Origin of the sequence: Mycobacterium sp., from assembly GCF_035499775.1 — a bacterium.
In the GTDB taxonomy this organism is placed as follows: domain Bacteria; phylum Actinomycetota; class Actinomycetes; order Mycobacteriales; family Mycobacteriaceae; genus Mycobacterium.
Window position 1 is genome coordinate 1 of record NZ_DATJYB010000095.1, and the last position, 55,917, is coordinate 55,917.

Here is a 55,917-nt window from a genome sequence, read left to right on the forward strand (position 1 = left end):
CCGGGCTTCTGAGCCCATAACGTTCTGACCAGGACAAGGGATGAATAGCAGCCCCGCTCAGGCAGAGGAGAACGCGATGAGCAGCATTCAGTCAGCCCCGGCAGTCGTCGTCGGCGTCGACGGATCGAGGGCGGCAATACATGCGGCGCTGTGGGCCGTCGACGAGGCGATCAGCCGAGACATCCCGCTGCGCCTGGTCTACGTCATCGATCCGCTGCACGGGTCCGCGGAGGGCGGGCACAGCGTCGCGCGGGCGGCGCTGTTCGACGCCAGTCGGGCCGTCGACGCCACCGGAGAACCGGTCAAGATCGAAACCGAGGTGCTGTGGGGCCGCCCACTCACCAAGCTGATGGAGCAGTCGAGGACCGCGGCGATGATCTGTGTCGGCTCCATCGGACTCAATCACGCTTGTCGCGGCGAAGGTTCCGTGGCAGCCACCCTGGCCGGATCGGCCCTGTGCCCAGTCGCGGTGATTCACCGGCCGCCGGGGGCGCCGGCCAGCCCCCAGGTCAGCGGGGTTGTCGCGGAAGTGGACAATGGTGTGGTGCTGCGACACGCGTTCGAGGAGGCCAGGCTGCGGGGAGTTGCGCTGCACGCGATCTCCGCAGACGCCGCCGACGCCCACGACTCGGTTGCCGGAAACCGTTTGGCGCAAGCGCAACTCAGTCGCCGGCTGGCCCGCTGGACCCGGTTGTACCCGGACGTGCGGGTCGAGCCGGCCGTCATTCGGGAAAGCCTGTCCCGCTACCTGACCCGCATGGCGGACTCCGGCCGGCTTTTCGTCACCGACTCGCGCACAGCCAGTGACCTGTGTGGTGCGTACAGCACCGGTTGCTCGATGCTGACCGTACGTTGCGGCAACTTGTGAGAGTTGAGGAGGCGCGCCTTGGTGAAGGTCTTCTTGGTCGACGATCACGAGGTAGTGCGGCGTGGTCTGATCGACCTGCTGGGCGCCGACCCGGAACTCGACGTGGTCGGGGAGGCGGGCTCGGTTGCCGAGGCCATGGCCAGGATTCCCGCCGCGTGTCCGGATGTGGCGGTGCTCGACGTGCGGTTGCCCGACGGCAACGGCATCGAGTTGTGCCGAGATCTGTTGTCGCGCATGCCCGATCTGCGTTGCCTGATCCTGACGTCGTATACCTCCGACGAGGCGATGCTGGACGCGATCCTGGCCGGCGCCAGCGGGTATGTCGTAAAAGACATCAAGGGAATGGAATTGGCGCGCGCCGTCAAAGACGTGGGCGCCGGGCGATCCCTGCTGGACAATCGCGCGGCGGCCGCGCTGATGGCAAAACTGCGTGGGGCCACCGAAAAGCATGACCCGTTGTCCGGCCTCACCGACCAGGAACGGACGCTGCTGGGCCTACTCAGCGAGGGCCTGACCAACAAGCAGATCGCCGACCGGATGTTCCTGGCCGAAAAGACGGTGAAAAACTACGTGTCCCGGTTGCTGGCCAAACTGGGCATGGAGCGCCGGACCCAAGCCGCAGTATTCGCAACGGAATTGAAGCGCGCGCGGCCAGCCGATGGATGACGTGCCGCCCACGACGGACCAAGGCGATGGCGGGATGCGGCCGCTGCGCGACACGCTGTCCCAACTGCGTCTGCGCGAGCTTCTGGTCCAGGTACAGGACCGGGTCGGGCAGATCGTCGAGGGCCGTGACCGTCTCGACGGGTTGGTGGAAGCCATGCTGGTGGTTACGTCGGGGCTCGAACTCGACGCCACACTGCGCTCGATCGTGCACTCGGCGACCAATCTGGTCGACGCCCGGTACGGCGCTCTGGAAGTCCACGACCGGGACAACCGCGTGCTGCAGTTCGTCCACCAGGGCATCGACGAGCAAACCGTCCGTCGTATCGGCCACCTGCCCGAAGGTCTGGGTGTCATCGGCTTCCTCATCGATGAACCCAAACCACTACGCCTGGACGACCTTTCGCGGCATCCCGCTTCCATCGGGTTTCCACCGAACCACCCGCCTATGCGGACGTTCCTGGGCGTGCCGGTCCGGGTGCGCGAGGAATCGCTCGGCACGCTTTACCTGACCGACAAGACCACCGGCCAGCCGTTCAGCGACGACGACGAGGTGCTGGTCCAGGCCCTGGCCTCGGCCGCGGGCATCGCGATCGCGAATGCCCGGCTCTACCAGGAGGCCAAGGCGAGACAGTCCTGGATCGAGGCCACCCGCGACATCGCCACCGAGTTGCTGTCCGGCACCGAACCCGCGACCGTGTTCCGGCTGGTGGCCGAGGAGGCGCTGAAGCTGACCGGGGCGGACGTGGCCCTGGTCGCCATTCCGGACGAGAACCTGCCGGCGGCCGAGGTGCAGGAACTGCTGGTGATCGAGACGGCCGGCGGCGTTCCGGGTTTGGCTGTCGGGCAGACCATTCCAGTTACCGGTACCTCACTTGGCGATGTCTTCGTCAACGGAACCCCGCGACGCGTGGACCGCATCGACCTGGACGGCGTAGACGGTGCGGGCCCCGCCCTGCTATTGCCGTTGCGGGCCACTGACACCATCGCCGGCGTCGTGGTCGTGGTGCGCCAAGGCAGGCCGGGCTCGTTCACCGACGAACAACTCGAGATGATGGCCGCGTTCACCGACCAGGCCGCGGTGGCCTGGCAGTTGGCCACGTCGCTACGCGGGCTGCGCGAACTCGACGTGCTGACCGACCGCGACCGCATTGCGCGTGACCTGCACGACCACGTCATCCAGCGGCTCTTCGCAGTCGGCCTGTCGCTGCAGGGCACCGTTGGCCGGTCACGTGAACCCCAAGTGCAGCAGCGACTTTCCGAAGCCGTCGACGATCTTCAGGCGGTCATTCAGGAAATCCGGACGACCATCTTCGACCTGCACGGAGCCTCGCAGGGCGTAACCCGGTTGCGGCAACGGATCGACGAGGCGGTAGCCCAATTCGCCGGCTCGGGGTTGCGCACCACCGTCCAGTACGTCGGCCCGCTGTCGGTGGTCGACTGCACGTTGGCCGACCACGCCGAGGCGGTCGTTCGCGAGGCGGTGAGCAACGCCGCGCGGCACGCCGAGGCCACCACGCTGTCGGTCCGGGTCAAGGTCGAAGACGACCTGTGCATCGAGGTGAGCGACAACGGCCGCGGGATGCCCGACGAATACACCGGCAGCGGCCTGACGAACCTGTGGCGGCGTGCGCAGGAGGTTGGTGGTGAATTCACCATAGGGAGCACCCCCGCCTCGGGCGGAACGCTGCTGCGCTGGTCAGCCCCGCTGGTCCAGTAAGCTCGTCCACTCGACGACGCGGGAAAGCCTGCGCCGCGGCGTTGCCGGCAACGGATCGGCGTTGATCGGCGCCCAGCCCACGCGTAGCAGCATCTGCGGATAGCCGCTGGCGCCGAAGACGTCGGCGCGCACCGCCTCGCGCGTCTCGCGGATCTCCAGGGGCTCGGTGATGGGGCAGCATGCCAACCCCATCGACGTCGCGGTCAACAAGACGACGCTGGTTGCTTCGCCGGCCCGCAGCCGGGCCAGCCGGTCGTCCTTCTCGGTGCCGAGCGCCAGGATCGCCGCGCTGTCGTCGGCGGGGGAGATGCCCGACGGCTGAGCCAGACCGGCGCCGGCGAACACACGTCCGGGGATCGGCGCGCCGGCCTCCGGCGGCGGCGTGCTGCGGGCCGGGACCCCGGCGACCGCACCGTATCGCCCGCTCCACGCGGTGAGCTCGCGCATGTACTCGTCATCGGTCAGATGGTCGTGAATAGACTGCTTCACAATGACTCTCATCCTGTCCACGGCGTCGACCTGGCGGAGCATGACCCCGCTGCGAGCCGCCCGCGCGGCCATCTGGGCGATGTCTCCGCCGGGCACCGGCCACGAGCTGTAGGCGCGCCGGTCGGTCCGTCGGCGCGGAATCGCCGCCGCGAGCGCGACATCGGCCTGATCGGGTACGTGCGGCTGGACCTCGATCGTGGCCAGGTGGCGGGGGTTGTCGGGATCGGGCAGCCGACTGACCTTGGCCTGCCAGCCCATCGCCGCCAAAGCGACAACGCAATGATGTAGCGCGACACCACAACTGACGATCAGGTCCCGCCCGTCCGGGTCGGTGCTGTGCAGCTGCATGTCCGGTTCGGAGAACAGATCCAGGTTCGCGGCGCCCACCCGCCACCGCCACGGCTGCGTGTTGTGAATGGAGGGTGCGCGGGTGGCCAGCGTGAGCACTGTCCGGAGGGTCTCGGCGTCGGGGAATTGGGCGTTCATCGCTGCCTCTCTGGTCCGACAAGCCTCAACGATGGGGGTCATCGCTCCAGGATCGTCCGGTCGGGCCGGCCCCGGCAGGGCACGAAGCCCCCGGCGGCGAAGGACTTTCGGCCCTGCCCGACCCGCCATTACCAGGGGAAAGTGGTACTGCGGGTTGCAGATAAAACTCACGGAGGTGCGGGTCATGGACCACCTGACGACACTCGATGCCGGGTTCCTCAAGGCCGAAGACGCCGACCCGCGGGTCAGTCTGGCCATCGGTGGTCTCGCGGTCATCGAAGGACCGGCACCGCAACAGAGCGCGCTGGTGTCGGCATTCGCCGAGCGGATACGGGCCTGCCCACGGTTCGGTCAGCGGTTACGGCTGCACCCGTTCGACCTCGGCGCTCCCGAATGGGTGGACGACCCCGACTTCGACATCGATCGGCACGTGCGGCGCATTGCACTCCCGCACCCCGGTGACGAGCGTGAGCTCTACCGGGTGATCGCCGATGCGATGGCTCGGCGCCTGGACCGCGATCGGCCGCTATGGGAACTGTGGGTCATCGAGGGACTCACCGACGACCGGTGGGCGATGCTGACCAAGGTGCACCACTGCATGGCCGACGGAATCGCGGCCACGCACGTGCTCGCCGGGCTGTGCGACGACGGGATCAGCGACAGTTATGCGCACACCGTTCGGGCGGCCGACGAGCAAAAGAATCCGTTCAGCGCGCTGGGTCGCTTGTGGAAGGCGCCGACCGCCGTCGCAGCGGGCGTGGTGCGCGCGGCCCAGGGTGCCGGCCAGATAGCCGCCGGGCTGTTGAACCCTGCCCCCTCGCCACTGACCGGGCCGCTAAGCGATCTGCGTCGCTACAGCGGGGCCCGCGTCGCGCTGGCCGACATCGAGCAGGTCTGCCAGGCGTTCGACGTGACGATCAATGATGTTGCGTTGGCCGCGATTACCGAGAGCTACCGCAATGTCCTGGTGGAACGCGGCGAGCGGCCGCTGCCCGACTCACTGCGCACTTTGGTGCCGGTGTCGGTGCGGGGTGCCGATGCCTTCCGCAAGACCGACAACCGGGTGTCGGTGATGCTTCCGAATCTGCCGGTTGACGAAGAGGACCCGGTGCAGCGGCTACGGATCGTGCACGCGCGTTTGGGCCGGACGAAGGCGAGCGGCCAGCGGCAGGCCGGAAATGTGTTCGTGTCCTTGGCGAATCGCATTCCGTTCCCGTTGACCGCGTGGGCGGCCGGGTTCTTGATGCGGCTACCGCAGCACGGCGTGGTGACCGTGGCGACGAACGTGCCGGGACCGCGCCGTCCGCTGCGGGTGATGGGCCGGCGGGTGCTAGGGGTGTTCCCGGTGCCGCCACTCGCGATGCACCTGCGGACCGGCGTGGCGATGCTCAGCTACGCCGATGACCTGTTCTTCGGGATTCTCGCCGATTACGACGTCGTCTCCGACGCCGACCAGCTGGCCCGCGGCATCGAGGCCGCGGTAGCGCGGCTGGTGTCGATCAGCAAGCGGCGCAAGACAACTCGCACTCGCGGGCCACTATCCCTGGTGGTCTGATGGGTGCATGTTTCGTCGACTTCGACGCGCCCACGTGACTCATACCTAGTCTGGCTCTGGACCGAACCTGAACTCGCGGCCGGTGACTTCGGAGGGGGTCACCCGCACGTAGTGAATCTTCGGGGTCGCGGTCCACGGAATCACCTGGGCGCGATCGGCTTTCTCGATCTCGGCATCGGTGCGTAGCAGCCTTGCGCGACCCCTGACGATCACGCTCCACCCTTCGACGACGTTGTGGTCGTCGGCCTCGAAGACCACCGTGCTGTTCGCCACGGCAGAAAACAGCTTGGTGCCCTCCGCGGTCCGAAACAGCACGGTGCGGTCTTGTACGGCAAAGTTGACCGGGAAGATCTCTGGCTCGCCGGCAAACGTGGTCACCAGCCGACCCAGCGCAACGCCGCCCAGCCGGCTCCAGCTTTCGTCTTCGGACAGGACGGTAACGGGCTCATCGGCCATGGGTGCGACCTTTCTCGGATGTCTGACGAATCTCCAGCACGCTATCTAGCGGCCGCCGCGGTGTCGGGGCGGGGGGATCCTCCATCGGCGGCACGATGCCCACGCGGATCAAAGCTTGCGGTTCACCGTGCTGACCGATGAGGCCGCGCACGATGTCGCGACTGTCGCTCGACTCGATCAGATGGGTCAACACGCAAGTGGCCATGCCCACCATTGTGCATTCGAGCAAGACGGTCGACAGCACCTCGCCGCACCGCAGCACGTCCAGCCGCGTGTCCTCCGGTGTCGACAGCACAAGGATTTTCGACTCGTCTGCGGTGATCTCAGTGCGGCGATCCTGGTGGCCCCTGACCGGAAAGTCCCGGCCCACGTCCACCCGGAGGCGCTCGGTATCTGATGCCAGCGCGCTGGGCGGCACACCTTGCGCCAATGCGAATGGCGAAGTCCACCATTGTAGTTCGGCATGGTAGAACGAATCGTCGCGGCGCAGGGCTTCGGAGAGCTGCGACGCCTCCGCCAACCGTGGCCGCAGGTCGTCGGAAAGGACGTCGAGCGTCACCTCAGCGTCGTCGAATGTGCTGCGTAGCACGGGTTCGAAGCGGTGCCAGTAGGTGGGGGAATCGAACGGCAGCCGATCTGTTCGTCGGTGCAGGATCGCCTCGGCGCGGGCTTGCTGCGCCGCGGTGAGGTGGTCGATGGGGCCGAATTCGACGGTGGCCAAATGGTCGGGGTCATTCGGGTTGGGGAACCGGGTGATTCGCACCCGCGACTTCGCAGCCGTCATCGCGATACGAAAGTGGTCGAGCACGGCGCCACAACTCAGGATCGCCTCCCGACCCGAATGGTCTGTGGCGGGGACGGTTCGGCGGCGATCGACGAACAGATGCGCGATGCTTCTGTCCGGGGCGGATTCGACGACCCAACGCCAGGGTTGGCTGTTGTGCACGGACGGCGCCCGGCAGGCCAGCAGGACCGCGTTCTCGAGCACCTCTATGTCCACAGCACCGACGCTATGACGACTTGTCTTGGCCCAATAGGGCCATTGGTCCTCTCCGCCAAACCACCTGTGTCACTTTGCGTTCGCGCTTTCTCGACGTGTTGTCCGGCGGTGTCCAGGGTTCGGCACCAAAGTTGGGCCGCGTTGTGACACCATTTGTGCCATCGAGAGTCGGCAAGCGAAGGAGGCGGCCGTGGGATTGGGCGACGACGCCGACGAGGCACGAGCCAGACAAGAGGCTGAGTACGCAGCAGAACTCGCGCAACGTCGGCAAAACTGGGCCGCGGTAGACGGTTTGGTCAAAGAGTTCGTTGCCGAGGCCGTTGCGCGTAACACACGCAAGGCGCGCGGCGTCTTCATGAATCGCAGGTATTGGCAGGTGCGGTCGGCGGAATCCGAGGGGGACTACCTGGTGATTTGGCCGAACGGAAAATGGGAGCTCCGGCGCGATTCAGGTGCCGACAGTTACCAAAGTTTGGCGTGGTGGCGCGACCCGGACAAGGGCCCTCGGGGAGCCAATCCGGTCGATGGCCTCAGAGAAGGCGCCCTGCGGTTGCTCAATAGCTGTTAGCAAGCATCGACTTGCGTTTTCTCTGGCATCCTGAACGCATGAGTAAGGAAATCGATCGGGTCCGCGCCAAGAGTGCTCTCGAAGTGGTCAAGCAGAACCCCGGGATTGTGCTCTTCGCGCTGTCCCCGTTCATCGCGCTGGTGGCTGTCATCTGGGTGTTCGCCGGCACGACGTGGGGCATCGTGGCGACCCTGGCGCTGCTGCTCGCCGGCGGAGCGTTCATCGCCCTCAAGCGCTGACGCCCGGGCATGCGTTCGTGGTGGGGTTGGGGCACCGTCGAGGACGCGCTGTCCGAGGATGAGACGCGGGCTCTCGAGTCGCGGGTCGCCGCGTTGCTGCCGGGCCATGACCTGACAGATCACCGCCCGCCGGACCCGAGCCAGCTCGGGTTGGCGGCGCCGCGGATCACTCCGCCGCCGTCGCTGGCCAGTCTGTGCTCGGCGGACCCCGTGGATCGGGCCGGGCATGCGCGCGGCAAGGCTTTTCGCGACGTGGCGCGCAACCTGCAGGGCCACCTCGATCGCGTCCCCGACCTGATCATCCGGCCGCGCAGCGAACATGAAGTGGTCAACGTGCTCGACTGGTGTACGCGCGAGGGGATTCCCGCGATTCCCTACGGCGGCGGCAGCTCGGTGGTGGGCGGCGTCGAACCGCGCTTCGACGGGCCGGCGGTCACGGTGGACGTGTCCGTCATGAGCTCGGTGCTGGAGGTCGACCGGATCAGCCGGGCCGCGCGCATCCAGGCCGGTGCGCTCGGGCCGTGGATCGAGCAACAGTTGCGTGGGCATGGTCTGACGCTGCGCCACTTTCCGCAGTCGTTTGCCTTTTCCAGCCTCGGCGGGTGGCTGGCCACCCGCGCCGGCGGGCACTTCGCGACGCTGTACACCCATATCGATGACCTGACCGAGTCGCTGCGGGTGGTCACCCCGGCCGGGGTCGGCGAGTCACGGCGGCTGCCCGGATCCGGTGCCGGGCCGTCCTCGGACCGGTTGTTCCTGGGCTCCGAGGGCTCGCTCGGCATCATCACCGAGGCGTGGATGCGGTTGCAGGACCGGCCGCAGTGGCAGGTCACCGCCTCGGTGGCGTTCGACGACTGGGCCGCCGCGGTGGCCGCGACGCGAATGATCGCGCAGGCCGGCCTCTACCCGGCCAACTGCCGGCTCCTCGACCCGGCCGAGGCGTTCCTGAATGCCGGCACGCCGGTCGGCGGCGGGCTGCTGGTGCTCGCCTTCGAGTCGGCCGATCATCCGATCGACCCCTGGCTCGACCGCGCCATCGAGATCGCCACCGAACACGGCGGCACCGTCACCGCCCGACGTAGCCGCGAAAGCGACAGTCACACAACCGAAAACGATGCCTCAGCTACCTGGCGCTCGGCGTTCCTGCGGATGCCCTACCAGCGCGACGCCCTCGCTCGTCGCGGCGTCATCGCCGAGACCTTCGAAACCGCTTGCACCTGGGACGGATTCGACGCTCTGCACGCCGCGGTGACCGAGGCCGCCCGCACGGCGATCCAGCGGGTCTGCGGGGCGGGTGTGGTGACCTGCCGGTTCACCCACGTCTACCCCGACGGTCCGGCCCCGTACTACGGCATCTACGCAGCCGGACGCTGGGGCTCACTCGACGCGCAGTGGGACGAAATGAAAGCCGCAGTGTCCGAAGCGATCAGCACAACCGGCGGCACCATCACCCACCATCACGCCGTCGGCCGGGACCACCGTCCCTGGTATGACCGGCAGCGCCCGGACCCGTTCGGCGCGGCCTTGCGCGCGGCCAAGTCCGCGCTCGACCCGGCCGGCATTCTCAACCCCGGGGTGCTTGTCGACCCGTAAATGCTTGCGACCGCTTCGATGATCAGCCGTGCCCGATGCGTAACAGCTCGGCCAGGTTCGGCAGCTTGACCCGGGGACGCCCGTGCGGTTCGCCGGCCGCCCGCTCGAATTGGTCGATGATGTCCCAATGAGCCGACGTGACCAGCTTCGGCTGGCGTGAGGCCAGCCACTCGACCAGTTTGTCGGCATGGTCGTCGGGGAAATCCGCGAGCTCGCCCCCCTCTTGGGAGCCGGCCAGATCTGCCAGCAAGGTGTCGACGGTGTCCTGGGAGTCCTTTTTGTTGGTGCCGATTACGCCCGTCGGCCCGCGTTTGATCCACCCGACGACGTATTCGTTGCGGCTGCCCGCCACCCGGCCGTCGGTGTGCGGAATGGTCGCGCTCTTGTCGTCGAACGGCAGCCCCGGGGTGGGCAGGCCGCGGTAGCCGACCGACCGCACCACCAACTGAACCGGCAGTTCCTCGCGCTCGCCGGTGTCCCTGGCCGATGTCCGCCCGCTTTCGTCGGTGACCAGCTCGTTGCGGCCGAGCACGATCGCCTCTACCCTGCCGTCGCCCTTGATCTCGATCGGTGACGTCAGGAACCGGAACACCATCCGCCGGTGTCCCGGGCGGAGTTCGCGACCCACATAGCCGCGCAGTGCGGCGATGTTCTGCTTGGTGACCTTGCCCACCGCGGCGGCGTCCTCGTCGGTGATGCCCTCCAGCTCGGCGGCATCGACCACCACGTCGACCCCTTCGAGGTCGGCGAGCTCGCGCAACTCGAGCGTGGTGAACGCGGCTTGCAGCGGCCCACGGCGCCCGACGATCACCACTTCCTCCACACCGCGCGGCCGCAGTGAGTCCAAAGCGTGGTCGGCGATATCGGTGGCGGCCAGCGCATCCGGGTCGGTGATCAGGATGCGCGCGACGTCGAGTGCGACGTTGCCGTTGCCGATCACGACCGCCCGGGCGCCCGACAGGTCCGGTGCCATCTCGTGGAAGTTCGGGTGCGCGTTGTACCAGCCGACGAAATCTACTGCGGCGACGCTGCCGGGCAGGTCCTCACCGGGAATGTTCAGCGCGCGGTCGGACTGCGCCCCCACGGCGTAGATGACCGCGTCGTACTGCTCGGCGAGCTCGGCGGACTCGACGTGATCGCCCACGATCACGTTGCCGAAGAAGCGGAACCGGGGATCGGCGGCGGTCTTTTCGAACTGCTTGCTGATCGACTTGATCTTGGGATGGTCGGGCGCCACGCCCGAGCGCACCAGCCCCCACGGCGTCGGCAGCATCTCCAGCATGTCGACGGCGACATCGATCTCCTCGGACGCGTCGGCCGCTTTCAGCAAAGATGCCGCTGCGAAGAAACCCGACGGCCCGGAGCCGACGATCGCGACATGGTATGGACGCATACTCAACCTTCTGTTGGTGCCCGGCTGCGGCGCAAAGGGGCTGGGGAAGGGGCTGGGCCGCAGTCGCGCGGTGCACACGATTGTCAATTGATGCTAAACGCTCTGCTGCTGGTCGCGGTGTGGAGAGGGGCGCCGGTAACGTGGGCGGCTGTGGAACCCGACCGTCAAGCCGACATTGCCGCCCTCGACTCCACCCTGACCACGGTGGAAAGGGTGCTCGATGTGGACGGTCTGCGCCGCCGCATCGAGAAACTGGAAGTTGAGGCATCCGATCCCAAACTGTGGGACGACCAGACCCGCGCACAGAAAGTCACGAGTGAGCTATCCCACACGCAGGGGGAGCTACGCCGGGTCGAGGAACTGCGGCAGCGCCTCGACGACCTGCCAGTGCTCTACGAGCTCGCCGCCGAGGAGGAAGGCGCGACGGCCGCCGACGCGCTGGCCGAAGCCGACGCCGAACTCAAGTCGTTACGCGCCGACATCGAGGCCACCGAAGTGCGCACGTTGCTGTCTGGCGAGTACGACGAGCGTGAGGCGCTGCTGACGAGCCGCTCCGGCGCCGGCGGGGTGGACGCCGCCGACTGGGCCGAGAGGCTGATGCGGATGTACATCCGCTGGGCCGAACAGCACAAGTACGGCGTCGAAGTGTTCGATACCTCATACGCCGAAGAGGCCGGCATCAAGAGCGCCACCTTCGCCGTGCACGCGCCGTTCGCCTACGGCACGCTGTCCGTCGAACAGGGCACTCACCGGCTGGTGCGGATCAGCCCGTTCGACAATCAGAGCCGGCGGCAGACGTCGTTCGCCGAAGTCGAGGTGCTGCCTGTGGTGGAGACCACAGACCACATCGACATACCCGAGGGCGATGTGCGGGTAGACGTGTACCGCTCGAGTGGGCCGGGCGGCCAGTCGGTGAACACCACAGACTCCGCGGTTCGGCTCACCCACATACCGACCGGTATCGTGGTCACTTGCCAGAACGAGAAGTCGCAGCTTCAGAACAAGGTCGCCGCGATGCGCGTTCTTCAGGCAAAGTTGTTGGAGCGCAAGCGCTTAGAAGAGCGTGCAGAGCTCGACGCATTGAAAGGGGACGGCGGCAGCTCCTGGGGTAACCAGATGCGGTCCTACGTGCTGCATCCGTACCAAATGGTCAAGGATTTGCGAACCGAATACGAGGTCGGCAATCCGGCCGCCGTCCTGGACGGAGACATCGACGGATTCCTGGAAGCGGGGATCCGCTGGCGAAACCGGAAAGATGACAACTGACACAACTGTTAATGCAATAGCCATCGCCGCAGCGACCAACCACTGGCATCAATACTGGAACGCATTCTGGCAAGAGCATGCCGCCCAGCAGGGTCTGCGGATCGTCATATTGCTGATCGGGGCGGTACTGGCGGCACGATTCGTGAGCTGGGTGGCGCAGCGGGTGAGCGAGCGCCTTTACGCCGGCTTCGCCGAAAGCGACGCGTTGGTGCCGTCGGAGGCGACCAAGCACCGTCAGCTGCTCGCGTCGGTGATCCGCTGGGTGTCGGTCGTGATCATCGCCATCGTCGTCATGATGCAGATCAGCGACATCGTGCGGTTACCGGTCGGCGGCCTGATAGCGCCGGCCACCGTGATAGGCGCCGCACTGGGTTTCGGTGCTCAGCAACTGGTCAAGGACCTGCTCTCCGGCTTTTTCATCATCCTCGAGAAGCAGTACGGCTTCGGTGATCTAGTCGCGCTGACCGTTTCGGGGGTTGCCGACGAGGCGCGCGGCACCGTCGAGAATGTGACGTTGCGGGTGACCAGACTGCGTTCCGCCGATGGCGAGGTTTTCACCATTCCCAACGGCCAGATCGTCAAGGCGGCCAACCTCTCCAAGGACTGGGCGCGGGCGGTGCTGGACATCCCGGTGTCGACCACCGCCGACCTCAACCGGGTCAACGAGGTATTGCACAAGGAGTGTGAGAACGCCCGCGACGACAAGGTGCTGGGGGAGTTGCTGTTGGACGCGCCCACCGTGATGGGTGTTGAAAGTATCGAAGTCGACACCGTCACCCTGCGCCTGGTGGCCCGCACGCTGCCGGGCAAGCAGTTCGAGGCGGGCCGGCGACTGCGTTTTCTGGTGGTCCAGGCACTCGAGCGCGCCGGCATCCTGACCGCTGCCGACGCGACGTTGGGCTTGGTCGGCGATGCTTCGGTTCCTGCCGCAGAAAAGGAGGAAAGCGCGCGGTCAGGGACCGACAAGAAGATCCACGGCTCGGTGTAACGCTTGATGAAACTCACATTCAATCTCTTCGAGAAACCCGCTGAGGACGAGAACAAGCGCTGGCCACGCTATGTGTTCGGCGGACGGTTCCGCACGTCGACGCTGGCGCTCATCATGGCGTTCTGCGCGCTGCAGTGGGTCCAGGCGACATCGGCGAAGACGACTCCGCCCCAACCGCCGCCACCGCCGGGCTACACCACCGACAACAAGGGTGGCAACGGGAGCTACATCCCCGACCCCAACTCCGACTACACCGTGGTGCCGCGCACCCGAGTGCAGCCGCCATCCCCGACCACTACGCCGCCGACCGTGCCGCCTACCACTACTACTACGACGACCACACCGCCGTTCGTGCTGCCGACGCTGCCGTGCATACCGCCGTTCTGCAACCCCAACACCACGCCCAATCCGCCGAGTCCGGGGCCGGCTCAGCAACCCCCGCCGGGGCCGGGTCCGGTGCCCACTTCGGCCCCACCCGCCCGTTGATCGTCGCGAGCCGGCGAAAATCACCGCTACACTGGCGTGCCGTGATGATCACGCTGGACCATGTCAGCAAGCAGTACAAGTCGTCCGCGCGTCCGGCGTTGGATGACATCAACGTCAAGATCGACAAGGGTGAGTTCGTATTCCTGATCGGCCCGTCGGGCTCGGGCAAGTCGACGTTCATGCGCCTGCTGCTCGCCGCGGAGACGCCGACAACCGGTGACGTCCGGGTCTCGAAGTTCCATGTGAACAAGTTGCGCGGTCGCCACATACCGCGGCTGCGCCAGGTGATCGGCTGCGTCTTCCAGGACTTCCGCTTGCTGCAGCAAAAGACGGTGTTCGACAACGTCGCCTTCGCGCTGGAGGTGATCGGCCGGCGCGCCGACACGATCAACCGCGTGGTGCCTGACGTATTGGAGACGGTTGGCCTGTCCGGTAAAGCCAGCCGGTTGCCAAACGAGCTGTCCGGTGGCGAGCAACAGCGGGTCGCGATCGCGCGTGCATTCGTCAACCGGCCGCTGGTACTGCTGGCCGACGAGCCCACCGGCAACCTCGACCCCGATACCAGTCAGGACATCATGGATTTGTTGGAACGCATCAACCGCACCGGGACGACGGTGCTGATGGCGACGCACGACCACCACATCGTCGACTCGATGCGCCAGCGTGTGGTCGAACTTTCACTGGGCAGGCTGGTTCGTGACGAGCAGCGCGGCGTGTACGGGATGGATCGTTAAGTGCGCTTCGGCTTCCTGCTCAACGAGGTCCTGACCGGCCTTCGTCGCAACGTCACCATGACGATCGCGATGATCCTGACGACCGCGATCTCGGTCGGCTTGTTCGGCGGCGGTCTGCTGGTCGTCCAATTGGCGCATCACTCGCGGGAGATCTACCTCGACCGGGTCGAGACGCAGGTCTTCCTCAACGAGGACATCTCCGCCAACGACCCGGACTGCACAAGCGACCCGTGCAAGGCGGTGCGGGAAAAGATCGATGCCCGGACCAAGGACGTCAAGTCGGTCCACTTCATCAACCAGCAACAGGCCTACGACGACGCCATCCGTAAGATCCCGGAGTTCAACGGGGTGGCCGGCCGCGACTCGTTCCCGGCGTCGTTCATCGTCAAGCTGTACAACCCCGAACAGCACACGGAATTCGATGACGCCATGCGGAGCCAACCCGGGGTGCGCGGCGTCCTGAACCAGAAAGACCTGATCGACCGGTTGTTCGCCATCCTGGACGGTTTGAGCAACGTCGCGTTCGCGGTCGCGCTGGTGCAGGCCGTCGGGGCGATCCTGCTGATCGCCAACATGGTGCAGGTAGCGGCCTACACGCGGCGCACGGAGATCGGGATCATGCGTCTGGTGGGCGCCAGCCGATGGTACACGCAGCTGCCGTTCCTGGTGGAGGCGATGCTGGCGGCGGCGATCGGCGTGGGCATCGCCATCCTCGGTTTGGTCGCGGTGCGGGCGTTGTTCCTGGAAAACGCGCTGAGCCAGTTCTACAAAGCCAACCTGATCGCCAAGGTCGACTACGCCGACATCCTTTACATCTCGCCCTGGCTGTTCGTGCTGGGTGTGGCGATGGCCGCGTTGACGGCGTATGTGACCTTGCGCATATACCTGCGGCGGTAGTCGTGGCCAAAGATCCGTCCGGCAAACGCGCCGGCAAACAGATCATCGCCAGCAACCGCAAGGCCCGGCACGACTACTCGATCCTGGACGTGTACGAGGCCGGGGTGGCGCTGCAGGGCACCGAGGTGAAGAGCCTGCGGGAGGGGCACGCGTCGCTGGTCGACGCCTTTGCGACCGTCGACGACGGCGAAGTGTGGCTGCGCAACCTGCACATTCCGGAGTATCAGCATGGCAGCTGGACCAATCATGATCCGCGCCGTAGCCGCAAGCTGCTGCTGCACCGCCACCAGATCGACACCCTGATCGGCAAGATCCGCGACGGCAACCTCGCACTGGTGCCGTTGTCGCTGTATTTCTTCGAGGGGAAGGTCAAGGTCGAGCTCGCGTTGGCGCGCGGGAAGCGGGCCTATGACAAACGCCAGGACATGGCCCGCCGTGACGCCCAGCGCGAGGTGGTCCGGGAGTTGGGCCGCCGAGCCAAGGGGATGTGACCCGGGGAAGAATCTGGCGGCCTACTATCCGAGCATGGCCGACCGACCGATCACAAAGCTCGACAAGTCCGACGTCCTGTCCGGCCTGTTTGCCGTGTGGGACGACATCGATGCACTGCTGGACGGGCGGCCCGAGACGGACTGGCAGGCGCCGAGCGCGTTGCCCGCGTGGGACGTGAAGGCGGTGGTTTCCCACATCATCGGGACGGAGTCATTTCTGAGCGGTATCGCGCCACCGCAACCAGACGTCGACGTCAAGGCGTTGGAGCACGTGCGCAACGACATCGGAGCGTTGAACGAGTGCTGGGTTCGCCATCTCAGCGGGGAATCGGGTGCCGAGGTGCTCGAGCGCTTCCGCTCGGTGACCAAGGTCCGACGCGAGGCCTTGCCGGCCATGTCCGATGACGACTGGAACGGGCAGACAGTGACGCCGGTGGGCCCCGAGAGTTACGGGCGGTTCATGCGGGTGCGGGTCTTCGACTGCTGGATGCACGGGCAAGACATCCGGGTGGGGTTAAAGCGCCCCTCGTCCGACGCCGAGATCGACGGGCCTGCGTTGCGGCTGTCCCTCGACGAGATCACCACCAGCATGGGCTTCGTGGTTGGCAAACGCGGCAAGGCGCCCGACGGGTCACGCGTCCTATTCGACCTGACCGGTCCGATGGCCCGCAGCATCCGCGTGAGCGTCGATGCTCGGGCTCAGGTCGTCGACGACTTCGGCGGCCAAGAGCCGACGGCGACCATCCGGATGGACGCGCTGCAGTTCACCAGGCTGGCCGGCGGCCGCCCGATGTGCCCGGCGCGGGCCCAGGACGTCGAACTCGAGGGTGACAAGGACGTCGCGGCCCGGATCGTCGAGAATCTGAATTTCGTGATCTGATCACCGCGGTGGTGGGGGGATGCCGGCGCGGATTCTGCCGACCTCGGCACGGGCGAAGCGCACCCGATCGGTGTCGGCGCCGCGGGCGGCGGCCAATTCATCGGCGAGGCTGTACACGGCGTTGAGGACGTAGCGGGCCTGTCTGCGTTCCCGACGGTTACGGCCAGCCTTGCGAAAGGTCTTGCGGGCCTTGCGGTTACCGGCCGCCGCCTCGAGTTCGGCCGGAGTGATCGCGTGGCGGGCCTGCTCGGGGGTCATGACGGCGCGCACGAATTCCCGTTCCCGCTTTGCGGTCAACCGGTAGACGCCCACGCCGATGGCGAGGGCCGTGACGATCACCCCGACGAGCAGTCCGATCAGCAGCAGCGCGTGCGCGCCGGCGATGCTGGCCACCGAGTCCCACGTCCCGTGCAACAGCATCGCCGTCGCCACCAGCAACAGACCCCGCCCGATCCTGCGCGGTTCGGCGGGCCGGCCTAACAGATAGACCAATCCGGCGCAGAAGACCGCGCTGTAAAGGATGTGCGCGGCAACGCCGCTGACCATTCGTATGACGATGGTGCCGATCGACGCCCCGATTTGATTTGCACCGAACTCGCTGCCGGCCGACGTCATCGCATAGAGGATGTCCTCGACGATCTGGAATCCCAGACCGATGAACGCACCCAGGATGAGGCCGTCGAACGCGGTGCGCACCTGCCGGGGCGCCAGCGCGATGAGCAGCAGCAATCCCGCACCTTTGGCCCATTCTTCGGTGAAGGGGGCCGCCAGCCCGGCGCCCCAGTTCAGCGCCCAGGCCTGCCCGAAGACCTTCGCATAAAGTGCCAGGATAGCGCTGTTCGCATTCGCTGCCATCGCCCCGGTGGCGGCGAACCCGCCCCACAGAAAGGCGGCGACCATGAGCTTGGCGGGGAGTTTGGCGTAGTGGTCGATGTGCTGCGTAAACCACCAGAACAGCGCCGCGTAGATGCCGAAGGATGTCACCGCCAACCCGATCGCCGGGCCGTAGGCGTCGAACTGGCTGGCCAGGATGGTTAAGAAGATCAGGATTCCGATCCCGACCAGCATCAGATATCCCCAGAACGCAAGGTTGCGTGGCTGGTAGAAGACGAACCGTCGGCCCCAGCCGGAAAGGTCGAGCGCGTCGTCGCGGGCGCGGTCGAGGTCGTCGAGCGTCGTCATCACCGCTGCCCCTCTCCGGCACGGTTGATGCTGCGGACCATCCGGATTACTCCGGCCGCTTCCTGTTCGCTGATGTCGGTCGGTCCGGTGGCGACGGCTTCCACTCCGCGACCGTCGAAGACGAATGCGACGAGCACGCCGCCGGAGTGCGGTCCGCTGACGCGCGCTACCGCACCCTGGCGGCCGTGATCGGTGACGATCGTCTTCTGCGCTCCGGTCACGCGGACGCCGCGACCGCGATTGAGGGCCTCGGAGGTCGCCTCGATCTGGTCGAGCAGTTTGTGAGCGTCGCCCTCGAACAGGCCCGTGTGAACCCGGAATCGCAGGGCTCCGTGTTCGACAACCGCGGTCGGGGGGTACGCACCGGACAACGGCGCATCGCCGGCGCGGACCCCGGATGTGATACCCCATCCGGCCTCCGGCACGAATGTCACCTCGCCTTCGAGCTGCATAACGTCGCCCGCTTTGACGATGTCGTGATAGGGCACCGCCGCGTTAACGAGCGGCAACACCACCGACATCGCGATGGCCAGCGCGAACACCACCAACGTCGGTGCGATGGTGCGCCGATCCAGGCCGAGGAATCGCACATCGGCCGGCACCCAGCCCTCTGGTTCGAGCCGCGACGCCGAGATCGGCGGGGAGTTATCGGTTTCGGGATCCGGCATGTTGACCAACCTCCGCTGCGGCAACATCTGAGTGGCGCCGGAATAGAGACTAACGGCGAGGAGGCGTATCCGAATGGCTACTGCCATGACAAGGCTTCAGCTTTTCCGGCCTGACTCCGTTGCGGACGCGATCGACCTCTTGCGGAGCTCGAAGGCCCCGGTCGATTCGCCGACGCAGCGCCGTTACCGATCCGACCGACACCTCGAGGCCGCATTCGAGTACGGACTGCGCCGACCGGAATGGGTGTGGGCGGCGCGGCGCGGCGAGCGCGTCGTCGGGACGGTCGCCGCGGCTGCCCCCGGACGCGACGACGTTCCCCGGATGATCGACCACGTCAGCGACCCCGGAGTTACGGCCACAGAATGCGCCGATTTCACCGCGCTTGCGACGCGCGCCAGCGACGACTTTGTGCCCATGGGCTGCGAAATGGTTTCGATTTTCTCGCCACCGGATGTTGCGTTCGAGGCGCCCGTCATCGCGCCGCTCACCGCGGCATTCCGAAGTTGCGGGTGGGAACCGCAACAAGCGATGCGCCACTACGAGACCGAGGTCCGTCCCGGTCTTGGCGACGGGATCGGCGGTGAGCTTCGGCTTGAACAGGTGGCTCGGGCCGACGACCGACACCTGGTGCGGGTGTACCCGCAGGTGTTCGCCGAGTCGCTGGACGAAGCGCATCGCGAGGCGCGGCAGCGACTCGGATTCGAGGCGGCGTGGCGCAACGAATTGGACCGCTTGCTCGCCGATGACCCAGTCGAGTGCATTCGACTGGCGTTCGATGCCGCGGGGCATTGCGTGGGTATGGTGTCCGGCCGGGTCATGGGCGGTGGCGTGGCATACGTCTTGTTCGTCGGGGTCGCGCAACCGTTCCGGGGCCGGGGCTACGGGCGCCAGCTGTTGGCGGCCATGACGCGCGAGTTGGTTCAGCAGGGTGCGACGATGCTGATCGGTGACACCGACTACTCCAACGCGCCCATGGCCAAAGCCTTCGCCGACGTCGGTTGGGTGCAGATCGAATCTCGCCTGGATATGAGCCGTCGGGCGGAGACCGGATCGGGACTTTAATTCCGTTGCCGCTGGTTGGTTACGGCGTAAGATGGGTTGTCCTGCCGAAAACCGGCAGGGATGCACGAAGCAGCAAAGACAAGGGGCTGAACGGTTTCGACTTCGCGCATCGAATCAAGGGAAGCGTGCCGGTGCAGGCAAGAGACCACCGTAAGCGTCGTTGCAACCTTATAAGCGCCGATTCTCATCAGCGCGACTACGCTCTCGCTGCCTAAGCGACAGCTAGTCTGTCGGACCGGGAACGCCCTCGACCCGGACCCCGGCATCAGCTAGAGGGATCCACCGATGAGTTCGGTCGCGGGACTCATCGGGACATTCACAGCGACTGGGATCGTCATCCTGGCTAGTTCGCGAGACCAGGAGATCCGAGCAGAGGCATAGCGAACTGCGCACGGAGAAGCCTTGAGGGAATGCCGTAGGACCCGGGTTCGATTCCCGGCAGCTCCACAGGAAAACAGCGGGTCAGAGCTTTAAGCTCTGCTGCCGCAGGCTGGGCCTGCAGCCCGTTCCGGGCCATGTCGTTGATTAATCGGTCACATGATGCGCGCTGAGCTCGCCGGTGATTAGGCGGGGAATGGCGAATTGCCGACTGTCGGTTCGCCGGTCGACGCGACGGTCAATGCAGTCGGGGCCTTCGACGAACACACTTTCCGGGACGGCAGCATCGAGCCCCGGCGGGTCGGGCCGGTTGTTGGCGGCCATCAGCTCGTCTGCGCTCGTCGCGGCAGTAACGGCCCACTCGTGGGCTGCCAGCCAGTCCGCCACCTCGGTCCGTTCCTCGTCGTAGAGTAGGTTGCCGGACTGCGTGAAGTCTTTGCCGCCCAGCTTGATCGCGGCCTGCCGATAGCGTTCCGTCTGCTCTTCCCGACGCGCGGAGCTGTCGGGGCTGAAGAAGTCGTTGGTGAATGCCTCTACCGCGACACGGCTCCCGGTAGCGCTGAGCGACTGGATCCGGTCGAAGAGCAGGTCCTGCGCGTCGGCCGTCAGATAGGGCAACAGTCCCTCGGCCGACCACGCCGTCGGAACGGACGGGTCGAACCCGGCCTCCGCCAGCGCCGTCGGCCAGTCCAGGCGCAGATCGATGCCGACGCTTACGTGCGAAGCGATCGGGCTGACCTCGTGAGATTCCAGTGTGCCGGTCTTGAATGCCAGCTACCTTGGGTTGGTCGATCTCATAGACCACAGATCCCGTTGGCCAGGCGAGTCGCCAGGCACGCGAGTCCAGACCGGCCGCCAAGATCACGGCCTGCCGGATGCCGTCACCGGCTGCCGCGAGAAAGTACTCGTCGAAAAACTTCGTCCGGCAGGCCGTATAGCCGAGCATCGCCTGCATCCGGTCCTCGAATTGCGGGTCGAGCTCGACCAGTTCGGCCGGCAACTCGTCGTCCAGGTAGATCTGCCAGATGCCGTCGCCGGCTGCTTCGAGGAACAGTTGTGCGTAGGGATCAACGATCAACGGGTCAGCGCGGTTGGTCTCGGCCGCACGGCCGCCGGCCACCCCTAACGCGGTCGCGCCGACGCTCTCGTTGATGTCCCAGGTGTCGTCGTCAGTTCTGGCCATCGGATTCCCCTTCGCCGACTTGTCGGAAACAGCTTTACCAGCCTATGGGAAACGTTAGCTGTGCTTACAAAATTCGCCAGGTACACCGGGCCGCGGCGATAAAGCGGCGCCTGGGGAAAACCTGCAAACCGAGAGCCGCGCCCTGGTCGCCGCCTAATCCGCCGGCGCTGAGTCGCGTTGGGCTACAGCACTGGTGACATATCACCAATGGGGTCGCGTCTTCTTCAGACGGCCGCACCGAGCTATGTAACGATGACAGGACTGGCTGTACGTAATTGGTCGGATCGTGGCCGCCACAGTTGGGGATTGGTAGAAGGGATGATGTCTGTCGAAAAACGGGGACAGGCCAAACTGTTCGATGCTTTGACGACCAAGGGCACTGCCTTCACTGTTGACGAGCGCCGCAGGTTCGGGCTGTTGGGTCTGCTGCCGCCCGCGGTGAAGACCCTCACGGAGCAAGTCGAGCACTGCTGGCATGAGTTCTCCACTCGCCGCGACGATCTGGACAAACACATCTATCTGCGCGCGTTGCAGGACCGCAACGAAACCCTGTTCTACCGGGTGCTGCGCGAGCACATCGCTGAAACCTTGCCGATCGTCTACACCCCCACCGTCGGTGAGGCCTGCCAGCGTTTCAGCGAAATCTACCGGCGGCCGCGGGGATTGTTCGTCTCCTATGCCGACCGCGACTGTCTTGACGAGGTGCTGCGCAACCGGCCGCACCGCGATGTCGACGTGATCGTGGTGACCGACGGCCAGCGGATCCTCGGTCTGGGTGACCAGGGCATCGGCGGGATGGGCATCCCGATCGGCAAGCTTTCGCTCTACACCCTCATCGGCGGCATCGACCCCGCTCGCACTCTTCCCATCGTGCTGGATGTAGGCACCGACAACGTCGAACTCCTCGCTGACCCCCAGTATCTTGGCTGGCGCCACCGTCGCATCGACGACGACGAGTACTACGCGTTCATCGACGAGTTCGTCACCACCGTGCACGACCAACTGCCCGATGTGCTGCTGCAGTGGGAAGACTTCGCCACCGCGCACGCACTGCCGATCCTGGCCCGCTACCGCGACAAGCTCCTGACCTTCAACGACGACATCCAGGGCACCGCCGCGGTCACCCTCGGCGCTTTGCACGGTGCGGCGAAGGTAGCCGGCCGCCCACTGTCGCAGCAGCAAGTGGTCATGCTCGGAGCGGGCTCAGCCGGCATCGGGGTGCTGGACATGGTCCGCCAGGACATGGTGACCGAGGGACTGTCCGAACAAGCCGCCCTACAGCGGATCTGGGTCGTCGACGTGGTGGGACTGCTCACCGATGACCGCACGGACCTGTCCTCGGCACAGCTTGAATTCGCCCAGCCCGCCGCACGCGTGGCGGACTGGGGCCTGTCTGGCCCGGCCCAGCTCGCCGACGTCGTGCACCACCTCGACGTCGGTGTCCTGCTCGGGTTGTCCACCGCCGCCGGTGCCTTCACCGAAGACATCGTGCGTGAGCTCGCCGCCAAGACCGCGCGCCCGATCATCTTCCCGCTGTCCAACCCGACCAGCCGCGCCGAGGCGCATCCCGCCGAATTGGATAAGTGGACCGATGGACGGGCGCTGATCGCCACCGGCTCACCGTTCGCACCGCTGAAGCGCAACGGCGTGGAAAGGCCTATCGCGCAATGCAACAACGTCTACATCTTCCCCGCGATGGGGCTGGCCGTGACCGCCGCACAGGCGACCCGGGTCACCGACGAGATGATGCGCGTTGCCGCGGCGGCCCTGGGTGACGCATCGCCCGCTCTCGCCGACGCCGACCAGCCGCTGCTGCCGGCGTGGCCGGAGGTGCCCGACGTCGCGGTGCGCATCGCCCACGCCGTCGCTGTCCAGGCCGTCGCCGACGGCGTCGCCCCGAAACGCGGCAACGAGGAACTCGCCCAACGCGTCGCGCAGGTGCGCTGGACCCCCGACTACCCCGCCGCGCCAGCGTAAATGGGTTACCGGCTCTGCGAATGACGTGACCCCGATCTGCCTGGTTACCGGGTCACTTGCGACCGGCATTGATACTTCAATTGGTCAATAGCACAACATATGTCATCTTCACGCGATTACGTTACGTTGGTTGCCCGCGGCGGTGGGCATCGCTCTAGGAGACCGCGCCCGGGGGGGTCAAGCGCACCGTGCTCGCCACTATCGGAGACGGGTCATTCCAATACTCGGTGCAAGCCATCTGGACTGCCGTGCAGCACCGGCTACCGATTGTGTTCGTCGTAGTGCGCAACGGCGAATACTCGATCCTAAAATCGTTTGCGGAATTGGAAAGAACACCGGGGGTGCCGGGCCTGGATCTGCCCGGTCTCGACATCGGCTACTTGGCAATGGGTTTCGGGTGCAACACGGTGAACGTGGACATACTGAGAAACTGGCTCACGAATTCATCGCGGCGCTGAAGGCCGATGGGCCTACTGTCATCGTGGTTCCGACCAAACCGCAAGCGGTGCATCTGGGATAGCTGTCGTGGCCGACCTAGAAGCGAGCTACCCGGTCCGCCGTTAAAGGTTATGAGCTGGCCGCTTTTATTGAACACTTCCTCGGAGGGCGCTCGGCTAAGCGACCAGCCGATTAGAGCTAGTCAGGATTGGGCTGGATGCCTCGCGCGAATCGATCACACGAGCCGGCGTTGCCTCAAGCTCTGGCTATTTTTCGTTCCCCTCGACCTTGACCTTAGTTGGTTAAGCGAGCCCATTGCCGCCGCCGTCAGGACTGACGCGCCACGATCACTGGGATCTTGGCCTTATTGACCACCGCGGCCCCGACCGATCCCAGCAACTTGCCGCGAAACGAGCTGCAGCCGTGGCTGCCGACCACAACAAGTTGCGCCCGTTCGGACGCCTCGATCAGCCAATGTGCCGGATCACCAATTTCGATTCTGCGATGGATCCCCACGTCGGGATAGCGTTCGTTCCAACCCGCCAACCGTTCAGCGAGCATCTCCTCCTCCTCCGATAACTGAGCGTCCCATTTTGCGTCTTGGAACAACCCCTTGGAGCCGGAAACCCGAGGATCAATCCAGACGTGCAAAGCCGTCAGGCCGACACCGCGTCTGGAGGCTTCCTCGAATGCGATTGCGGTCGCCGCTTCCGAAGTGACTGAGCCGTCGATGCCCACCAGCACCGGCACCCGTGCGACATTGCCGAGCGTGGCGTCGTCGTCGTGGATAACGGCGACCGGGCAATGCGCGTGGTAGACCAAGGCCGAACTCACCGAGCCCAGAAATCCGCGGGACAACGCGCCGCCATGTCCCCGGTAGCCGACCACGACCATCTCCACCTCTGCGGAGAGGCCTACGAGTGTCGCGACGGTGGCCGAGTTGAACACCTTGCTAGCAATCTGCACTGGACGGCGATCGCCAATACTCGCCTCGGCCACCTTGACCGCCGACTCGATGAGATCGTTTGCTCGCTCTTCCTGCCGTTGTCTGATGCCAGCCGGCGCGGCGACCTCGAACCACTCCGGTAGAGGGGCGTCGACGACATGGACCAGAGTCAGTGGCACATTCCGCAGCGCCGCATCGCGTGCTGCCCACCGGACGGCATCCATTGCCGCTGCTGAGCTGTCAATTCCGACCAAGATGGCGCCAGCTGGTGGTTGCCACATTTCAGGTCTTTCTGATCGACTCGGGTACCCTCGCTCGGGGCGGCATGGCCGTCTAGCCAGCGGCCCACTCCTTGGCGCGCTCGAAATCGTCGAGGCCGAACACCGCGAGCTCACCAGGGACCAGCCATGCCAGCGCGTGCAGCGCATGCGCCACCCATTCCTTGTCGGACACCACCGCGATTCGCTTAAATGCCGAATGATGCGGCCAGACAGAGCCAAAGCCCATCTTTAGGTCCTCGAACAAGCCGCCGGGCCCGAAGCCCTCATAATCGTCCCCGATGACCTCCACAATCCTGATTTCGCCGGTTTCCAGCAGCTCCTTGATGGCTGGCTTGAACTCGCGCAGTTCGTCGCCTCCCAGCCGTCCTGACACGCGTACGCCAATCACTCCACGCGGCATGTCCGGCAGTAGTTCGATCATGTAATCCTCCTTTTTCGCGCTGCGTCCTTGATCTTGCGGGATCGTCGCGGCGGGTGGTTGAGAGGTCCAATTGGCTAGCCCAGCACCGGAAACCGACGCTCGCGGGCCAGCCGGTCAAGGGCCTTCTGCATCACCGAACGAACATAGGTGTCGACCTCTGCGATGTCTGGGTTCTTACCAAACCGCGCGACAACGTCGATCGGCTCAAGCACCTGATCGACGATTTTGGTGGGCAGCGGGAAATTGGCTGGGAAAAACATCGTCATACCGAACGGCAAACCGACTGTGACAGGCAGGATATCGAGCCGAAACCGGTGCAGGCCCAATCCCTTTGCCAGTCGATCGCCGCGGATCACGAACAGTTGGGTTTGCTGGGCGCCGATCGAAACCACCGGCACGATCGGCACGCCGGTCTCGATGGCGATCCTGACGTATCCGGTGCGGCCGTTGAAGTCGATGACGTTTTGGCTCAGCGTCGGCCGGTATGCGTCATAGTCTCCGCCGGGAAACACCAGCACGACCGCCCCGGAGTGCAACGCCTTGACTGCGTTTTCCGGGCTGGCATGGATGGTGCCGATCCGGCCCAAGTAACTGCGCAGTGGCGTGAAGAAGACGCCATAGTGGGCGAGGATGTAGAGCGGGCGATCGTATCCGAACTTGTCGTAGAAGGCTGGGCCGAACACGAGCGGATCAGGGGTCAGCGCGCCGCCAGAGTGGTTGGATACCACCAATGCCCCGCCGGCGGGCGGAATGGATTCCAAGCCTCGCACCTCCACCCGGAACCAGCGGTTGACGATCGGCGCGACCAGTTTCACCGCCTGCGCGGTGAACGTGGGATCCCACTTGGCAAGTTCCGTATTGTCAATATCGTTATAGTTCATGGCCTTTCCCTGCATTGAGCTGGCATCGGCGCGAGGTCTCTGCTGAACTGATTAGCCAATAGCCTATGGCCGGGGCAGCGGTCGACCAGGGTCTTCGGCGCCTAGTCCCCGGGACTTAAGTCCCCTATTCGGGGGAGCCAAGTGGCGCTGGCGATCTTTGCGCCCCACGTCGCATGCCGCGCTTAACTGGGCGCTCTGTACGCGGGACCGCCGCCGTCTGCTCAAGGAGATACCGGCCCCGCATTGCTCGAGCTTCCGCACAAGTTTCCATATGTTGAGGTCGGCCCTCGTCACCTGCCTTGGGTGGATGGGGTGACGAAGCGGTTGGCACCAACCGGAGTCGGCAAGAGCGCCTACCGCGCGGGAGGCCCGGCATTCACGGGTAGTGCAATGTCCCACTACGGGATACGCCCCGTCGATCGGTCTTGTGGGTCCTACGGTGCTGAACGGGTTATATAGCTTCCGCGAGGGTCCGCAGCGTTTCCGCCGACGTGTACTTAGGCTTCCAGCCCAACTGCGACTTCGCCTTGCTGGTGTCCATCACAACCGACGCCCGCGCGACGTGCAGCCACTCCAGGGCGGAGGGAACGAAGGGCATGTGCGCGATGACCGTCAACGCGGCGGTCGCCGAGACGGCCGGAACCCGGACCGGGTGCCCGCCCAGCGCCGTGACGACTTCCGAGATGCTGAGTTCACCGTCGCCGGCGATGTTGTAGGCGCCCGGCGGAGCATCGGTGGTCGCGGCTAATGCGATCGCGGCGGCGACGTCGTCATGGTGCACCAGCTGCAGCGGAAATCCCGGGTCGGGGATGGGCATCTTGAGCAGGGGAAGCGCCTGGGTGGCCGACTGCAGCACCCCCGGCAGGTGCCGCCACGGCATCGCGTCGGCCAGCGCGGGCGCATTCGGCCCCGCGACGATGCACGGGCGAAGGATGAACACCTCCAGCGATGATCCCTTGGTGATTTTGGCCAGCTCCGCCTCGCACGCGGCTTTCTGTTCGGAGTAGTAGTGCTCAGGCGAGCCGCGTGGGGGCACGTCTTCTGTGATCGGAACCGGATTATCGGAGTGGTAACCGTAGGCGGCCACGGACGACGTGTACACCAGCCGCCGGGGCCGCTGCGCGGTGACGGTCGCTTCGAAGACGTTGCGCGTTCCCGCCAGGTTGACCCGCGCGCTTTCCTCGCGTGAGCCCATGATCACGAACGCGAGATCGATGACGACGTCGACGTCGGCCACCAGCGCGTCGACAGCTTTGCGGTCCAGGATGTCGCCCTGCTGGTAGGTGGTCTTCGTCCAGCCGTGGGCAGCAGGGTCGAAAGGGCGCCGCGCCATCCCGACGATGCGGTCCACCGCAGGATCACGCTCCAGTGCTTGAACTGTCGAGATCCCGATCTCACCAGTCGGCCCGGTGACGGCGACTTCCAGCCCCGCCATCTAATTAGCATCCCCCTTCCGCGGGCGCAAAACATTCAAACCGCAATTTACGGCTCCACGATGCGCGCGCTATCGGGCGGACACGACGGTGAACTATTCGGGACGACCGTCGTCGTTGCCGTCTTTGCGCGTGATCCCATCCAGTTAGGACCAGGATGGGGACAGCGATGGTGCTTGTCGCGGTTGAACAAGCCGACCGGACAGATCAACGCAACGGCTTATGTGACGTGAGATATTGCCCACCAGACTGATCGAGGATCGCAGGTCTCGGTGATCCACGCCGGGGCCGAGATTGGCGATCGTCTCCTCGGCCATTTGCGCGCGCCCCGTCGGGCATTGTGAGCCCCTGCTCACCGCGACCAAGGACATCGGCAATCGACATGAGTGAGCCGCCGTCCTGGCCAAACTTGTGCTCAGCTGACGGTACGGGCGCACAATTGAGGTGTCCGTCTAAAACCTGGGGAGCCGCGATGAGCGAGCAACTGTACGACTTTTTCGGCGAGATCTTCCAGCGGTACTTCAGACCCGCCATCGACGCATATCCGCGAATGGGTGGAGCCCTGATCGAGAGGTTATTTACGCTGACTGACGACGTCCCGGATAGATTGGCACAGACTCGGTGCGCCGCAATCGCATGGGGGAGAGCCGAGACGCCGAACGCCAGGATCACCTCGGAACTCTTCGTGATCACCCAACACGGACTGATGTACGCCGCCGGGTTGAACGAGTCGCGGCGGGCGCTGTATTACCTGGCCACGCCGTCCGCATTGTTCGATCCGTTCGTCGATCAGGTCGACACCGCCGAACTGCGTGAGGGCGCGGTAGTCGTGGTGGACAGCCGCTTGGGCCGCGACCTCGCATCCGCGCATCCGATGGACGCCGCGCTGCGCCGGATCCTCGATGAGCACCTGGCGCTGCGGGTGGATCTGCCCCTGTAGCTATTCCTTCGCCGCGGTCAGCCCTACGCCGCGATGCCGAGCACTGCCGGATCGGCTACTGGGAGGGCGAAGGCGGCGCGTGGATCTAGACGTTCTGCATGACGATGATCCGCATCGGGCCCCACACCGAGCTCAACGAGGTGACGATCGACGGCAATCCAGAACCGAAGCGCCAGACGCCGATGTGGGGACGCGGACGACTGGACCACGTCGGTCTGCAAGCGGCCTCCGCGACGAGTTTCGAAACCATTCGACAACGACTCATCGTGCACGGTGCAAGCGACGTTAACGTCAACGACTTTGGTGCGGTGCGCAGTCTGTTCTTCCGCGACCCCGACGGACTCGAAGGCGAAGTGCTCGTCGCGAAATAGTCACTCCGCCACTCCGCGTAGGAGTCAACTCATTGACTGCTCGGGGCTACTCGGCGAGCCGGTTCACTATAGCCGTGAAGACGGCGGGCAGCCGCGTTGCCGCCGGCACGATCCGTGACCGCACCGTTGGGTAGGCGCTGGCCTGCAGCGCCGCCGCCGTAAGCATGCGGTACTGGCGGGACATGCGGCGCCACTGGCGGTCATAGTCGGCGGGCCGGTCGGCGGCAACGCACCCGACGAGCAACTCGGCGCCGCCGAAGGCAATCCCCAACCCCTCGCCGGTCAGCGCGTCGACGTATCCCGCTGCGTCACCGACCAACAACACCCGGCCGGCAACCCGGCTGCGCACCTTCTGGCGCAGCGGGCCCGCGGCCAGGTCGCGGCTGTGCGGCCGGCCTTCTATGCGATCGACCAGTGTCGGGAACGATTCGAGGTGCCGGTCGAATGGCCCGCGGCGGGAGGTGAGGATCGTGATACCGACGCACTCGTCGGACACTGGGGTGACGTACGCCTCCTCGTCGTCGGACCAGTGCACCTCGACGTTCTCGCTCCAGGGCGCGATCTGGACGTGGCGGCGAATTCCCCACCGGCGCCGGCTTTTTGTTGGCACAGCCAGCCCGAGCGCGGTCCGAATCGGCGAGTGCAGCCCGTCCGCAGCGGCGAGGTAGCGGGCGCGAAAGCCGCCGCACCGCACCGACATCGCATCCTGACTGACCTCGCCGACGTCGCCCTGCACGACCTTCACGCCGGCCGCTGCCACCGCGTCCAGGAGTGCGCCGTGCAATGCCGTTCGCTGCACTCCGCGCCCGACACCGGATCGAAACGCCGCGCGGACGCTGCGATGCCCGTCGTGATAGCTGATGCCGTAGAACGGTTTACCCGGGGGATCTACGCCAAGGCGGTTGAGATGCGCCAAGGAATGCGGCATCAATCCTTCGCCGCAGGCCTTGTCTATTGTCCCCGAGCGTTTTTCGATCACGACGACCTCGAGTCCGGCCTTGGCGCCGTACAGCGCCGTCGTGAGCCCGGCCGGGCCTCCGCCCGCCACCAGAATGTCGATCATTTCAGGCTTGCCAGGGCAGAGTTCTCGACACCGATCCGCGTGCGTAACAGCGCAGCGTTGAGCACCGTGAACAGCAGTGCTGTGATCCATGCGCTGTGCACCAGTGGCAGCGCGATTCCCTCGACCACCACGGCGACGTAGTTCGGGTGCGAGAAGAACCGGTATGGGCCGCCAGTGACCCGGGGCGCATCGGGTATGACGACGACGCGGGTGTTCCACTGAGGGCCCAGTGTGGTGATGCACCACCACCGCAGGAACTGAGCCCCGACCACCAGCGCCAACATCGGCCAGCCGAGCAATGGAACGAATGGACGGTGCAGCGCAACCACTTCCACCAGGCATCCCACCAGCAAGCCGGTGTGCAGTGTGACCATGATCGGGTAGTGGTGAGCGCCGAACTCGACGCCGCCACGGGCGCGGCTCCACGCGAGGTTACGGGTCGCGAGGACCAGTTCAACGACGCGCTCGACCGCGACCGCGGCGATCAGCAATATGTACCAGTACATGAGCAGCGAAGGTCAGTGCCACCGCAGCAGCACGAGCTCTGCGCAGAAACCGGGACCCATTGCCATCAGCACCCCTGGAGTGCCGCTGGCCGGCTGCCGCTTTGCAAGCGTGTCGCGCAATACGTGCAGCACGGACGACGACGACAGGTTGCCGACCTCGCTCAACGAACGCCACGTCAGCTCGAGCGCCTCATCGGGCAACCCCAGGGCATCGTTGATCGATTCGATGACCTTCGGGCCGCCCGGGTGGCTCACCCACACGCCGATGTCGTCGATGGACAGCCCATGGCCGGTCAGGAATCCCGTCAGGTCGTCGGCGAGGTGCCGCTCGATGAGGGTGGCCACGTTGGGAGACAGGACGAGTGACAGTCCGGACGAGCCGAAGTTCCAACCCATCGTGGTCAGGGAGTCCGGGTACAGACGGCTTCGTGAGTCCACCACGGTGGGCCCATGCACGCCAGTCCGCTCGGCGCGTCGATCACCCACGGCGACCACCGCCGAGGCGCCATCAGCGAATAACGCGCTTCCGACCATGGTGGCGACCGTCGGCTCGGCACCGGGGTAAGTCAGCGAGCACAACTCGGCTGACACCAGTACCGCCACATCGTCGGGCGCACCCCGCAGGTAGTCGTTCAACCGCCCGACGCCGGCCGCTCCGGCGACGCAGCCGAGGCCGAAAAGCGGCACGCGGCGCACATCTGGCCGCAGACCCAGGCGGCCGGCAATGCGGGCGTCCAACGATGGCACCGCCAAGCCGGTCACCGTCGTGGTGACGATCAGATCGACGTCCTCCGGCTTGAGGCCCGCCTCGTCGAGAGCGCTGGACAGGGCGGCGCATCCGAGCTCGACCGCGTTCTCGATGAAGATGTCGTTCGCCTCACCGAAGTCAGTCAGCGAGGAGTATCTCTCGAGTGGAAGAACGAAGTGGCGACTGTCGACTTTGGCATGCGCGTGTAGTTTCCGGAGGAGATCCTCATGGGCTTCGTAACCCGGAAACCGGACGAACGCGTCGGTGATCTCCTCTTGGGTGTAGCGGTGCGGCGGTAACACACCCTGCACTCCCGCAATAACACTCATTATCAACTTTCCCTAGAACGTGGTTGTGGCGTAATTCGGTTCGACGCCCAACCCATCGGTCAATTCGGCATTGAATTGTTGGAGGGTTGGGCTCGCGTCCAACCCTTGCTCGGGTATCGCGACGGAGTGGCCGTCGTTGAGCCCGAGGAGCTTGTGCAAGCGGACCAGGGGCGCGGGAGCCCACCAGTTCCGTCGTCCGAGGACGTGCATGAATGCCGGCACCAGAACCATTCGCACCAAGGTGGCGTCGACGAGGACGGCCAGCGTCAGGCCAACACCGAACATCCGCATGAACGACACGTGGGACGCAATCAGCGCGGCGAAGGAGATCGACATGATCAATGCGGCGGCGGTAACGACCCGACCGGTGCGGGCGATTCCCCGGGCCACACTCTCGTCGTTGTCGGCGGCTCCGGAAGCAAGCCAGTACTCGCGGACTCGGGAGACCAGGAACACCTCGTAGTCCATCGACAGGCCGAAGGCGATACAGAACAGCAGCACCGGGATGTTGGCGACCAAGATCCCGCTGGGCGTCGTTCCGAACGCGCCGAGGTGCCCGTCCTGGAAGATCCACACCATCGCGCCGAAGGCGGCAGTGAGCGAAAGGACGTTGAGCACCAACGCTTTCAGTGGCATCACGACGCTGCCCGTCAACAGGAACAGCAGGACGAACATGATGCCGGCGATCAGCCCGAGCACCAGTGGCAAACGCGATGCGATGGCGTCGACACTGTCTCGGTTGATCTGGGCGGTGCCGGCGAAATCGACCTTCTTGCCACCCGGGGTCGGGACCGCGTGCAGGCGGTCGAGCTGGGTTCCGGAGCGATCGGAGAACAGCGGAGCTCTGCTGTCGACGGTGAGGAACGCGCTGCCTTGAGATTGGCCCGCGGGTGCGGACCGTTGTCCGACGGCGACGCCCGCGACATAGGTTGCGGTCGGGGTGGAAACCGCGGAGACATCCGGCACATGCGACAGGTCAATGGCGTATTGCTCAATCTCGCTGCGGGTTAGGTCGTGGGTATCGGGGATGACGATGGTCACCGCGGTCACGGCGTTGATGACGAAGTCGTCGCGCATTTGGTCGCCGACCTGGTGCGAGGAGGCCGAGGAAGGCAGCACGCGGTCATCGGGGAAACCCCATTTGACGCTCAGGAACGGCACACCCAGAAACACCAACAAGGCAACGCCGGCCAGTCCGATCGGCAGGGCTCGGCGGATGACAAACCTGGTCCAGCGATACCAGAACTGCCGCTGGAAGGGCCGCGCGGCGGGCTCGGACCGGCCGAGCAGGCGGCGCACGAGCCGACGGACATCCCACGACTCGAGCCGGTCGCCGAGCAGGACCAGCGCGGCGGGCGTGACGACCACGGCGGCCAACGCGGCGAACGCGACGGTGGCCACCCCTGCGTAGGCGAAGGACTTCAGGACATGCATCGGGAACAACACCATGACCGCCATCGAGAGCGCGACCGTCGTCGCCGAGAACAACACGGTGCGACCCGCCGTGACCACGGTGCGCACGATGGCGACCTCGCGGTCTGCGCCGTCAGCCAACTCGTCGCGGTAGCGGCTGATTATCAACAGCGTGTAGTCGATGGCCAGCGCCAAGCCCAGGGCGGTGGTGAGGTTGAGGGCGAATATCGAGACGTCGGTTGCCAACGAGATCATGCGCAGCACCGCCAGGGTGCCGAAAATCGCCATTCCACCGATGGCCACGGGCAGCGCTGCGGCGAGCAGACCGCCAAATACCCAGACCAGCACCAGGAAGCTGAGTGGAATCGCGATCGATTCCATCACAAGCAGGTCGCGCTGGGACTGCTTGGTGATTTGGACGTTGACCATCGCGGCGCCGCCGGTCTGCACGGTGACACCGTTACGGTCGTGCGTCACCTGTGTGGAGAGCTCCTGCGCGTATTTCTGCTGGTCGCCTTCGTTTCCCTTGATGCCTGCGACGATTAAACCGGTGTTCCGACCCTTGCTGACGAGCCCGGCGGCGGCCTGCGGCGGGACTGTCCACGGCGAGGTGACACTCACCACATGCGGCGAGCTTTTCAGTTGGTCGACGATTTCAGTGCCCGCGGCGCGGGCGGCCGGGCTGTCGACGCCGGCTGCCGTCGAGACAGTGACCAGCAGCTGCGTGTCGCCCTGGTTGAACTTGTCGGTCAGCAGCTGGCCCGCCCGTGCTGATTGCGATGTCGGGTCTTGAAATCCGCTGGCGGACAAGCTATTTGCGACGGGGATACCAAAGATGGCCAGGGCTAATGTCAGGAGGGCTGCCACGACGATGACGCGTCGTGGACTGGTGATCGCCATCCGTGCGATCTGGTTTAGCAAGGTCCACACTCCGTCGCGAACAAACTTATTTTCAACAACTAACTGCCGGTCACATAAGGCACGGTGAACGTCGGTGGATTGTTCAACCACGGATGTGGGCCTGGTGTCACTGCACCGAATGTTGTCATCCGGCCCGTTTGCTGGCCACTGCAGTTGGACGCGGTGGTCTACCAAGGAAGTAACAGCTCAGAGCGGCATTTGCGATCGCCAACCAAGGCGAGCATGTCATGCGTGCGGATTCGCTCCCGGCATACCTGCGAAGTTGCTTGGAACATGCTGCAAGATGGTGTGTCGAACGACTGCGAAGAAAACCAAACCCGGTTCGGCTCAGAGGCCGGCACCCCAAAACGGGTTCGACTCCCGGCAGCTCCACCGAATAACTGCAGGTCACGGGCGTAAAGTTGCCGGATATCCGAGCCACGTCAAGATCTACGTCAAACCCGTCCGCGCAAGGACGGCACGGCGCGGCACGGCGCGACACCGGCGCACGGCACGACATATGGGGGTCTCATATGTCAGCCTTCTTTAATTCGAGACGTCAGTTCCAGTACTGCAGCACCTCGACTGTCGCGAAGGCGGTCAACGACGCGGCGTAGACGATCACTGCTACTGCGGCACCGCGCAGGCTGATTCGCCGACTAGCGCCGTCGACCGGGTCGAGCCAGCGACGGCACCATGACGACACGGTGGGCATCAACCACCATTGCATCAACGTCACGCTGAGAACTTGACTGAGCCAAACTGATAACCACGGCTGCGCGCCCAACTTGCCGATCACCGGTGCCACAAATCGCGACTGCAGCATCACCATGGGGTATAGCACCATCAGTAGGAGCATCGCCGTCTTCCAGCTCGGGGTCATCTTCGCCTTCCCATCCACGTTCCGCACCGTGGTACCGAACGGGGTGGTCTGGGCGAACACCGAGAAATCCCTCGTCAGACTCGACCGCACCGGCGGCAAGACTTCGTTGCGCTGCGGCGACCGTAGCCATGCCGACAATTGGGGTTCGGTGCGAAACCGGATCAGCGACATCCATTTTCCCGGCGCGCCTGGCGGGAAGACAGCCGTGCCCTCATAGCCGGAGAACTGGGAGGCGGCCATCGTCAGCCTGATATGGGCAGCCTGGAAGTCGGCCTCCATACCGCTGGACACGCTGGAGGAGACAATCGCCACACCGGTGGGTATCACCGCGCCGTCAATGATCACCAAATCCGAAGAAAGCCGCAGAAATCCCCGTGCCGCAGCGGCGCGCACCAAGTGCTTCCACGTCGCCCCGTCGAGCCACTGGTGGAGCGAGTCCTCGGACTCGAAGGTCACCGCGACCGCCCAGTCCAGCGGTGCGTCGCGAGAGATCGACGCCGCGAACGCAACGAATCCTCGTACAGCCTCCGCAGCAGATCGCACGTCGCAGCTCCAACCGTCGAAAACTTCAGGGTCGGCGGCACGGTCAAAATTTGTGACGGCCATAGCCTTCATCGCGATCCGCCTCGACCGCGCCGAATCGCCGGGCCGCGCGGGACTTGCGGCACAACCTTGTTTGCCATGCGGTTGTCCTTCCTCAGCTGGGTCAACGCCGCCTGGGATTACTGCAACTTATTCTCGTTGCGTGCCGGCCACGCGCTTCAACCCCGGGGAAACCGATTAGGTGTCCTCTCAGTGATGTCGTCCGATTCCCAGCGGATCGGCCACTGTCAGCAGCTGGTGGAGCCTGGCTAGGTTGGGTCGATGGAGGCAACCACCGCAGCCTCGATCATCGCTGGCCCCTCGGCGACGTGGCGGGCAAGTTCAACTTCTCCAAACAAGCAATCGCCCGGGGCGAAGCCATCGGCCTCGACGCCGTCTCCCTCTACGCTGCCGGTCGCGCATCAATGCTCGGTGGCGTCGACTCGGAGGCGGCCGACGCTCTCTTCTACTTCTTCAAGCCCGGCATCATCGCCGCGGTGGTGACCCAGGGTCGCGGCCTGGCCAGTGAAGACGCGATCGCGACAGCCCACCTCGGTGCCGCCGACGACTATGCCGAGGCCACCTTTGCCGCAGTGGATTCCGCCACCCTCGGCGCATTCACGGACGCGGTGAGCGCGCTCGTCGCCACGGTTCCCTGGGGCTCTTGGCTGTTTTTCGATGGCTACCGCTCAGCCCCAGCAGCGCCGACGGCCGCCGCTCGGGCCTACCGGGCAGCCATCTTGTTGCGAGAGCTGCGCTTCGGCGTGCACTCCGATGCGGTGAAGGCCGCCGGGCTCTCGCCTGCCACTGCCTGTCAGCTCAACCGAGACCTCGACAACTTCAAGAGGCACGGTTTCACCGAGGAGGACATGGTCGAATACACCCCCGAGATCGAGGCCCAGAAGGCTGCGGCCGAAGCGGCGACGGCCATGCAGATGGCGGCGCTGTTCGCCCCCCTCTCGCAGACTCAACTCGAGGCGATCGTCGCCGGCACCCATGCCGTCGTAGCCGCCCTCGGCTGATGCTGCTCCTCGGAAGGAGGTCGTACGGGCGGATCGTTGCAATCCTGGGCATCGACCCCACGGTGACGTCGCGATCGGCGTTTCGGTTCAGTGCCGGTGCGGTCAGGCTGGTTACCGGCCGCGAAACTGCCGGAACATCACTTCATGGTGGCGAGATTGTGCCAAAAATTTTTGAGGCTGTCAGTGCCGCCGAAAAGCGTGGTGAAGTTCGTGGAGTCGACGAGGACGATGTCGCCGGCACGCCGGCCCGACGGCGGCATCCAGATCAGCGCGTTGAATTCAGTGTTGCCCGCCGCGGTGAAGGGATGCGGCCTGTTGGGATCGATCGGTTGACGACCCAGAACTCGCAGCGAGTCACTCTCGGGTGCGGTGAGTTCGTAGTGCGGCAGGTGGGGATGGAAGTTGAACGTGGTGACGTTGTCGAGCAGCCTCGCGTCGTCCAGGTCGCGGACCGCCGTCAGCGATGCGATCTGCTTGGTGCCCTCGACAACGGCGGGACGCAGCCCCCAGGTGTTGTGTACCGGGACCTCTAGGGCCGTCATCAGGGAGCGGGTGTAGGCCGTGAACCGTTGTTGGCGGGGCACCAGCGGATCGCCGTGGTGCTGGTATTCGACCTGGCGCTGGGCGAAATCGTCGGTGAAGCCCACGTCGTGATGCGGGGCCAGCAGCAGGCACGTGCCTTCTCGTTGCAGCCATTCCCCGATGGCGCTGACTTCCTCCGGGGCGGCTTCCTGTTCCGACAGGATGTGGTCCAGCCCGAACACCATGAGGGTGTCGGTGTCGGCGAGGATCCGCTCGTCGATCGGGAGTTTGTAGCCGGCCTGGTCGATGCGCTGAAATACGGCGACGGGGTGGCCGGTGGCTTCGCCGGCCAGGTCCTGGAAAGCCAGCGCCGAGCGGTGGAATAGTTCCAGGGTGCCGGCGATGCCCTGGAGGAAGTGCGCCTCGTCGTATTCCGCTGTCTCGTAGCTCGGCCACAAGGCGTTGCGGACTTCGGTCATGGTGGAGAAGCGGTTGTACATCGCGGCGGGGTCGCGTTGGGCTTCCCACGGGTAGCTCCAGGTCCAGTAGATGCTGATGCGCCGTCCGCCGGTGTGCGGACGCGGGATGTGGCTTTGGTTGTAGGTCCGCGCCGCGGGAAGTGGGCCCATGGTGGATCCTTACTGTGATTAGTCGAGCGCCGCGAGGTATCGCATGGCGTTGATGCCGGGCAGGAAGAAGTAGGCCCCACCCGTGAGGGTGGTGAACGCCGGCAACCCTTTGAGGGTTTTGCGGATCGGCCGGTTGGGGATTTTGAATTCCAGCGTCCCGTCCTGAGTCCCGCATATCGGGTCGTGCTCGTTGCCGAGTTCGTGGAACGTGCGGTCGTTGATCCACACATTCTGGGCGAACTCGAACTGACGCACCAGGCTGCCGCAGATGATGAACGCGGCGATGCCGCGATCCGCACCGTCGTCGGGTGCGCCCTCGGGCAATGCAGGACCGTAGGTGGCACCGCGGCGAATTATCCTGTGCCGGTTCATGTTGTGCGCAGTGTCGCGCGGGTTGAGGCGTCGCGCGTGCGATCCCAGCGGGCAAGCATACCCGTGCGGATCCATCTCCTTATAGTTGAAGTCGTTGTTGCGCATGGGGTCTGCGCCCAGCTCGGGATCGTCCTTATCCGGTGCCAACACCAGCGGGGCGCCGCTGCGCCAGCGGCCCATGAATTTCGCGGCAAGCAATTCCTGATCGTCCGGCGTGTCGGCGTGCTCCTGCAGATAGTCGCGGAACAGTCCAACGTGCTCCTGCAACCGCCGGTAGGCCATGTAGCTTCCATTGCGGGACAGGACTTCTGGCTGCGGCAGATCCGGCGACCCGTGCTCGTCGGGATAGCCGAGGATGAACTCGCCCGGCTTCAGCGGCGCGCCCGACCCTGGCGTGGGCTCTTCACCCGAACCCTCGATCACCGGCTGCGACAACCTGTCCCGGAACCCGAAGTGATCATGTGCGTAGTTGAACGGCGGCGTCGCATTCAAATCCAACACCGACAGACTGCGCACACCATCGCACCGGGCCACAAGCTTGTCGTGTTCCCCTGTGGCCCGCGCATGTTCGGCGTCATCGCGCGCGAACAGGATCGCGATTGCGTGCAAGTCACCACCCGCCAGACCGCCGACCCAGTTGTCGGGGTGGTTAGCCCCGGTATCGCCCAAGATGTCTGCCCGAGCCGCCATGCCCTGGCGAAACGCCTCCGGGAAAGTTGCCAGGGATTCCGCGGGGACCCCGAGTGCTCTCAGGCCACTCCACGTGAACGCCAGCGTGATCCACCGCTTCGTGCTGTCCATCGAGGCTTGCGCCGCCGCCGCCGAGTCGACCCTGTCAATCAGCTCGGACAGCCACGCCCGACCGCCGGCCGGGTCGTCGAACGACAGGAACTCATAGCGGCCCGTCATCGCCGGCGTGCGGGTCAGCAGAATATGCTGAATGTCCTCCAACTCAAGCATCGGTGCACGTTTCGGTGCGGATCATTGCATTTGGTCGAGCATGTCGGAGAACGCCGCTTTGAGCCGCAGGGCCTTTTTGATCTCGTCGGCGGTGACGTAAGGGTACTCCCCATACTCCAGAAAACTGGAGCACTGGTGCTCACGAACGAACTTCACGAAGGCGTCTGGATTCTCTTTCCAGTCCTCTGGGAATCCCTCGAGGTTGGTGAACACCGTGGTGATCCCGGTCGCGCTGAACAGCGCCACCGCATCCTCGGTGTACTTGTCGAAATCGGTGTCGAAGATGCCCTGGTACTGAAAATGCAGCCCCGAACCGACGTCGAACAATACCCACCGCAAGTAGTGCAGCCGCAGCGGCGCGAGCACGTCTGGACTGCCGGCAATCGCTTCTTCGATCTGCTTGCCGTACGCGCGGACAGCCTCTTCGCGCCCCTCTTTGACCTTCGCGATGATCGAAAAGCCGTAGCAGGCAGGAGTTCTCGGATAGACAGGACCATACCTGCCGCGCTCGAGCTCGAAGTACCCCTCCTTAGGAATGGCCATCGCCGCTGGCTTGCTCCAGTCATGATCGCTCGTCGGCATCCTCGGACTCCTCCTCATGTGTTATGCGTGCGAACACTACGCCGCGATCACGCTTCCCGACACGCCCCCGGACCATGTCGTCGGCGGCCATTCGATCAGGCGAACACCGTTGCGTCGGAGTTCACCGGGCAGGCTCCGTCGGTTCATCCCCGCCAGCCCTCAGTTGCTCGAAAAGCCCTGCCCGGACCAACAGCAAGCCGCTGACCATCAACACCCAGACGGGGAACGCCATCGTGATCCACATGCTGAAGTCGGTGGCCACCAGCAAGGCAACGGCAGCCAGATAGCTCAAACCAACCAGCCACCGCGGCATCAAGCCCGTCCGAAACCAAATTGTTGCCAGCGACATCATGAACACCGCAGCCATCCGGACCGCATAAGTCTGGCTTGCCGCCAGCATCACCGCCTTCCCGAACAGGATCGTCTCCGCACGCGGCGACGGATCGGTGAGCCCGGCGTTAGTGGCCACCAGGCCGGCCGCCACCGCGGTCGAGACGAACATCATGGCCAAAAACAGCACGCCGCTGCAGATGAAGACCGACGCGAAGAACTTGTCTTCATAGCGCCCTAACCCGTCTCGAACCACCCCGATGAACCACAAAAAGCTGATGCCCGCGAACGGCATGAGCGTCCTCGCGGTCGCGATCCCAGTGCCGTGACTGTTCAGCCATTCGGACGAACCTGTGTCGCGCTCAGGCATTTTGGTGCCAATCAGGATCAGCACGGCGCCAAACAGCAACGCAAAGATCACACCGGCCACCGCGGCAGCGCGGGGCGTCGTCAGCGGGCGCGGGCTGGGCTTGGATGACATTGCCATCAGGTCATCGTCTCACCGGACCGCGCCCCAGCCGGGCTATTCACGACGAAATTCAGTTCGCGACAGCCCAGTACACACACCAACAAGCTGAAAGTACCTGCGGGCAGCGCAGCGCGCATGAGATCGCAGTGCAGATGCGATGGGGCTCTTCGATCAACTGAGATTGGCAGCGCGTTCTGGAAGATGCGCACCGATGCTCCGCTCGGGGGCAACGTCGACTCCAACACCGCGGCCGATCACGAACGGGTGTTGGCCGATGCGTTGGCGCAGTTACCGTCTAAGCTGAACCCGGCCCTGCAACGACTATGATCGGCCCGGCAAGCTCGATTCGTTCGGCCAGCCGTGGCCTCGGCTGGGTGTGCATGAAATGCCTAGGTGTGCAACCACAGTCACGTCATCGCCGCCGCACCGGCACGCACGCAGGCCTGGGTGTCCGATCACGCCCAATGTCATCGCAGTGGCCACGGGAGTCTCCGCCCGGAAGTGTGTGATTTTTGCCCACCTCTGCGCGACAACTCATGTTGTCGCTGTGAGCCGGGCACAACGCCAATCGTCTCCGGCAGGGACGCATGTGACGGCTGGGGCTAACGCCAACTCGACTCTCCTTTCGCTGACGGCACCGACCACCACGGCTCCGGCCCGGCGTCTTCGTCCCCGCGCTGTGGTGCTGGGTCATCGCGTCGATCATCTCCCGCTATCGATTGCGTCGAAAACGCTTACGGCGTGGTCAAACGGTTTGGAGGTGACGCCCAATTGGCCGAAAGGGTGGTCGAGTACGAAAACGAGATAGAGCAGCATGCCCAAGAGGACGGCGACCGCGCTTGACAGAATCATGTGGCCAACGTTGCTCCTCAGGCGCAGAAAGCCGGTGAGCGCTATCAGCACCATGGCACCGAAGATCAGCGAGGACCACAACAGCGGCGGTATTCTTGGCTCGGCGTCGAGGAACCGAGTGTTGCGGTCGGATGCCAACACCGTCAATTGGCCGAGAAACTCTTGGCTGATCGCGCTGGACGCAGTGTTGGACTGTTCACTGCCAACGACCCGATACATCCCGGTGATCGCGGCGCGGGCTGCGTCGCTGGTGCCGCCGACGTCTTGCGTGTCCCATTCCGAGCCTTTCACCGCTTGCGCGTATTGGCGCAATAGTCCGCGCAGTTGTGCCTGCTCTGGCTGCGGCATGGCCACGGTCTGTCGGTACATCGTGGTGAGCGTCGATGCCTCATTGGCAGCGTTCGCCTCTGCGGAGTGGAATTGCTCCCACGCCACGACAACGGTGAAACCCAGTAGAGCACCGTAGACAAGCCCAACAACGGTGATGAAGGGCGACAGTGTCGAATTGTGCTCTGGCCCGGTCTCGGTGAGCCTGCGATTCGCCAGAAACACGCAGGCAACCGCTAGCAACATTGCCCCGACAACAACCACTGCCAGCAGCAGCCATGCGCCTACCACTCCGATGCTGCCCATTGACGATCAGCATGCCAACAACCTCGGGTTGCCGCACCCGGTGGCGCCAAAACGTAGCCGGCCCTGCACTCGACGCGGCTCACGCGACGGGTGGTTGCGGGCCACGACATGCACACCACATTTGAAATGCATCAAGGACGTCGCCGAGGCCTGACCTGTAGTAATGCCAAGGCGCTGTACGCGGCCACTTCCGCGGGATCGTCGAAAACCTGATGGGACCGGATCCTTCTCGACTGGGTCGACTCCGGCCACCTCATTGACTGGTACCCTGAGCCGGCGAAGACTGGCCCGTTGCGTAGCACCGCGACCCACCCCTCCGGTCGAAGTAGGCGATTATGGCCGATATTGTGCTTGTCAATCCTCGGTTCGATTTGTCTTATTGGGGCCTCGAATACGCACTTCCGCTGCTGGGTAAAAAGCGCATCTTACCGAGTGTCTGCCTGCCGTTGCTGGCAGCGCTGACGCCTGATGACCATTGCGTGACGATCGTCGATGAGAACGTCGAGCCAATCGACTACGACCGTGTGGCGATGGCCGACATTGTGGGGCTCACCGGTATGGATGTCCAGGGCCATCGGATGCTCGAGATTCTGCGCGAACTGAAAGCCCGTGACGTCTTCACGGTCGTCGGCGGTCCGTCGGTCACCGTGCAAGAAGATTTCTTCGAGGGCCTGGCGGATGTGATTTTCGTCGGTGAAGCGGACACGACCTGGCCGCAGTTTCTTGAAGAGTGGGCCCAGGGCCGGCATTTGCACCGGTACGAGCAACACGAGCCGACCGACATGACCCGCGCGCCGGTGCCCCGGTACGACCTGATCAAGGCTAAGCGCTATCTGTTCGGCAGCATCCAATTCAGCCGGGGCTGTCCGTTCCAGTGTGAGTTTTGCGACATCCCCATCACGTTCGGTCGTAAACCGAGGTTGAAGACGACCGCGCAGGTGATCGCCGAGTTGGAAGCGATGCGTGAACAGCGCGTACGAATGGCCTTCATCGTCGATGACAACCTGATCGGCACGATCGCGGTTAAGAAGTTGCTGCGTGACGTTGCCGCGTGGCAAGCCGCCAAGGGATACCCCTTGACGTTTATGGCCTATGCGTCGCTCAACCTCTCCGAAGACGACGAGATGTTGAAGTTGATGGACGCAGCGAACATCGCGATGGTCTTCATCGGTATCGAGAGCCCGAGCGAAGAATCGCTGCGCGAGACGAAGAAGTATCAAAACGTTCGCAAAGGCGGGACGATCGTCGATCGCGTCCGCAAAGTGCAAGACTCCGGCCTCGAAGTACTGTGCGGCATGATCGTCGGCTTCGACCACGACGATACCCGGATCTTCAAGGCCCAATACGAGTTCATTCGTCAGACCGACATCATGCACCCCACGCTTAACATGCTCGTCGCCATCCCGAAGACGCCGCTATACGCGCGGTTGAAGAACGAAGGCCGCCTGGATCTTTCGAGAACGAACCCCTCCGACGGAATGTTCGGCACGAACGTCATTCCACTCGGCATGACTCGCGACGAACTGCGCGACGGGTACGTCGGCCTGGTGCGGGACTTACACGATCCCGACTTCTACTTCGAACGGCTCGAAAACCTTTATCTCAGGCGCCGATTCAATTTCGCACGCACGCGCAATGCCTACTGGCGCCAACATCCCTGGATTAAGCGGAAATCCCAATCGCTCGAAGCGCTTGCAGCGATCGTCGTGTTCCTCCGGCTGATGTGGAATGTTCCCGACCAGGAGCTGCGCCGCATCTATCGCCGCCGGATGGCGACTATGCTTCGCCACCGGCCGGATCCAAGCGTCTTGTTCATCTGCGTAGTCAAGTGCGCGATGCACTACCACCAACACACGATGTCCCGGGAGATTTCGGAAGGCGGGGCTTCCTCAGCACATATCAGAGGAGAGATGGCTCTGTATTGAGCCGTCGCAGTGCGCGTTGAACCGTGCCGTGATTCAAACCCGTGGTCGGTGGCACTAAAGTCGCACCTTTGGCACGATTAATACATGGATGCCACGCTGACCCTGGGTAAGCAAGGCCGGGTCGTCATACCCGCCGAGATCCGCGAGGCGCTTGGGCTGTCAGCGGGTGACCGAATCCATGTCCGCGTGGATGGTAGGCGCATCGTGATGGAAAGGCCGCAAGACGCGATCGACGAACTACGGTCGCTAGGGCGCGACCGCGCGGTGAATCGTTCCTTGGTGGAAGAGCTGCTGGCAGAACGGCGCGCCGAGGCGCGCAGCGAATGATTCTCGACGCCTCCGCTGCTCTGGCGTTGATTCACGATGAGCCCGGAGCCGACGTGGTCGCCAACGCGATGGCCGAATCGACAATCGGCACAACGAATCTCGCCGAGGTGATCGGCAAGCTAGTGGTCCTGCCTGGAATTACATCGGTGTAAGTTAGGTCTGTCTCGGCGAGGGGAAGCGCCGAGCCTCCGTGGTGGTGCGTGTCGTCGGAGGTTGGGGTGTCTCGTTGCTCGCCGTTTGTGATTGTGCTGTCCGATGCCGATCGGAGGGTGTTGGAGGAACGTGCCCGCGCGTACACGCTTGCGCACGCGCAGGTGGTGCGGGCCAAGATCGTGTTGTTGGCCGCCGATGGTGTGGCGAACAGGGTGATCGCCGAGCGGCTGGACGTACACGTCGATGTTGTGAGTCGATGGCGGAAACGCTTCTGCGAGAAGGGGATCGACGGGTTGGCGGACCACAAGCGGTCGGGTCGGCCGCGGGTGTTCGCCGCTGAGGTGGTCGCGGAGGTCAAGGCAATGGCGTGTGCGCCGCCGAGCGAACGCGAGGTGCCGCTGTCGCGGTGGAGTTCGGCCGAGTTGGCCGCCCAGGCGCGCGCCGAGGGGCTGGTGGCCTCGGTGTCGGCCTCCACGGTGCGGCGATGGCTGGCCGCGGACGCGATCAAGCCGTGGCAGTTCCGGTCGTGGATCTTCCCGCGAGACCCCGACTTCGCGGCGAAGGCCGGCCGGGTGCTGGATCTCTACGAGCGGGTCTGGGACGGCGAGGAACTCGGCGAGAACGAGTACGTGATCAGTGCTGATGAGAAGAGCCAGCTGCAGGCGCTGTCGCGGTGTCATCCCGAACTTGCCACCGCGCCGGGCCGAGCGCGGCGGGTGGAGTTCGAGTACGAGCGGCACGGCACGCTGGCCTATTTCGGCGCCTACGACGTGCACCGCGCGCAGCTGATGGGCCGGGTCTCGCCCAGCACCGGGATCGCCCCGTTCACCGCGCTGGTCGAACAGGTGATGACCACCGAACCGTACGCCTCGGCCGAGCGGGTGTTCTGGATCGTGGACAACGGCTCCAGTCACGCCGGGCGGGCCTCCATCACCCGGATGGGTGAGGCGTGGCCGACCGCGACCCTGGTGCACCTGCCGGTGCACGCGTCGTGGCTCAATCAGATCGAGATCGTGTTCTCGGTGATCCAGCGCAAGGTCATCAAGCCGGCCGACTTCGACGATCTGGATGCGTTGGCGCAGCGGCTGATCGAGTTCGAGCCACGCTACAACGCCACCGCGGCACCGTTCGACTGGCGCTTCACCCGCGCCGACCTCAACGATCTGATGCGGCGCATCCAGATGCACCGATCCGGCCCGTTGGAGCAGGCAGCGGCATGAACCGGCCTGCCACGGCCAGAGAGCCGGGCCAGCGGCTGAGAAGATGAGCTGATGCCCACGCCTCCCACCTCCACCAAAACGAGCCTCGGTCAACGGCTGTCCGATCGCGCCCGCCAGCGCTGGCCCGCGCTGGACAGGGTCAGCGTCCGCTTTCGCGGCGCATTCGCCTACGTCGACGCGCACCTGCCCGACGGTGAGATCATGCCGCTGTGTCGCCTGCGCTACGGCGGCTCGGCGAGCATTTGGGGATTCGCCATCTACCGCGCCAGCCACAACGACTACCAAAACTCGTTCCTGCCCACCGGCGCGAGGGCCGGTAGCCCCGAAGATGCCCTCGACTGCGCCTGCGGCCTCTACCTCGGCGATCCCACCGCGTGGATCGAAGCCATCACCGATACACCGACGAACTAACCATCATGCCCACTAGGAACTGACCTGATCTTGGGCGGTGGAGCGCTCGATCATCCCGAACACCGTCTCGCCGTCGTAGCTGTAGCGTGCCAGACCCTGCTGCAACTGCAGTCCACCCCCGACCTCTGGCGGCATGATCATGAAGGTCGACATCGTGGTGTGACCCTCGATTTCGATGGACTTGCCGGCGGCATCGAGAACGAGCGAGACGTCCTCGCCCTGTGGCTGTAAGCGATTCAGAAACGGCGCCTTGACAACTCGCGCGGGGACGACTTTGCCGTCGTCGACGATGTAACCCTCGTTGTAGGTCGGCTTGCCGTCGGTGCGCGGCGGATAGATTTGGAAGCCGAATCCGAAGCCGCTTGGAAATGCGGCCGCTTGCCACACGTGGCCCCGTAGCGGGGCCAGTCGACGGACGCCTTGGCGGCGGATTCGGTTGGCCCCGCCGCGCAGTTCGTGCGTCTCGTTGCCGACGGTGATGCTGCCGGTGGCGTTGCACAGTTGCTCGAAGCGCCACGGATAGCCGATCAGGTAGCCCTCCTCCTGCGTGGACAGGACGCGCCGCGCCTCCGCGCTGGTGGAGCCATTCTCCCACGGGGGCGATGTCGGCCGAATGTCTATCTGCGCCTTGACCGTAACGCGTTCGCCATCGGCCGACCAGGGCATCCAGCCCGCCATCTGGGCGTCGACGGTGGTGGCGATGGCCTGGCCATCGAGCTTGACACGGAGATGCCGGTACGGCTCCACCACTTCGAAGGACAGCGGCCCGGCGCCGAGAATCCGGGGTTCGCCGTCGGCGCCGAGCGGGTCGTGCACGGGCCCGCTGCCGAAGACGTTGAACACGCGTCCGTCGGCAAATGCGAGATTGACCTGGATGTCGTGGGTGTCCCATTGATCGGCGACGGCCTCGATTCCGAGGCGCGGGATGCCGAATTTGCCGCTGTCGTCCCAAATCCAGGCATTGACCGATTCCCGGGCTTCCGGGTCCTCGGGTCGACGGGCCCAGACGAATTCCCAGTCCTCGCGCAGCCCGCCGGTCAAGTCGATGGTCATGGTTGTCAAACCTTCCCCGCGGTCATGCGCTGCATGTAGTCGGCGAACAGTGGGCGCACCGCCGTCATGTTCAACCCGAATGTGGCCGGATCGGGATGCGTGTTCGGCAACCGCGAGGCCGCTTGGGCCTGCCACCACTCGCGCATCCCGGTTTCGAACTCAACCGAAACCGGCTCGCCCAGCCAGGCATACAGCCTTTTGACTTCGCCTATCGGATCACGTTGCACAGCAGCGAAATCCAAGTCGAAGAACCTATCGTCGTTGCCGCTGTCACGGAACGCCAATGCACGCTGCATCCCGACCGACCAGTGTTCGACATTGAGCTGCCCCAGGTAGTTCCGGTCCACCGTGTTCGAGGTCATCTGGCGGAATTCGGCGTAGAGATCGGCGACCGACAGGAGCACCTCCGTCGGGTCACGGTGCGTCCAGACGTAGCGGGCGTCGGGAAACGCTTCGTCGAGGTACGGCAGAAACAGCAGATGCGTGGGGCATTTCAACCGCCAGGGCCGGCGAGGTTGACCCCACTGCAACAACTTCAGCGCCCGCCGTTCGTAGGCGTAGGTCGATGTGAGGTCGGCATCGAGCAGCCACCGCGAGTAGGTCGGAATATGCGCGAACGCTTGGAAATACTGGCTTTTGAAGTCCAGCGCCATCAGGTCCTGACACTCCTCCGGTCCCGTCGGCGTCGACGGCACCAGCGCGGCCAGCCGTGGCGCGGCGGCGTCCATCATCTTCTGCTGGGCCACGGCGGCGGCGACCCGCGGATCGGGACCCTCGACGGTGGACGGAGGCGGGCATGGCTCGCCCGCCTCCCACCGGCGCAGCGAACGCGCGTGTGGGTCCTGTGCGAGCAAGAACGACAGGGCGGTGGATCCTGTGCGTGGTAGCCCGAGCCCGATCAACGGGCGCTCGACCACCTCGTCGTCGATCTCGGGGTGACGACGGTACCAATCCTCGATGTGCAGCCGGTTCTTCAGTGACTTCATGATCAAGTCGCGAACGATGAACTCGCCCATAGGATTCAAATCTGCCTCGGTACGCAGCGACTGGACGAGAACTTCCAGACCCTCGCGGAACGAGTCGACGCCGAACTCGTCGAGTCCGGTATCGCGGCAGGCCGCATCAAGTATGTCGTCGACCGAGTCCATAGGGTGTTCTCCTTGACGGAACGTTACGCCCGTGCGCCGTCTTTACCCAGCAGCTAATTGGTGTCACCATGATGACGTGAATGACGATGGGCTGTCAACACCAGCTTCGCCGGATGCACCGACACGCGTGGAGCGTCCCTACCGCAGTCGGGTGCGCGACCAGAAGACCGCCGAGACGCGGGAGCGGATCGTGCGCGCCGGAGTGGCGATCGTCCAAGGCCTACCCGATCTGGATTGGAGCGCGATGACGTTTCAGGCGGTCGCTGAGGGCGCGGCGGTCAGCAAGCGAACAGTGTTCCGCCACTTCGCAACTGAACGTGAGCTACGCGATGCCGTCATGCAGCAATTTCAACAGCGTGCCGGGGTGAGCTACCAGAATGTCGACCTTGACGGCGTCGCCGCGGTGGCCCGCCGCGTCTTCGAAGCGCTATCCGCGTTTGCGGTCTCGTCGTGGACCATCGAGCCGGACGACCCCACATTTACGGCCATGGATCGGGCCCGCGGCGAGGCTCTGCGCGGGGCGGTCGCGGCCGCCGCGCCGAACTGGTCGGCACAGCAGCGAGCCCTGGCGGCCGGCGTGCTGGACGTGCTGTGGAGCCCGCCTGCCTACGAACGTCTAGTGGTGCATTGGGGGGCGAGTTCTTCAGACGCCATCAAGGCGATCGAATGGGGGATCGGGCTCGTCGTGCACAGCATCGAATCCGGGCAACCGCCGCACTGATCTCAGGGAGACCGGAAAGGACTGGCGCCAACGATCGGCGCCAGTCCCACCAGCCGGTTTACTGCGAGGCTTTCTGGCGGGCCTCAGCCGCACTTGCAGCCGCACGTGCCGCCTCGGCTTGGGCCTCCTTCTTGGCCACATTGCGCTGCGCCTCCGCCTTTTCTTGCTGGGCGCGGCCTTCCTTGCGGAGACCCTCGTGGCTGATCACGATGCCGATAATTTCCTTTGCCTTACCGATCGCGTCCTCAATGACGCCCTTGATGGCTGCCACCGGTCCACTGTCGCGGTCACTCATACTGAGTCCTTTCTCGAGTTGGCGGTCCAGTACCGCGTACCCCGCGACAGTGACGCCGCAATCGCCCCAGCCGATGACAGCAGTGTGGCATCGGTCACTCCGGCCGCCTACCAGCAACTTGTCAGTCGTATTGCCTTAGAAATTCCCGCATCACCGCATCGAACCGGTGTGGCTCCTCGACGAAGGGCAGGTGCGAGCTGGACTCGAAGAACTCGAACCTCGAACCGGCAATGCGCCGGTGCATTTCCCGCATGTGCTCCGGCGAACATTCGTCGTACTTGCCGGCCAGGAGCAGGGTCGGCACTGTGATTTCGGCCAACCGGTCGACGACGTCCCAGTTACGGATGGTCCCGACGATGCGAAAGTCGCTTGGGCCGAACATGGTTTCGAAGATCTCGGCTCCCATGTGGCGAAACGCGTCCTCGAGTTCTTCGGGCCACGGACGATTCCGGCAAAGGTAGGTCTCGTTCCAGGTTCTGATGGCGGCCTGGTATTCACCGGCGTGGGTGGTACCGGCTGCTTCGTGACTGTCGATGGCGGACTGTGTCGCCGCGTCCAACTCGGACTTCAAACGGGCGACGTTGTCCGAGAACTCGGGTATGGACGCGGTGCTGTTCGAGATAATCAGGCTCGCGGTTGCAGATGTCGTGTCAAGAACGTACTGCTGGGCCAGCATTCCTCCCCAGGAGTTACCGAAGATGTGAAAGCGATTCAGGCCAAGCCCGCGTACCACCGCATCCATTTCGGCCACCGAGCGTCGCATCGTCCAAAGTTGCACGTCCGATGGGCATTCGGATTTCCCGCAGCCCAGCTGATCCCAGAAGATGACTTCCCGCTCGTCGGCCAAGCGTTTCAGCGACGTCAGGTAGCCGTGCGGTAAACCCGGCCCGCCATGGACCGCGAGCAGCGGGAGACCCGCCCCACCGCCAACCCGGTTGAACCACACGTTTCCACCGGGGACTGCGATCATTCCCTGCAGAGACATAGCAACAGTGTCCTGGATGGCGCCTGCCTGCCCAACAAGGCCGACCCTCCTTGCAACTCATACTCTCGAACTGAGAGAATAAGGTTCTCATGTCTGTGCGGTCGGCTCTCGGGCCCCGCCCCTGCACGTCGAAGTGCCCGCTGAAGTGGAGAAAGACCTGTGCCTGAAGCTGTCATCGTGTCCGCCCTGCGTACGCCCATCGGAACCGCCCGAAAGGGAACGCTGCGCGATACCAGCGCTTTCGACCTCGCCAGCCACGTGGTCACGGAAGCCGCGATGGATCTGGACCCGGCACTGGTCGACGACGTGATCCTGGGCGAAGGTCTGTACGGCGGCGGCGTTGTCGCCCGGCACGCGGCGATCACCGCGGGCCTGCCCACGGTGCCCGGTCTGGCCAACAACCGGCACTGCGCGGCTGGTCAGGCGGCGGTGCAGAGCGCGGCGGCAAGTGTGCGCGCCGGGATGGACCAGCTCATCATCGCCGGTGGTGTGAATTCGGCGTCGACGTCGCCGCGGTCGCGGTTGCAGATCGACGGCGAGTGGGTCGACTGGTTCCCGCCGACCCACCCGGACCGCCCCGACGCGCCCAACATGGACATGTCGATCACCGTGGGCTGGAACGCGGCCGTTGCCGCTGGCGTGAGCCGTGAGGAGATGGACGCGTGGGCGCTGCGGTCGCACCGCAATGCGATCGCCGCGATCGACGAGGGCCGTTTCGTCGACGAGATCGTCCCCATCCCGACGCCGTACGGCATGTTCGCGGTCGACGAGCACCCGCGCCGGGACACCACCATGGAGAAGTTGGCCGCTCTGAAGCCGCTGCATCCGGAAATCGAGGGCTTCTCCATCACCGCCGGCAATGCGTGTGGCGCCAATGACGGCGCCGCCGTGCTGACCATCGCCAGCGACGAGTTGGGACTGCCCGCCATGGCGCGGGTGGTGTCGTGGGCGTCCGTCGGTGTCGACCCAGCCTCCACCGGCTTGGCGCCGGTAGACGCGATCCCGAAAGCTCTTGCCCGGGGCAATCTTTCGATATCCGACGTGGACCTGTTCGAGATCAACGAGGCATTCGCCGCGATGTGCGTGGCCACCATCAAGCTGCTGGATCTGGACCCGGACAAGGTGAACGTCAGCGGCAGCGGCTGCTCGCTGGGGCATCCGGTGGCCGCCACCGGCGCCAGGATGCTGGTCACCCTCGTGTACGAATTGCGTCGCCGCGGCGGCGGCATAGGGGTCGCGGCCATGTGCGCCGGCGGCGGCATGGGTTCTGCGACGGTTATCGAGGTACCTGCGCCGTAAAGGTAGGGAAAGGCCGCAAATGGACGTAGCCGATCTGATTGCCGGTGCGCGCAACGGATCTCCGCGCGCCGCGGGTCGGCTGCTGAGTCTCGTCGAGGGTGACCGCCGCGACGAGGTGCTGGCGAGTCTCGGTGCCTCTGAGGCTGTTAACGCCGTCCGCGACGTCCGCGTTGTCGGCATCACCGGGCCACCGGGCGCGGGCAAGTCGACGACGATCGCGGCCCTGGTCGGTGCTTACCGGGAGCGTGGCTGCCGGGTGGCGGTGCTGGCCGTGGACCCGTCGTCGCCGTTCAGCGGCGGTGCGCTACTGGGTGACCGGATCCGAATGGCCGCACATATCAACGACTCCGACGTACTGATCCGCTCGGTGGCGAGTCGCGGCCATATCGGCGGTCTGGCCGCGGCGGTTCCGGCGGCCATCCGCCTGCTGGGTGCCATTGGTTACGACGTGATCCTGTTGGAGACCGTGGGAGTGGGGCAATCCGAGATCGAGATCGCCGCCATCGCCGACCCGACCGTCGTCATCCTCAATCCCGGCGCCGGTGACGCGGTCCAGGCCGCCAAGGCGGGTGTGCTGGAAGTGGCGGACATCGTGGCGGTCAACAAGGCCGACCGGGACGGTGCCGAACAGACGGTGCGGGATCTGCGGGCTGAGACCAAAGCCCCGATCGTCAGTCTCATCGCCGCCCGCGGCGAGGGTGTCGCGGATCTGGTGGCCGCGATCGACGACCATCATCGCGCCGACAGCCGAGCCCGACGACTGGCGCGTGCGCGGGCGCAGATCCTGTCGCTGGCGCAGACGCGGCTGCGGGCAAGTCCGGATCTCGACCGGCTCGCCGAGTCCGTGGTGGACGGCGACGACGACCCCTACACCGCGGCCGAACGGCTGGTTAAGGGTGGCTCGCCCTAACTGTTGTCGACGGACTTTCCGGTGGCGGCGGCATGACCCGCGCGGAAGCCGAAAACCATTGCCGGGCCGATGGTTCCGCCGGCGCCCCCGTAGGCCCGACCCGTCACGCCGGCCATCGCGTTGCCCGCGGCGAACAGACCCGCTATCGGCTCGCCACTGACATGGAGCACGCGGCCGTCGTGGTCGGTGCGTGGTCCGCCCTTGGTGCCCATCGCGCCGACGCACACCGGAACCGCGTAGTACGGGGCGGTGTCGATCGGGCCGAGCGTCTTCCCGGCCAGCGTGGTGGCCTGATCGTCGCCCCAGTAACCGTCGTATGCGCTTGAGCCACGACCGAAGTCGGCATCGGAGCCCGCCGCAACGTGACGATTCCACGTCTCGATGGTGCGGATCAGACCGTCGGCGTCGATACCGGTCTTGGCACCCAACTCGGCGAGGTCGGCCGACTCGCAGAACCAGTCCGGGACGGGTTCGCCCGGGGCGATACCCAGAAATCCGTAGCGCTGCAGGTGAACCGAATCGAAGACGATCCATCCGCTGTCGTTGACATATCCGCCTCGGGGGTCGAGGTAGTGGAAGGCGCCGGCCATGGAGTTGTAATCGCAGGCCTCGTTGACGAATCGGCGCCCGGCCCGGTTGACCATGATGCTTCTGGGACGCGTTCGTTCCAGTCGCACGCTGCGGCTGCGCTGCTTGCCGTCGATGGTGTCGCCCGGGATCCGCACGATCGGCACCCACCACGCCTCGCCCATGTTGGCCAGGTCGGCTCCGTGTGCCATCGCCATGCGCAGCCCGTCGCCGGTGTTGTTCGGCGGCGATACCGCCCCGTGCATCGGGCCACGCAAAAACGCTTGCACCAGAACAGGATCCCATTCGAAGCCGCCGGTGCCCAGGATGACGCCTCGGCGCGCACGCACCTCCATGTTCGAGATCCGTACTCCGGTGACTTCACCGCCTTCGACGATGAGCTCTTCGGCCCGTGCGTTCGTCACCAGCGTCACCCCGAGATCCAACAGGCCCTTGAGCAGTCCGGCGATCAGCGCGGTGCCGGCCACGCACAGGTCACCGGATTGTTCGTCGACGTCCGCATGCAAACGCGCCCGGGTTTCGGCGTCGAACCCGACGTTGGACCAATCCGGCGGAAACGAGGTGATCCGCTCACCCCATTCGCCAAGTCGACTGAGGTCGAAGGGAACCGCGCTCAGCGATCGGCCCCCGCTGGGTTGTCCCCCGGGCAGTTCGGGTTGGTAGTCCGGGAAGCCGGGTGCGATTTCGAAGCGCAGACCGCTGTGCTTCTCGACGAAGTCGAGCATCGCCGGGCCGGTGTGGACGAACGTTTCGACCAGCGCGTCGTCCATCGAGCCGTAGGACTGGGCGCGCAGGTATTGCAATGCGTCGTCCACCGTCAATTCCCGCTCGGCACAACGGTTATGGGCCGGAATCCACGCGATCCCGCCGGACACCGCCGTGGTTCCGCCGACGGTCGCAGCCTTCTCGAACACCTCGACCGAAGCGCCGGCGACTGCCGCCGTCAGCGCGGCGGTGAGAGCGGCGGCGCCGCTGCCGAGCACGACGACATCGACTTCGTGGTCCCACGTCATGGCTTGCGATCCCTTCAGCTGAGCAGCGCGGACAGGTGTTTTGCGGCCTTGATGACCGCGTCCTTTCCGCGCAGTACGACGTCTTCGCGGTGGGAGATGAGGTTGATGCAGGTTGGTGGCGAGGGTGCCTTGCGGTGTACCGGCACGGCCAGTCCATAGGTATTCGGTTCGATCTCCCCGTAGGTCATCACCCAGCCGCGGTCACGCGCGCGCAGCACCAGTTCTCGTTCGCCCGGCCGCGGCGGCATGCTGGCCAGCAGGGCGATCCCGGCGGCGCCACGGTCCAGCGGGTATCGGCTGCCCTCGTGGAAGGAAAGTTGATAAGCCACATGGGTCGGCACGATCACCGCGATTGCCACTTGCTGGTCACCCTCGGCGACCAGAAGCGAAACGGTGGTGCCGAGTTCGTCGGCCAGCCCACGCAGCGTCGGCAGACTCAGCTGGCGCACATTGTGGTCGAATGACGCGCCCAGCACCGCCAGGCCGGACGCGGGGCGGTAGCGCCCGTCCTCTCCCTTGGCGACCAAACGGAACTGGGCCAATGTCGAGAGCAATCGATAGGCGATGGTGCGGTGCACACCGACCTGGTCGGCCAGTTCTTGCACGGTCAGCCCGGTCGCCGAAGCCGCCACCATCTGCAGCGCGGTCAGCCCCCTGGCCAGAGTCTGCGAACCCGTCCCGGCGCCCGTCACAGGCTTGACAGACCTCCCGCTGAGAGCGAAGCTCTATATATAACGCACATCAGTGTGCGATATTAGCACAGACTACCTACCAATAACGAGAGCCAGATTCTCACCAAAGTTAGGACCCAAAGAGGCGCCGTGGCAGAGTTCGAGAGCATCTGGAGCGACCTGCAGGGTGTGGAGTTTTCGCAGGGCTACCTGTCCGCCGGGGGAGTCCGGACCCGCTACCTGCGCGCCGGCGACCCGGCCAAGCCGGTGCTGATGTTGTTGCACGGGTCCGGCGGCCACGCCGAGGCGTATGTCCGCAATCTGGCTGCGCACGCCGAGCATTTCTGGACCTGGTCGATCGACATGCTCGGGCACGGCTACACCGACAAGCCGGGGCATCCGCTGGAAGTCGGCCACTACGTCGAACACCTGATGACGGTGCTGCGCACCATCGGCGCAGCCCGGGCCAGCCTCAGCGGTGAGTCGCTCGGGGGCTGGGTGGCCGCCCGCGCCGCGGTCGACCATCCGGAGGTGGTCGACAAGCTCGTCCTCAACACCGCCGGAGGTTCCCAGGCCGACCCTGCGGTGATGCAGCGGATCATCACGCTGTCCATGGCGGCCGCCGAGAACCCGACGTGGGACACGGTTCAGGCACGGATCAAGTGGCTGATGGCAGACAAGTCCAAGGATTACGACGATCTGGTCGCGAGCCGGCAAAGGATATATCGCCAACCGGGATTCGTCGCGGCGATGAGCGACATCATGGCGCTGCAGGATCCAGAGATCCGGGCGCGAAACATCCTGGGACCGGCCGAGTACGGGTCGATCACCGCGCCCACCCTGGTGCTGTGGACCAGTGACGACCCGACCGCCGATGTGACCGAGGGCCGCCGCATCGCCTCGATGATTCCCGGTGCGCGGTTCGAATTGATGCCGGGCTGCGGTCACTGGCCGCAATACGAGGACGCGAAGACCTTCAACCGCCTCCATCTCGAATTCCTACTGGGGCGTTGATGGGTGCAGCCGGGCAAGACCTCAATGTCGACGTCGTCGTCGTCGGCGCCGGCCCGGTCGGGCTCACCCTGGCCAATATCCTTGGCCTGCAGGGTGTACGGACGTTGGTGGTGGACGAGCGGGCGTCGCTGATCGACTACCCGCGCGGTGTCGGGCTCGATGACGAGGCGTTGCGCACCTTCCAGTCGATCGGCTTGGTCGACCGCATCCTGCCGCACACCGTGCCCAATCAGATCCTGCGTTTCTACGACGCACAGCGCCGCATCCTTGCCGAAATGGCACCGCCCGATGCGCGTTTCGGCTGGCCCAAGCGCAACGGGTTCGTGCAGCCCCTGGTCGACGCCGAATTGTTGCGCGGTTTGGACAGATTCGACCACGTCGAGGTCTGGTGGGACCGTCCGATGACGTCATGCGAGCAGACCGCCGACGCGGTGACCGTCGAACTGCGCAGGGAC

56 protein-coding genes, 1 other RNA gene and 2 pseudogenes (1 of these 59 only partly in view) are annotated in these 55,917 nt (G+C 65.0%); 32 read left to right on the top strand and 27 right to left on the bottom strand.

The genetic code is table 11. From position 1 onward, the window contains the following. The first annotated feature begins 76 nt into the window (after positions 1-76). Genes VML93_RS06205 through VML93_RS06215 form a run of 3 tightly spaced genes read left to right on the top strand, consistent with a single transcriptional unit; the run spans position 77 to position 3,251 of the window. Positions 77-868 (top strand): universal stress protein, encoded by a 792-nt coding sequence (locus VML93_RS06205; RefSeq protein ID WP_325608739.1) that lies wholly within the window; start codon positions 77-79, stop codon positions 866-868. Positions 869-886: 18 nt separating this feature from the next. Beyond that, positions 887-1,534 carry a hypoxia response regulator transcription factor DosR/DevR gene (gene dosR / locus VML93_RS06210; RefSeq protein WP_325608741.1) on the top strand — a complete coding sequence of 216 codons (648 nt, stop codon included), beginning with the start codon at positions 887-889 and terminating at the stop codon, positions 1,532-1,534. Continuing rightward, positions 1,527-3,251, top strand: coding sequence for a GAF domain-containing sensor histidine kinase (locus VML93_RS06215; RefSeq protein WP_325608743.1), 1,725 nt, complete (start codon positions 1,527-1,529; stop codon positions 3,249-3,251). The genes dosR and VML93_RS06215 overlap by 8 nt, the downstream gene beginning before the upstream one ends. On the opposite strand, the gene VML93_RS06220 is transcribed toward VML93_RS06215, so the two are convergent. Then, complete coding sequence (locus tag VML93_RS06220) at positions 3,231-4,226, bottom strand: Acg family FMN-binding oxidoreductase (RefSeq protein ID WP_325608845.1); 996 nt, start codon at positions 4,224-4,226, stop codon at positions 3,231-3,233. The two genes, VML93_RS06215 and VML93_RS06220, sit on opposite strands and share 21 nt — an antisense overlap. 184 nt (positions 4,227-4,410) lie before the next feature. Here VML93_RS06220 and VML93_RS06225 point away from each other — a divergent pair, with 184 nt between their 5' ends. Beyond that, positions 4,411-5,781 (top strand): wax ester/triacylglycerol synthase family O-acyltransferase, encoded by a 1,371-nt coding sequence (locus VML93_RS06225; RefSeq protein WP_325608745.1) that lies wholly within the window; start codon positions 4,411-4,413, stop codon positions 5,779-5,781. Positions 5,782-5,826: 45 nt separating this feature from the next. Here the strand turns inward: VML93_RS06225 and VML93_RS06230 are convergent, their stop codons facing one another. Then, a complete protein-coding gene (locus VML93_RS06230) occupies positions 5,827-6,237 on the bottom strand; it encodes a pyridoxamine 5'-phosphate oxidase family protein (RefSeq protein ID WP_325608747.1) in 411 nt (136 codons plus the stop codon). After that, positions 6,227-7,225, bottom strand: coding sequence for an Acg family FMN-binding oxidoreductase (locus tag VML93_RS06235; protein ID WP_325608847.1), 999 nt, complete (start codon positions 7,223-7,225; stop codon positions 6,227-6,229). The genes VML93_RS06230 and VML93_RS06235 overlap by 11 nt, the downstream gene beginning before the upstream one ends. A 202-nt stretch (positions 7,226-7,427) precedes the next feature. Between VML93_RS06235 and VML93_RS06240 the strand changes: the two genes are divergently transcribed. The 3 genes from VML93_RS06240 to VML93_RS06250 are packed head-to-tail and all read left to right on the top strand — an operon-like array spanning position 7,428 to position 9,637. After that, positions 7,428-7,805 (top strand): hypothetical protein, encoded by a 378-nt coding sequence (locus VML93_RS06240; protein WP_325608749.1) that lies wholly within the window; start codon positions 7,428-7,430, stop codon positions 7,803-7,805. A 38-nt stretch (positions 7,806-7,843) separates the two neighbouring features. Continuing rightward, positions 7,844-8,044, top strand: a complete 201-nt coding sequence (locus tag VML93_RS06245; protein ID WP_325608751.1) for a hypothetical protein — start codon at positions 7,844-7,846, stop codon at positions 8,042-8,044. A gap of 9 nt (positions 8,045-8,053) precedes the next feature. Further along, the gene (locus tag VML93_RS06250; protein WP_325608753.1) at positions 8,054-9,637 is read left to right on the top strand and encodes an FAD-binding oxidoreductase; all 1,584 of its coding nucleotides are present in this window, start codon (positions 8,054-8,056) and stop codon (positions 9,635-9,637) included. A 22-nt stretch (positions 9,638-9,659) separates the two neighbouring features. Here VML93_RS06250 and VML93_RS06255 read toward each other — a convergent pair whose 3' ends face one another. Then, the gene (locus VML93_RS06255) at positions 9,660-11,030 is read right to left on the bottom strand and encodes an FAD-dependent oxidoreductase (protein WP_325608755.1); all 1,371 of its coding nucleotides are present in this window, start codon (positions 11,028-11,030) and stop codon (positions 9,660-9,662) included. A gap of 150 nt (positions 11,031-11,180) precedes the next feature. Here VML93_RS06255 and prfB point away from each other — a divergent pair, with 150 nt between their 5' ends. Genes prfB through VML93_RS06290 form a run of 7 tightly spaced genes read left to right on the top strand, consistent with a single transcriptional unit; the run spans position 11,181 to position 16,772 of the window. Further along, the gene (prfB, locus tag VML93_RS06260) at positions 11,181-12,296 is read left to right on the top strand and encodes a peptide chain release factor 2 (protein ID WP_325608848.1); all 1,116 of its coding nucleotides are present in this window, start codon (positions 11,181-11,183) and stop codon (positions 12,294-12,296) included. Next, positions 12,286-13,284 carry a mechanosensitive ion channel family protein gene (locus tag VML93_RS06265; protein WP_325608757.1) on the top strand — a complete coding sequence of 333 codons (999 nt, stop codon included), beginning with the start codon at positions 12,286-12,288 and terminating at the stop codon, positions 13,282-13,284. Before prfB ends, VML93_RS06265 begins: the two co-directional genes overlap by 11 nt. Before the next feature lie 6 nt (positions 13,285-13,290). Then, positions 13,291-13,770: a hypothetical protein gene (locus VML93_RS06270; RefSeq protein ID WP_325608759.1), complete on the top strand. Its 480-nt coding sequence runs from the start codon at positions 13,291-13,293 to the stop codon at positions 13,768-13,770. A 44-nt stretch (positions 13,771-13,814) separates the two neighbouring features. Further along, positions 13,815-14,504, top strand: a complete 690-nt coding sequence (gene ftsE, locus VML93_RS06275) for a cell division ATP-binding protein FtsE (RefSeq protein ID WP_325608850.1) — start codon at positions 13,815-13,817, stop codon at positions 14,502-14,504. After that, positions 14,505-15,401, top strand: coding sequence for a permease-like cell division protein FtsX (gene ftsX / locus VML93_RS06280; protein ID WP_325608761.1), 897 nt, complete (start codon positions 14,505-14,507; stop codon positions 15,399-15,401). 2 nt (positions 15,402-15,403) lie between these two features. Next, positions 15,404-15,892 (top strand): SsrA-binding protein SmpB, encoded by a 489-nt coding sequence (smpB, locus tag VML93_RS06285; protein ID WP_325608763.1) that lies wholly within the window; start codon positions 15,404-15,406, stop codon positions 15,890-15,892. A 34-nt stretch (positions 15,893-15,926) separates the two neighbouring features. Next, the gene (locus tag VML93_RS06290) at positions 15,927-16,772 is read left to right on the top strand and encodes a maleylpyruvate isomerase family mycothiol-dependent enzyme (protein WP_325608765.1); all 846 of its coding nucleotides are present in this window, start codon (positions 15,927-15,929) and stop codon (positions 16,770-16,772) included. Here the strand turns inward: VML93_RS06290 and VML93_RS06295 are convergent, their stop codons facing one another. Both VML93_RS06295 and VML93_RS06300 read right to left on the bottom strand, forming a co-directional pair. Next, positions 16,773-17,954 (bottom strand): PrsW family intramembrane metalloprotease, encoded by a 1,182-nt coding sequence (locus tag VML93_RS06295; RefSeq protein ID WP_325608767.1) that lies wholly within the window; start codon positions 17,952-17,954, stop codon positions 16,773-16,775. It lies immediately after the preceding gene. Beyond that, entirely contained in the window at positions 17,954-18,622 is a 669-nt protein-coding gene (locus tag VML93_RS06300; protein ID WP_325608769.1) for a hypothetical protein, read from the bottom strand. Before VML93_RS06300 ends, VML93_RS06295 begins: the two co-directional genes overlap by 1 nt. Before the next feature lie 85 nt (positions 18,623-18,707). Between VML93_RS06300 and VML93_RS06305 the strand changes: the two genes are divergently transcribed. Then, positions 18,708-19,685, top strand: a complete 978-nt coding sequence (locus VML93_RS06305) for a GNAT family N-acetyltransferase (protein ID WP_325608771.1) — start codon at positions 18,708-18,710, stop codon at positions 19,683-19,685. An 82-nt stretch (positions 19,686-19,767) separates the two neighbouring features. After that, positions 19,768-20,135, top strand: a transfer-messenger RNA (tmRNA) gene (ssrA, locus tag VML93_RS06310). A gap of 186 nt (positions 20,136-20,321) precedes the next feature. Here ssrA and VML93_RS06315 read toward each other — a convergent pair. Beyond that, positions 20,322-21,246 (bottom strand): annotated as a pseudogene (locus VML93_RS06315) (class I SAM-dependent methyltransferase); the annotation flags it as partial. 321 nt (positions 21,247-21,567) lie between these two features. Between VML93_RS06315 and VML93_RS06320 the strand changes: the two are divergent. Together VML93_RS06320 and VML93_RS06325 are read left to right on the top strand one after the other, a co-directional pair. Next, the gene (locus VML93_RS06320) at positions 21,568-23,223 is read left to right on the top strand and encodes an NAD-dependent malic enzyme (protein ID WP_325608773.1); all 1,656 of its coding nucleotides are present in this window, start codon (positions 21,568-21,570) and stop codon (positions 23,221-23,223) included. Positions 23,224-23,353: 130 nt separating this feature from the next. Then, positions 23,354-23,743 (top strand): annotated as a pseudogene (locus VML93_RS06325) (thiamine pyrophosphate-dependent enzyme); the annotation flags it as partial. 245 nt (positions 23,744-23,988) lie between these two features. Here the strand turns inward: VML93_RS06325 and VML93_RS06330 are convergent. The 4 genes from VML93_RS06330 to VML93_RS06345 all read right to left on the bottom strand — a co-directional run bounded on the left by VML93_RS06330 (position 23,989) and on the right by VML93_RS06345 (position 27,625). Beyond that, positions 23,989-24,888, bottom strand: a complete 900-nt coding sequence (locus VML93_RS06330) for a universal stress protein (RefSeq protein WP_325608775.1) — start codon at positions 24,886-24,888, stop codon at positions 23,989-23,991. A gap of 52 nt (positions 24,889-24,940) precedes the next feature. Continuing rightward, on the bottom strand, positions 24,941-25,309 hold the full coding sequence (locus VML93_RS06335) for an STAS/SEC14 domain-containing protein (RefSeq protein ID WP_325608777.1): 369 nt from the start codon (positions 25,307-25,309) through the stop codon (positions 24,941-24,943). Between the two features lie 74 nt (positions 25,310-25,383). After that, on the bottom strand, positions 25,384-26,190 hold the full coding sequence (locus VML93_RS06340; RefSeq protein WP_325608852.1) for a lysophospholipid acyltransferase family protein: 807 nt from the start codon (positions 26,188-26,190) through the stop codon (positions 25,384-25,386). 451 nt (positions 26,191-26,641) lie between these two features. After that, on the bottom strand, positions 26,642-27,625 hold the full coding sequence (locus tag VML93_RS06345) for an NAD-dependent epimerase/dehydratase family protein (protein WP_325608779.1): 984 nt from the start codon (positions 27,623-27,625) through the stop codon (positions 26,642-26,644). 470 nt (positions 27,626-28,095) lie between these two features. Here VML93_RS06345 and VML93_RS06350 point away from each other — a divergent pair, with 470 nt between their 5' ends. Continuing rightward, a complete protein-coding gene (locus VML93_RS06350; protein WP_325608781.1) occupies positions 28,096-28,563 on the top strand; it encodes a glucose-6-phosphate dehydrogenase in 468 nt (155 codons plus the stop codon). Between the two features lie 98 nt (positions 28,564-28,661). Next, positions 28,662-28,934 carry a VOC family protein gene (locus tag VML93_RS06355; protein ID WP_325608783.1) on the top strand — a complete coding sequence of 91 codons (273 nt, stop codon included), beginning with the start codon at positions 28,662-28,664 and terminating at the stop codon, positions 28,932-28,934. A gap of 46 nt (positions 28,935-28,980) precedes the next feature. On the opposite strand, the gene VML93_RS06360 is transcribed toward VML93_RS06355, so the two are convergent. The 5 genes from VML93_RS06360 to VML93_RS06380 form a co-directional block, all read right to left on the bottom strand. Beyond that, a complete protein-coding gene (locus tag VML93_RS06360) occupies positions 28,981-29,997 on the bottom strand; it encodes an NAD(P)/FAD-dependent oxidoreductase (protein ID WP_325608785.1) in 1,017 nt (338 codons plus the stop codon). Then, positions 29,994-30,503, bottom strand: a complete 510-nt coding sequence (locus tag VML93_RS06365) for an isoprenylcysteine carboxyl methyltransferase family protein (RefSeq protein ID WP_325608787.1) — start codon at positions 30,501-30,503, stop codon at positions 29,994-29,996. Before VML93_RS06365 ends, VML93_RS06360 begins: the two co-directional genes overlap by 4 nt. A 12-nt stretch (positions 30,504-30,515) precedes the next feature. Further along, the gene (locus VML93_RS06370; protein ID WP_325608789.1) at positions 30,516-31,580 is read right to left on the bottom strand and encodes a type III polyketide synthase; all 1,065 of its coding nucleotides are present in this window, start codon (positions 31,578-31,580) and stop codon (positions 30,516-30,518) included. A gap of 12 nt (positions 31,581-31,592) precedes the next feature. Continuing rightward, a complete protein-coding gene (locus tag VML93_RS06375) occupies positions 31,593-33,914 on the bottom strand; it encodes an MMPL family transporter (protein WP_325608791.1) in 2,322 nt (773 codons plus the stop codon). 538 nt (positions 33,915-34,452) lie between these two features. After that, complete coding sequence (locus VML93_RS06380) at positions 34,453-35,319, bottom strand: antibiotic biosynthesis monooxygenase (RefSeq protein WP_325608793.1); 867 nt, start codon at positions 35,317-35,319, stop codon at positions 34,453-34,455. A gap of 368 nt (positions 35,320-35,687) precedes the next feature. On the opposite strand from VML93_RS06380, the gene VML93_RS06385 reads away from it, so the two are divergent. Continuing rightward, on the top strand, positions 35,688-36,380 hold the full coding sequence (locus VML93_RS06385) for a helix-turn-helix domain-containing protein (RefSeq protein WP_325608795.1): 693 nt from the start codon (positions 35,688-35,690) through the stop codon (positions 36,378-36,380). Between the two features lie 137 nt (positions 36,381-36,517). On the opposite strand, the gene VML93_RS06390 is transcribed toward VML93_RS06385, so the two are convergent. From VML93_RS06390 to VML93_RS06405, 4 genes are all read right to left on the bottom strand, one after another. After that, positions 36,518-37,531, bottom strand: coding sequence for a hypothetical protein (locus VML93_RS06390; RefSeq protein WP_325608797.1), 1,014 nt, complete (start codon positions 37,529-37,531; stop codon positions 36,518-36,520). 18 nt (positions 37,532-37,549) lie between these two features. Next, positions 37,550-38,863: a peroxidase gene (locus VML93_RS06395; protein WP_325608799.1), complete on the bottom strand. Its 1,314-nt coding sequence runs from the start codon at positions 38,861-38,863 to the stop codon at positions 37,550-37,552. Between the two features lie 21 nt (positions 38,864-38,884). Then, complete coding sequence (locus VML93_RS06400) at positions 38,885-39,445, bottom strand: hypothetical protein (protein ID WP_325608801.1); 561 nt, start codon at positions 39,443-39,445, stop codon at positions 38,885-38,887. Between the two features lie 121 nt (positions 39,446-39,566). Beyond that, a complete protein-coding gene (locus VML93_RS06405) occupies positions 39,567-40,256 on the bottom strand; it encodes a hypothetical protein (RefSeq protein ID WP_325608803.1) in 690 nt (229 codons plus the stop codon). A gap of 189 nt (positions 40,257-40,445) precedes the next feature. On the opposite strand from VML93_RS06405, the gene VML93_RS06410 reads away from it, so the two are divergent. Further along, the gene (locus VML93_RS06410) at positions 40,446-40,571 is read left to right on the top strand and encodes a hypothetical protein (RefSeq protein WP_325608805.1); all 126 of its coding nucleotides are present in this window, start codon (positions 40,446-40,448) and stop codon (positions 40,569-40,571) included. A 375-nt stretch (positions 40,572-40,946) separates the two neighbouring features. On the opposite strand, the gene VML93_RS06415 is transcribed toward VML93_RS06410, so the two are convergent. Beyond that, the gene (locus VML93_RS06415) at positions 40,947-41,729 is read right to left on the bottom strand and encodes a DUF4239 domain-containing protein (RefSeq protein WP_325608807.1); all 783 of its coding nucleotides are present in this window, start codon (positions 41,727-41,729) and stop codon (positions 40,947-40,949) included. A 335-nt stretch (positions 41,730-42,064) separates the two neighbouring features. Here VML93_RS06415 and VML93_RS06420 point away from each other — a divergent pair, with 335 nt between their 5' ends. The 5 genes from VML93_RS06420 to VML93_RS06440 all read left to right on the top strand — a co-directional run bounded on the left by VML93_RS06420 (position 42,065) and on the right by VML93_RS06440 (position 45,765). After that, positions 42,065-43,654, top strand: coding sequence for a B12-binding domain-containing radical SAM protein (locus VML93_RS06420; protein ID WP_325608809.1), 1,590 nt, complete (start codon positions 42,065-42,067; stop codon positions 43,652-43,654). 84 nt (positions 43,655-43,738) lie between these two features. Beyond that, a complete protein-coding gene (locus tag VML93_RS06425; protein WP_325608811.1) occupies positions 43,739-43,981 on the top strand; it encodes an AbrB/MazE/SpoVT family DNA-binding domain-containing protein in 243 nt (80 codons plus the stop codon). Beyond that, a complete protein-coding gene (locus tag VML93_RS06430) occupies positions 43,978-44,133 on the top strand; it encodes a hypothetical protein (RefSeq protein ID WP_325608813.1) in 156 nt (51 codons plus the stop codon). Before VML93_RS06425 ends, VML93_RS06430 begins: the two co-directional genes overlap by 4 nt. Positions 44,134-44,181: 48 nt before the next feature. After that, positions 44,182-45,354 (top strand): IS630 family transposase, encoded by a 1,173-nt coding sequence (locus tag VML93_RS06435; RefSeq protein ID WP_325608815.1) that lies wholly within the window; start codon positions 44,182-44,184, stop codon positions 45,352-45,354. Between the two features lie 51 nt (positions 45,355-45,405). Further along, a complete protein-coding gene (locus VML93_RS06440; RefSeq protein ID WP_325608817.1) occupies positions 45,406-45,765 on the top strand; it encodes a hypothetical protein in 360 nt (119 codons plus the stop codon). Positions 45,766-45,777: 12 nt separating this feature from the next. Here VML93_RS06440 and VML93_RS06445 read toward each other — a convergent pair whose 3' ends face one another. After that, positions 45,778-46,818 carry a DUF7064 domain-containing protein gene (locus VML93_RS06445; RefSeq protein WP_325608819.1) on the bottom strand — a complete coding sequence of 347 codons (1,041 nt, stop codon included), beginning with the start codon at positions 46,816-46,818 and terminating at the stop codon, positions 45,778-45,780. Between the two features lie 5 nt (positions 46,819-46,823). Further along, positions 46,824-47,966 carry a sulfotransferase gene (locus tag VML93_RS06450; RefSeq protein ID WP_325608821.1) on the bottom strand — a complete coding sequence of 381 codons (1,143 nt, stop codon included), beginning with the start codon at positions 47,964-47,966 and terminating at the stop codon, positions 46,824-46,826. A gap of 76 nt (positions 47,967-48,042) precedes the next feature. Between VML93_RS06450 and VML93_RS06455 the strand changes: the two genes are divergently transcribed. Then, complete coding sequence (locus tag VML93_RS06455) at positions 48,043-48,687, top strand: TetR/AcrR family transcriptional regulator (RefSeq protein WP_325608823.1); 645 nt, start codon at positions 48,043-48,045, stop codon at positions 48,685-48,687. Positions 48,688-48,745: 58 nt separating this feature from the next. Here the strand turns inward: VML93_RS06455 and VML93_RS06460 are convergent, their stop codons facing one another. Beyond that, a complete protein-coding gene (locus tag VML93_RS06460; RefSeq protein WP_325608825.1) occupies positions 48,746-48,982 on the bottom strand; it encodes a CsbD family protein in 237 nt (78 codons plus the stop codon). A gap of 121 nt (positions 48,983-49,103) precedes the next feature. After that, positions 49,104-49,961 (bottom strand): proline iminopeptidase-family hydrolase, encoded by an 858-nt coding sequence (locus VML93_RS06465; RefSeq protein ID WP_325608854.1) that lies wholly within the window; start codon positions 49,959-49,961, stop codon positions 49,104-49,106. Between the two features lie 165 nt (positions 49,962-50,126). Between VML93_RS06465 and VML93_RS06470 the strand changes: the two genes are divergently transcribed. Next, entirely contained in the window at positions 50,127-51,266 is a 1,140-nt protein-coding gene (locus VML93_RS06470) for a thiolase family protein (RefSeq protein WP_325608827.1), read from the top strand. A gap of 19 nt (positions 51,267-51,285) precedes the next feature. Then, positions 51,286-52,176 (top strand): methylmalonyl Co-A mutase-associated GTPase MeaB, encoded by an 891-nt coding sequence (gene meaB, locus VML93_RS06475; RefSeq protein WP_325608829.1) that lies wholly within the window; start codon positions 51,286-51,288, stop codon positions 52,174-52,176. On the opposite strand, the gene VML93_RS06480 is transcribed toward meaB, so the two are convergent. Then, entirely contained in the window at positions 52,173-53,777 is a 1,605-nt protein-coding gene (locus VML93_RS06480; RefSeq protein WP_325608831.1) for an FAD-dependent oxidoreductase, read from the bottom strand. The genes meaB and VML93_RS06480 overlap by 4 nt on opposite strands. Positions 53,778-53,791: 14 nt before the next feature. After that, entirely contained in the window at positions 53,792-54,469 is a 678-nt protein-coding gene (locus VML93_RS06485; protein ID WP_325608833.1) for an IclR family transcriptional regulator, read from the bottom strand. 129 nt (positions 54,470-54,598) lie between these two features. Between VML93_RS06485 and VML93_RS06490 the strand changes: the two genes are divergently transcribed. Together VML93_RS06490 and VML93_RS06495 are read left to right on the top strand one after the other, a co-directional pair. Further along, a complete protein-coding gene (locus tag VML93_RS06490; protein ID WP_325608835.1) occupies positions 54,599-55,462 on the top strand; it encodes an alpha/beta hydrolase in 864 nt (287 codons plus the stop codon). Continuing rightward, positions 55,462-55,917, top strand: the 5' end (the start) of a protein-coding gene (locus VML93_RS06495) for a bifunctional 3-(3-hydroxy-phenyl)propionate/3-hydroxycinnamic acid hydroxylase (protein WP_325608837.1). The gene runs 1,245 nt beyond the window's last position; 456 of the gene's 1,701 nt are visible here — the first part of the coding sequence; its start codon is at positions 55,462-55,464; its stop codon lies off the right edge, out of view. Before VML93_RS06490 ends, VML93_RS06495 begins: the two co-directional genes overlap by 1 nt.

What these genes read in the sequence shown, in the direction of transcription:
- VML93_RS06205 (WP_325608739.1), top strand. Translation starts at nt 77, where the DNA reads ATGAGCAGCATTCAGTCAGCCCCGGCAGTCGTCGTCGGCGTCGACGGA.
- VML93_RS06215 (WP_325608743.1), top strand. Translation starts at nt 1,527, where the DNA reads ATGGATGACGTGCCGCCCACGACGGACCAAGGCGATGGCGGGATGCGG.
- VML93_RS06220 (WP_325608845.1), bottom strand. Translation starts at nt 4,226, where the DNA reads ATGAACGCCCAATTCCCCGACGCCGAGACCCTCCGGACAGTGCTCACG.
- VML93_RS06225 (WP_325608745.1), top strand. Translation starts at nt 4,411, where the DNA reads ATGGACCACCTGACGACACTCGATGCCGGGTTCCTCAAGGCCGAAGAC.
- VML93_RS06230 (WP_325608747.1), bottom strand. Translation starts at nt 6,237, where the DNA reads ATGGCCGATGAGCCCGTTACCGTCCTGTCCGAAGACGAAAGCTGGAGC.
- VML93_RS06245 (WP_325608751.1), top strand. Translation starts at nt 7,844, where the DNA reads ATGAGTAAGGAAATCGATCGGGTCCGCGCCAAGAGTGCTCTCGAAGTG.
- VML93_RS06250 (WP_325608753.1), top strand. Translation starts at nt 8,054, where the DNA reads ATGCGTTCGTGGTGGGGTTGGGGCACCGTCGAGGACGCGCTGTCCGAG.
- VML93_RS06255 (WP_325608755.1), bottom strand. Translation starts at nt 11,030, where the DNA reads ATGCGTCCATACCATGTCGCGATCGTCGGCTCCGGGCCGTCGGGTTTC.
- VML93_RS06265 (WP_325608757.1), top strand. Translation starts at nt 12,286, where the DNA reads ATGACAACTGACACAACTGTTAATGCAATAGCCATCGCCGCAGCGACC.
- VML93_RS06270 (WP_325608759.1), top strand. Translation starts at nt 13,291, where the DNA reads ATGAAACTCACATTCAATCTCTTCGAGAAACCCGCTGAGGACGAGAAC.
- ftsE (WP_325608850.1), top strand. Translation starts at nt 13,815, where the DNA reads ATGATCACGCTGGACCATGTCAGCAAGCAGTACAAGTCGTCCGCGCGT.
- VML93_RS06290 (WP_325608765.1), top strand. Translation starts at nt 15,927, where the DNA reads ATGGCCGACCGACCGATCACAAAGCTCGACAAGTCCGACGTCCTGTCC.
- VML93_RS06295 (WP_325608767.1), bottom strand. Translation starts at nt 17,954, where the DNA reads ATGACGACGCTCGACGACCTCGACCGCGCCCGCGACGACGCGCTCGAC.
- VML93_RS06300 (WP_325608769.1), bottom strand. Translation starts at nt 18,622, where the DNA reads ATGCCGGATCCCGAAACCGATAACTCCCCGCCGATCTCGGCGTCGCGG.
- VML93_RS06305 (WP_325608771.1), top strand. Translation starts at nt 18,708, where the DNA reads ATGACAAGGCTTCAGCTTTTCCGGCCTGACTCCGTTGCGGACGCGATC.
- VML93_RS06320 (WP_325608773.1), top strand. Translation starts at nt 21,568, where the DNA reads ATGTCTGTCGAAAAACGGGGACAGGCCAAACTGTTCGATGCTTTGACG.
- VML93_RS06330 (WP_325608775.1), bottom strand. Translation starts at nt 24,888, where the DNA reads ATGTGGCAACCACCAGCTGGCGCCATCTTGGTCGGAATTGACAGCTCA.
- VML93_RS06335 (WP_325608777.1), bottom strand. Translation starts at nt 25,309, where the DNA reads ATGATCGAACTACTGCCGGACATGCCGCGTGGAGTGATTGGCGTACGC.
- VML93_RS06340 (WP_325608852.1), bottom strand. Translation starts at nt 26,190, where the DNA reads ATGAACTATAACGATATTGACAATACGGAACTTGCCAAGTGGGATCCC.
- VML93_RS06345 (WP_325608779.1), bottom strand. Translation starts at nt 27,625, where the DNA reads ATGGCGGGGCTGGAAGTCGCCGTCACCGGGCCGACTGGTGAGATCGGG.
- VML93_RS06350 (WP_325608781.1), top strand. Translation starts at nt 28,096, where the DNA reads ATGAGCGAGCAACTGTACGACTTTTTCGGCGAGATCTTCCAGCGGTAC.
- VML93_RS06355 (WP_325608783.1), top strand. Translation starts at nt 28,662, where the DNA reads ATGACGATGATCCGCATCGGGCCCCACACCGAGCTCAACGAGGTGACG.
- VML93_RS06360 (WP_325608785.1), bottom strand. Translation starts at nt 29,997, where the DNA reads ATGATCGACATTCTGGTGGCGGGCGGAGGCCCGGCCGGGCTCACGACG.
- VML93_RS06365 (WP_325608787.1), bottom strand. Translation starts at nt 30,503, where the DNA reads ATGTACTGGTACATATTGCTGATCGCCGCGGTCGCGGTCGAGCGCGTC.
- VML93_RS06370 (WP_325608789.1), bottom strand. Translation starts at nt 31,580, where the DNA reads ATGAGTGTTATTGCGGGAGTGCAGGGTGTGTTACCGCCGCACCGCTAC.
- VML93_RS06390 (WP_325608797.1), bottom strand. Translation starts at nt 37,531, where the DNA reads ATGGGCCCACTTCCCGCGGCGCGGACCTACAACCAAAGCCACATCCCG.
- VML93_RS06395 (WP_325608799.1), bottom strand. Translation starts at nt 38,863, where the DNA reads ATGCTTGAGTTGGAGGACATTCAGCATATTCTGCTGACCCGCACGCCG.
- VML93_RS06400 (WP_325608801.1), bottom strand. Translation starts at nt 39,445, where the DNA reads ATGCCGACGAGCGATCATGACTGGAGCAAGCCAGCGGCGATGGCCATT.
- VML93_RS06405 (WP_325608803.1), bottom strand. Translation starts at nt 40,256, where the DNA reads ATGTCATCCAAGCCCAGCCCGCGCCCGCTGACGACGCCCCGCGCTGCC.
- VML93_RS06410 (WP_325608805.1), top strand. Translation starts at nt 40,446, where the DNA reads ATGCGCACCGATGCTCCGCTCGGGGGCAACGTCGACTCCAACACCGCG.
- VML93_RS06415 (WP_325608807.1), bottom strand. Translation starts at nt 41,729, where the DNA reads ATGGGCAGCATCGGAGTGGTAGGCGCATGGCTGCTGCTGGCAGTGGTT.
- VML93_RS06420 (WP_325608809.1), top strand. Translation starts at nt 42,065, where the DNA reads ATGGCCGATATTGTGCTTGTCAATCCTCGGTTCGATTTGTCTTATTGG.
- VML93_RS06425 (WP_325608811.1), top strand. Translation starts at nt 43,739, where the DNA reads ATGGATGCCACGCTGACCCTGGGTAAGCAAGGCCGGGTCGTCATACCC.
- VML93_RS06430 (WP_325608813.1), top strand. Translation starts at nt 43,978, where the DNA reads ATGATTCTCGACGCCTCCGCTGCTCTGGCGTTGATTCACGATGAGCCC.
- VML93_RS06440 (WP_325608817.1), top strand. Translation starts at nt 45,406, where the DNA reads ATGCCCACGCCTCCCACCTCCACCAAAACGAGCCTCGGTCAACGGCTG.
- VML93_RS06445 (WP_325608819.1), bottom strand. Translation starts at nt 46,818, where the DNA reads ATGACCATCGACTTGACCGGCGGGCTGCGCGAGGACTGGGAATTCGTC.
- VML93_RS06450 (WP_325608821.1), bottom strand. Translation starts at nt 47,966, where the DNA reads ATGGACTCGGTCGACGACATACTTGATGCGGCCTGCCGCGATACCGGA.
- VML93_RS06460 (WP_325608825.1), bottom strand. Translation starts at nt 48,982, where the DNA reads ATGAGTGACCGCGACAGTGGACCGGTGGCAGCCATCAAGGGCGTCATT.
- meaB (WP_325608829.1), top strand. Translation starts at nt 51,286, where the DNA reads ATGGACGTAGCCGATCTGATTGCCGGTGCGCGCAACGGATCTCCGCGC.
- VML93_RS06480 (WP_325608831.1), bottom strand. Translation starts at nt 53,777, where the DNA reads ATGACGTGGGACCACGAAGTCGATGTCGTCGTGCTCGGCAGCGGCGCC.